A 43,971-nucleotide genomic window follows, 5' to 3' on the forward strand; every position below is an offset into this window, starting at 1 on the left:
CCTCGTCAACGCCGAGAACCAGCGCCATGCGTTGATGACGAAGCAATGCCAGGACCGCGTGTTCAAGGAAGAGGTCGACAAGATGTGCCTGCTGACCGTGCGCTCGCGCGACCACTGGTGGCAGCATCTCGGCTACGGCCTGGGGCATTTGACCCCGGAAAAGTGAGCGATACAGCCTGACGAAAAAGCCCGCGACCGCGGGCTTTTTGTTACCATCCGCCAGCCCGCGCATGCGGGCTTTCCTGACTTGTCCGCCAGCCCGCGGGTGCGGGCTTTCCTGTTTTTTCCGCGCCGACAATCCGTTACAACTACCCGACAAACGACGACAGACGTCCCCCAATACCGAGCGCAGCATTGGACGAAGCGACATGCCCGATGCAAGCAAGCATTCGAACCGGCACCGGTTTTTGGGGAACAGTCTGCGGGTGATGCCATGGCCATGTGCAGCGAGCCAGGGATTGCTGCAGCCATATCATCTTGTTGCGCAATACTGTTCAGCGCATCCATGATTGGAAATGCCATGTGTAAGAACCACGATGTCTATGCCAATGTTTCCCGTGTCTATGCGTCAGCCCGCATGGCGCCCGATCCGGACCGCTGCATGGTCGCTCCGTCGCCGGAACTCAACGACCGGCTGCGCAAGGAGATCGCGGAGTTGAGTACCCAGTTCACCAGCCGCAGCGGCCTGCGCCTGCGCGCGACCGAACCCCGGGCCGAGGGCTTCAACGACGGGATGATCATTCCCCCCACGGACTTCCCGCTCGGCACATCGCCCAGCGTCATCCGGAACCAGGCGCTCGACCGGGCGCCGCTGCATGGCACCGTGCGGGTCATCGTGGTGCTGGTCGATTTCAGCGACCGGCCGATGGCCAGGAGCGCGAGCGACCTCAATCAGCTGTTCTTCTCGACTGGCGTGATTCCCACGGGGAGCGTGCGCGAATATTTTACCGAGGTCACGCATGGCCTCGTCGACCTGCAGGGCCAGGTCGTCGGACCCTTCAGGATGCCGCAGACGCTGGCCACCTACTGCCACGGCGACTCCGGCACCGGTGCCGCGCTGCCGAATGCGCGCACGATGGCCAGGGATGCGTTGACCGCCGCCGACCCGAGCGTCAATTTCGGGCCGTATGACAACGACGGCAATGGCTTCGTGGATGCCTTCGTCGTCGTGCACGCCGGGGCCGGCGCGGAGCAGACGGGCAGCAGCAACGACATCTGGTCCCATAAGTGGACGCTCCCCTCGGGGGCCGTGACGACCGACGGCACCAAGGTGTTCGGCTACCTGACCGTTCCCGAGGACTGCAGGATCGGGGTGTGCGCCCACGAACTGGGCCACCTGCTGTTCGGTTTCCCCGACCTGTACGATACGGACGGCAGTTCCGAAGGCATCGGCCGCTTCTGCCTGATGGCTGCGGGAAGCTGGGGCGGCGGCGGCGACACGCCGGCCCACCCCTCGGCCTGGTGCAAGGCCAACCAGGGCTGGGCCACCGTCGACAACGTCACGGTCAACGGCATGCGTTCCATCGCCGACGTGAAGGACAGCCATTCGGTGCTGCGCCTGTGGAAGGACGGCGGTTCGGGGTCCGAGTATTTCCTGGTCGAGAACCGGCAGCAGACACGGTTCGATGCATCCCTGCCTGGCGGCGGGCTGCTCATCTGGCACATCGACGAATCGGTTGCCACCAATGCCAACGAGGCGCGCTACAAGGTGGCGCTGGTACAGGCCGACAACGAGAAGGATCTGGAAAATGCCAGCAACCGCGGCGACGCCGGCGACCCTTATCCCGGCAGCACCGGCAACTCGTCGTTCACCAACACCTCGGCGCCGAACTCCAAGTCGTACGCCGGCCAGAATACCTGCGTGTCCGTGACCAGTATCAGCGCGCCGGGGGCCGTGATGACGGCCAGTGTCAAGGTCAAGTGCGGCCTGAAGGCGGCCAAGGAATTCATCAAGGACAAGGAGTTCGTCAAGGAGCTCAGGCCCGAGAAGCCCATCGTGGACAAGCAGATCGACAAGCAGATCGACAAGCGGCCGGAAAAACCGGTGATCGACAAGTCGATCTCGTTCGATAAACCGTTCGACAAGCAAGTCGACAAGCAGGTCGACAAGCCCATCGACAAGCCGGTCGACAAGCCGGTCGACAAGCCCGCCGACGGCGGCCTGCCCGGCGGTTTCGGCCGCGGGGCGGGCGATCCGGGCATGATGGAAGCCCGCATGGCGCAGCTCGAGGCCCTTGTCGGCACCCTGCTGGGGCAAGGGGGCATGCAGGGCATGCAGGGTGGGCAGGGTGGGCAGGGTGGGCAGGGCATGCAGGGCGGCCAGGGCACGCAAGGAGCACAGGGACAAGGACTACAGCCGTTCATCGGCGCGGGATTGCGCCCCGACCTGAGCCAGGGGGCGCTGGCCGACGAGGACGACGCAAGGCAGGATGCCATGCGGCGCGGCGATGCCGCCGGCAAGCGCTCGTACGACACCAAGCCCGGCGACGTCTGAGCCGCCATGCTGGTCATACGCCATCTCTACGACCCGGTCGCCGACACGCTTGCCGGCGCACTCGGGCCACGGCTGCGCAGCCTGGTGATCGAAGGCTGGCTTGCCGGGTGCAGCTTCACCCACTCGGTCGGGCAGGGCGGTGTCGCCAGCGAGGTTCGCAGGCAGGGCGGGCCCGTGCTGCTCGATGGCGCGACCGGCATCGTGCTCAACCGGGTGCGCCACGTGCCGGTGCCGGCGTTCCACCGGTCCGGCCAGGCGGACCGCGACTACGCGTCCGCCGAAGCGACGGCCGCGTTCTGGAGCTGCCTCGCAGGCCTGGACTGCCCGGTGCTCAACGACATGGCGCTGCTGCACATGGCCGGCCACGGCCGGCCAGGGCTCGCCACCGCCGGCCATGCCGCGCGCGCCGGCCTGCGCACGCACACGCTGCGCATGGCCACGCGTTCGCGCCTGGGGGAACCCGGCAGGCTCGGGCCGGTCGGTGCCGCGGACGGCCCCGTGCCGGCCGTGGGTGCGCCCGTGTTTTCGCACCTGCCTGCCGACGGCGAACCGGGCGCGCTTTGGGTGATCGGGGAGGAAGTCATGGGCGAACTGCAGGGCGTGGAGCACGCAGCCGTACGGGCATTCGCCCGGTCGACGGGGCTTGGTTTCGGCGTGGTGCGGTTCGTGCGCGGCCCGGATGGCCACTGGCGATGGTCGGGGTTCGACGCGACCCCATTGGAAGCGCCACCCGCGGTGATCGGCGCGCTGCTCCGGCACATGGAGCGCCATGCGGGACGCGTCGCTCATGGAGCAAAGCATGGGACAGCGCATGGGGCATCGCAGGGAGCAGCGCATGGCGTACTGCCCCGGGGAGCGCTCGCATGATACTTCTCTCGGGTATTCCTTCCGAGCCGCCCGTCGCCATGGCGCTGGCCAGCGCCGAGGCGCTGGGCATCCCCTGCGTGCTGCTCAACCAGCGATCGTTCGCCCACGACGAGATGGAGCTCGACTATGCCGACGGCACCTGCACGGGAGCGATGACCGTCGGCGGCCAGGTGTATCCGCTCGAGCGCTTCCGCGGCATCTACCTGCGCACCACCGATGCGTCGACCTTGCCGGAACTGTCGCGGATGGGCAAGGCCTGGGATGGGGCGTTGCTGGCGGCCCGTGCGCATGCTTGGGGGGAAATGCTCGTGCAGTGGACCGAGATCGCGCCGCAGCGTGTCGCCAACCGGCTTTCCGCCACCCTGTCCAATTACTCGAAACCGTATCAATCGCAGGTCATCCGCCGGGCGGGTTTCGCGGTGCCGGAAACGATCGTGACGAACGAACCGGCTTGCGTCCACGCGTTTCGCGCCAGGCACGGGCGGGTCATCTATAAATCCACCAGCGCGGTGCGCTCCATCGTGCGTGTCCTCGACGATGCCGCGCTGGCCCGGCTGGACAGCATCCGCGCGCTGCCCACGCAGTTCCAGCAATTCATCGACGGCGAGAATATCCGGGTCCACGTCGTGGGCGGCAGCGTGTTCGCCGCGCGCATCATCAGCGATGCCGTCGATTACCGGTATGCCGGCAGGGACGGCCTCGATGTCGAGATGGTTCCCTTCGAGCTGCCGGACCGGGAGAGGGGACGTTGCCTCGCGTTGTCGGGCGCGCTGGCCCTGCCATTGTGCGGCATCGACTTCAAGCGCACGCCCGGTGGCGAATACGTGTGCTTCGAGGTGAATCCGTCGCCGGCGTATAGTTATTACCAGGAGCAGACGAACCTGCCGATTTCGGATGCGCTCGTGCGCTACCTGGATGGACAAGGCTGATCGAACACTTGACGGAGGATGCAACATGCAGGTCGTGGAAAACTGGGCCTGGGCAACATGCCGGATCGAGGCGGTGCACGATCAGGGGCAAGGGACGGAACTCGAGGCGACCGTGGAATCGACCGCCCCGGTGCAGGGCTTTCCCGACCTGCTGGCGCAGTACACCGGCAAGCGGGTGCGCATCGCGCTCGGAATTCCAACGGCCCTTCCGCCGGTCCTGCCGCCGGGAAGCCGGTTCAGGATCAAGGCGCGCGTCGCCGGCCCCGGCGTCATCCGGGGAGACGCCGATTCCATCTCGGCTGCCGGCTGACGCGCCCCGTCCTAATCCGCCATCAACTTACTATCAACTTACCATCAGCTTCGTCGACTTGAGCTGCGCGCTGTCCGGTCCCGCGTGGATGGTGAAGCTGCCCGGTTCGACCACGCGCTTCATGTCCACGTTGTGGAACCACAGGTCCGATGGCTTGATGTCGAACACCAGCGTCTTCCTTTCGCCCGGTTGCAGCGTCACGCGCCGGAACGCCTTCAGCTCCAGCACGGGGCGCGTCACGGACGACACGTCGTCGCGGATGTAGACCTGCACCACCTCGTCGCCCGCCACCGCGCCGGTGTTGGCCACGTCCACTTCGACCTGCGTGGTTTCGTCCGGCCGGATCGTGGCCTTCCTCAGCCGCGGTGCCGAGATGTCGAACGTCGTATAGGACAGGCCGAAACCGAACGGATACAGCGGCTTCGTGCTGCCGTCGATATAGCCGCGCCGTGCCGAAGGCTTGTGGTTGTAGAAGATCGGCAGCTGGCCCACGTTGCGCGCCACCGATACGGGCAGCTTGCCGCCCGGGTTGACGCGGCCGAACAGCACGTCCGCCGCCGCGTTGCCCGTCTCCTGGCCCAGGTACCAGCCTTCGACGATCGCGTCGGCCCGCTCGGCCAGGAGGTTGATCGACATGGGCCTGCCATTGAGCAGGAACACGACCGTCGGCTTGCCCAGGTCGAAGATGGCCTTTGCGAGGTCGTTTTGCTGGCCCATCAGGTCCAGCGTGGCGCGGTCGCCCAGGTGCTTGTCGGCCCACGCTTCGCGGCTGGTCATCTCGTTGTCGCCCAGCACCAGCACGATCGTGTCGGCCGATTTCGCCGCCGCCACCGCCTCGGCGATCAGCCGCGCATTGACTTCCGGCGCGGTGAAGCGGATCTCGTCCTTGCCCCAGATGCGTTCCTCGGTGATGCGCACGCCTTCGCGGTAGTCGAAGCCGAAGCCCTGCGCCTTGGCCTCTGCCTGCAGCGCGTCGTGGATCGACACCACCTTGCGGGGAATGTCGGAATACCCGCCGATCGGCGTGTCCTTCGCGTGCGTGCCGAGCAGCAGCAGCTTGCCCGTCCTGTTCGCCCGCAGCGGCAGCACGCCCTTGTCGTTCTTCAGCAGCACCACGGAGCGGCCGGCGGCTTCGCGCGCCAGCGCCACGTCGGCCGCCGTCGCCGTCTGCGCATCGGCCTGCGCCGCATCGGCATACGGGTTCTCGAACAGGCCCGCCAGGAACTTCAGTTCCAGGATGCGGCGCACCATCGCGTCGATCTCCTTTTCGGAAACCCGGCCTTCCTTCACCAGTTCCGCCAGGTGCCGGTAGCCGTGGCCATCCGGCGTTTCGATGTCGACACCGGCTTTTACCGCGTAGTAGCCGGCTTCCTTCGGCGTGGCGGCCATGCCGTGGCGCGTGACCAGTTCGCGGATGCCCATGTAGTCGGACACCATCACGCCCTTGAAGCCCCATTCCTTGCGGGCGACGCCGTCCAGCATCCACCGGTTCGCGTGCGACGGTACGCCGCCGATCTCGTTATACGACGGCATGATGGCGGCCACCGTGGTTTCCTTCACGAGGCGCTCGAACGGCGGGAAGAAATCCTCGCGCAGTGTCCGTTCCGACACCTCGGCCGGGCCGATGTTGGTGCCCGACTCGGGCTGGCCGTGGCCGGTCATGTGCTTGAGCGTCGTCAGCACCTTGTCCTTCGCGAGCTGGCGCGACGTGCCGGAAAAGCCGATCACGGCGGCCTTGCCGATTTCCGCGCACAGGTGCGGGTCTTCGCCATAGGTTTCCTCGATGCGGCCCCAGCGCGGTTCGCGCGCCACGTCCACCACGGGCGCCAGCGCGAAGTTCGCGCCGCGTGCGCGCATCTCCTTCGCGGCCACCGCGAACACCCGCGTCACCAGGTCGGTATCGAACGACGACGCCAGGCCGATCGCCTGCGGGAACGACGTGGCGTCGCGCGCCGCGTAGCCGTGCAGCGCTTCCTCGTGCATGAAGAGGGGAATGCCCAGGCGCGTCTGCTCCAGCGCCCATTTCTGCGCGGCGTTCACATACTCCGCCGTCTCCCGCGCGCCGCGGTTCGGGCGCGCGCCATCGTCGCCGGCCGCCGCGGCGGCACCGGCTTCGGACTTGCCTTGCCGGTCCGAAGGACGCGCCAGCATGCCGATCCCGTTCGGATAAACCTTCGCTGCCTTCGTGGCCGAAAAGGCGCCATTGTCTTCGATCTTGCCCTTTTCGATCCATACGCAATCCATCTGCGCGATCTTTTCCGCCAGCGTCATCCGCTTCAGCAAGTCCTCCACGCGTTTCGGCACCGGCGCGGCCGGATCCTTGTACGTCGGGCGGGCCGTGGCGGCCATCGACAGCGTGGGGACCGCGCCGGCGGCGGCCATCGTGGCCAGGAAACGGCGGCGGCCGTTGTTCGAATCGTGTTGCATGTGTCTCCTTTGTTTTGTGTTCATGCTGCGGATGAGTCCGTGTTGCCGGACTACAGTCCGGCAACACGGGCTCATCCGTTCAGCAATCAGCGTTTGCCGGTTCGCGTGGCCACGTCGACCCACACGGCCAGCGTGAGGATGCCGCCCTTGACGATCATCTGCCAGTACGTGTCCACGTCCAGCATCGACATGCCGTTGTCCAGGCTCGCCATGACGAGCGCGCCGATCAGGGCGCCGTAGACGGTGCCGGAGCCGCCGCGCATCGACGTGCCGCCGATGAAGCAGGCGGCGATCGCGTCCAGTTCGGCCGACGTGCCGGCCGAGGGGGCGCCGGCCGCCAGGCGGGCCGTGTTGATCAGGCCGGCGAGGGCGCACATCAGGCCCATGATCCCGAAGATCCACAGCTTCACGGCCTTGACGTTGATGCCGGAAAGGCGCGTGGCTTCCATGTTCGAGCCCACGGCGTAGATGCGGCGGCCGAACACGGTCTGCGTCGTCATGTAGGTGAAGATGCCCAGCAGCGCGAGCAGCAGCAGCACGGGCAGCGGAATGCCTTCGTAGCTGTTCAGCGTGCTCACGATGCCGAACACCACGGCGGCGATGATGCCGAGGCGCAGGCCGTCGCGCCACGGCGGCGCCTGTTCCAGGCCGTGATGGGCGCGGCTCTTGCGCTGGCGGAAAGTGAGCGCGATGGCGATCACGCACAGCGTCACGCCCAGCACGATGCCCCATTGCGGCGGCAGGTAGCCCTGGCCGATGTAGACGAATTCCTCGGACACGGGAGCGATCGTCACGCCATCGGTCACGCCGAGCAGGATGCCCCGGTAAGCCAGCATGCCGCCCAGGCCGACGATGAACGACGGGATGTGCAGGTAGGCCGTCAGGTAACCGTTGAACAGGCCGATGAACAGGCCCACCGCCAGCACGGCGATCATGTTCGCGGGCAGGCCCATGCCGTGCGTGACGTCCAGCACGGCCGCGACGCCGCCCAGCAGCCCGAGCAGCGAACCGACCGACAGGTCGATCTCGCCGGCGATGATCACCAGCGACATGCCGCACGCCAGGATGCCCGTGACGGCCATCTGCCGCATCAGGTTCGACATATTGCGCGGCGTGAGGAAACCGCCTTCCGTCATCCATGTGAAGAAGCCCCAGATCAGCACGATCGCGACCAGCAGGGCAAGCATCTTGTACTGCGTGAACAGCTTTTTCAATTGATTGCTTTTCATCGGTCTCACTCTAGTGAAGCGGTTGCGCCAGGGCGGCGGCCAGCAGGGTTTCCTGCGTCAGGTTGTCGTTGACGAAATCGCCGCGCAGTTGACCTTCGCCGATCACCAGCACGCGGTCGGAAACGCCCAGCACCTCCTGCAATTCCGACGACACCATGATGATCGAGATGCCTTCGCTGGCCAGGTTCAGCATCAGCTGGTAGATCTCGAACTTGGCGCCCACGTCCACGCCGCGCGTGGGTTCGTCGAGGATCAGGATCTTCGGTTTCGTCAGCAGCATCTTCGACAGCACCGCCTTTTGCTGGTTGCCGCCGGAAAGCCCGGTGATCGGCAGAAAAGGGCTGGCCGTTTTCAGCTTCAGCCGGCCGATCTCGCCGCGGATCACCTTCAGCTCCGCGTCCTGGTCGATGCGGCTGCCGTGCGAGAACTGCTGCAGGACCGCCATCGTCATGTTCTGGCCCACCGGAAGGTCGGGCACGATGCCATGGTGCTTGCGGTCTTCCGGCACCATGGCCAGCCCGGTGCGGATCGATTGCATCGGCGACGTGGTGTGCCAGCGCTGGCCCTCGTAATACACCTCGGCCTCGTACTGGCCTTCGTACGACCCGAAGATCGCCGACACCAGTTCCGTGCGGCCGGCGCCCACCAGGCCCGCGATGCCGAGGATCTCGCCGCGGCGCAGCGTGAACGACACGTCGTCCACGCGTTTCCTTTGCGGGTTGTCCGGATCCCAGCACGTCACGTGTTTTGCCTCGAAGACGACGTCGCCCGGCGTGTGCCGTTTTTCCGGATACAGATTGTTCATCTCGCGGCCGACCATCTGCGCAATGATCTTCTCCACGCTCATCTCGACCATCGGCGTGGTGGCGATGTGCTGGCCGTCGCGGATCGTCACGATCGTGTCGCAGATCGCCGCGATCTCGTCGAGCTTGTGCGAAATGTAGATGCACGTGACGCCCTTGGCCTTCAGCTTGTGGACGATGTCGAGCAGGATGCGGATCTCGGACGTGGTCAGCGACGACGACGGTTCGTCCAGGATCAGCAGCCGGGCATTCTTGTTCAGGGCCTTGGCGATCTCGATCAGCTGCTGGTGCCCGCCGCCATACTGCTTCACGGGCAGCACCACGTTCACGTCGCGGATGTTCAGCTCCGCCAGCAGTTCGTTGGCGCGGCGGTTCATCGTGTCGTAGTCGAGGCGCCCGCCGGGCAGCGTGATCTCGTTGCCGAGGAAGATGTTTTCACTTACCGACAGTTCCGGCACGAGCATCAGTTCCTGGTGGATGATGACGATGCCGGCGGCTTCCGTTTCACGGATCGAGGTGGCTTTCAACGGCGCGCCGTTCCAGTAGATCTCGCCGTCGTAGGTGCCGTGCGGGTAGACCCCGGACAGCACCTTCATCAGCGTCGATTTACCTGCGCCATTTTCACCGCACAGGCCGACGCATTCGCCGGCCTTCACCTTGATGTCGATGCCATTCAGTGCGCGGACACCGTCGAACTGCTTGACGATGGCGCGCATCTCGAGAAGGTAATCGCTCATGCGGTCTTAGTTGGCGGTCAGTTGGGCCTTCGAATAGAACCCGTCTTCGGCCAGCACCTGCACATTGGCCTTCGTCAGCGGGATGGGTTTCAGCAGCAGCGTGGGCACCTGTTTGGCACCGTTGTTGTACTGCGAATTGAAGCCGGGTTTTTCGTTGCGCACCAGTTGCACGGACAGCTTCGCCGCTTCGGTGGCGATCAGCTTCAGCGGCTTGTACACGGTCATCGCCTGCGTGCCGGCGATCACGCGTTTCACCGCGGCCAGGTCGGCATCCTGGCCGGATACCGGCACCTTGCCCTGCAGCTTTTGCGACGTCAGCGCCTGGATCGCGCCGCCGGCCGTGGCATCGTTCGACGCCACGATGGCGTCGATCTTGTTGTTGTTCGCGGTCAGCGCATTCTCGACGATCGACATCGCCTCGGAAGCGCTCCAGTCCTTGACCCACTGCTTGCCCACGACCTTGATGTCGCCCTTGTCGATCAGCGGTTGCAGCACCTTCAGCTGGCCCTCGCGCAGCATCTTGGCGTTGTTGTCGGTCGGCGCGCCACCCAGCAGGTAGTAATTGCCCTTCGGCTTGATCGCCTTGATCGCCTCGGCCTGCAGCTCGCCCACCTTCTGGTTGTCGAACGAGATGTAGGCATCCACGTCGGAGTTCAGGATCAGGCGGTCGTACGACACCACCTTGATCTTGGCCTTCTTCGCCTCGCGGATCGCGTTGTTCAGCACCGTGGCGTTGTAGGGCACGATCACCAGCACGTCCACGCCGCGCGAGATCAGGTTCTCGATCTGCGAGATCTGGCGCTGTTCGCTGGCATCCGCCGACTGCACGTACACCTTCGCGCCAAGGCGTTCCGCTTCCTTGACGAAGTAATCGCGGTCGCGCGTCCAGCGCTCGAGGCGCAGGTCGTCGATGCAGAAGCCGATCTTCGGGTTTTTCGCATCCGCCAGGGCGGCGGTGGAGGTGAGGGCGAGCAGTACGCTCGCGATGGCGATCTTCAACTTCATGGTATGTCTCCTAAGATGGGTGGCCTGTGGCCTGTTGTTGTTATCTTGGATCGTGAATGGGGCTTGTTTAATTCATCGTGTTCGAATTCGTTTGCAACTGGCGCAAAGGCGCCGATTCAATGGTGTCTGACATTTTTTCGCTCGCGAAAAAGTGTCAGACACCGGTTTTCCCGGCCGTAGTCGGCGGTGGCTGAAGAAAACCGGTGTCTGACACTTTTTCCGGAAGAAGCGCCCGGAAAAAGTGTCAGACACCAGCGGATCACACGTCAGTGGTTATGCCTTGGCACCACATCCCGCAAATTGCGGTACTCCAGCGCCAGTTCCATGCAGGCGCCTGATTGCATCTGCCCCACGGTGGAGCGGTAGATCTGCTGCCACGGCGTCTGGCTGGCCGGGAAGGCCGGGATGCCGTCGCCCTTGCGCCGTTCGATCTCGGCTTCGTCGACGAGCATGTTGGCGGTGCCGTTGTTCAGGTCGACGCGCACGGTGTCGCCGGTGCGGATCCACGCCAGGCCGCCGCCCACCGCCGATTCCGGCGATGCGTTCAGGATCGACGGGCTGTCGGACGTGCCGGACTGGCGGCCGTCGCCCAGCGTGGGCAGGTTCTTCACGCCGCGCTTGATCAGGGCATCGGGCGGTTGCATGTTGACGACTTCGGCCGAGCCGGGCCAGCCGATCGGGCCGGCGCCGCGGATGACCAGGATGCAGTCCTCGTCGATGTTCAGCGCCGGATCGTTGATGCGCTTGTGGTAGTCGTCCGAACCGTCGAACACGATGGCGCGGGCTTCGAACACGCCTTCGCTGCCCGGGCGGCTCAGGTAGCGCGCGCGGAACTCGTCGGAGATCACGGACGTCTTCATGATCGCGAAGTCGAACAGGTTGCCGGACAGGACGAAGAAGCCCGCTTTTTCCTTCAGCGGCGCGGCGAACGGCCAGATCATCTCACGGTCGTTCGTTTCCTTGCCGGCGAGGTTTTCCTTCATCGTCTTGCCGGTCACGGTGGCGCGGTCGGAACGCAGCAGGCCGTTCTGCTCCAGTTCCCACATCACGGCCGGCACGCCGCCGGCGCGGTGGAAGCGCTCGCCCAGGTATTTGCCCGAAGGCTGCATGTTCAGCAGCAGCGGCACGTCGTGGCCGTACTTCATCCAGTCTTCCGTGTGGATTTCCACGCCGGCGTGGCGGGCCATCGCCATGATGTGCTGCTGCGCGTTGGTGGAACCGCCGATCGCCGCGTTGGTGACGATCGCATCGAGGAACGCGTCGCGCGTCAGGATCGACGACGGGCGCACGTCCTGCTCGGCCAGCGCCACGATGCGGCGGCCGGTCTCGTAGGCCATCTGGCCCCGTTCGCGGTACGGCGCGGGAATGGCGGAGCAGCCGGTCAGCGACATGCCCAGCGCCTCGGCGATCGCATTCATCGTCGACGCGGTGCCCATCGTGTTGCAGTGGCCGGCCGATGGCGCGGAGGCGGCGGCGATCTCGAGGAATTTCTCGTTGTCGATCTCGCCGGCGGCCAGGCGGCGGCGGCCTTTCCAGATCGCGGCGCCGGAACCGACCAGCTCACCATCGAGCCAGCCGTCGAGCATCGGGCCGCCGGACAGCACGATCGCCGGCAGGTCCAGCGTGGCGGCGGCCATCAGCTGCGACGGCGTGGTCTTGTCGCAGCCGGTCGTCAGCACCACGGCGTCGATCGGGTAGCCGTGCAGGATCTCCACGAGGCCCATGTAGGCCAGGTTGCGGTCGATCGCGGCGGTGGGGCGGCGGCAGTTCTCGAAGATCGGGTGCAGCGGGAATTCCATCGGAATGCCGCCCGCATCGCGGATGCCGTCGCGCACGCGCTTGGCCAGGTCCAGGTGGATGCGGTTGCACGGGCTGATGTCGCTGCCCGACTGGGCGATGCCGATGATCGGCTTGCCGCTGCGCAGCTCGTCGGGAGTGATCCCGTAGTTCATGAAGCGCTCGAGGTACAGCGCGGTCATGTCGATGTGGTCCGGGTTGTCGAACCAGTCCTGGGAACGGTAGCGGCGGGTCATTTGATAAATCCAATCATATGCTGCGGCAGGCCCGGCACGTCGACGGGGAAGGCGAACACACCGCCCGCGAGCGGGGCGGCGGCACGTTCCTCGTCGGTGAGGCCTTTCGTGGCGGTCGTGGCAAAGGCGGTCTTCAGGTCCGGGCCGCCGAAGGCGATCTTCGTGATGTTCGGCACCGGGAAGGCGATGGTCTGGAGCAGTTCGCCGGCCGGCGAGTAGCACAGCACGCGGGCGCCGCGGAACACGGCGACCCACACGTTGCCGGCGCTGTCGACGGCGGAACCGTCCGGCCAGCCGGGCGCGTCGATCGTGGCGAACACGCGCTTGTTGGCGAGCGTGCCGTCGCCGGTCACGTCGAACGCGTACACGGTCTTGCCGAACGTGTCGGTATGGTAGAAGGTCTCGCGGTCCGGGCTGAATGCCGGGCCGTTGGTGATGACGATGCCGTCGTCGTGCTGCGTGAGGGCGCTGCCGTCAAAGCGGTACAGCGCGCCGCTGGCCGACGTTTCGGCATTGTCCATCGAACCGAACCACACGGCGCCATCGTGCGCCACGTGGCCGTCGTTCAGGCGGTTGCCGGGGCGGTCCGCTTCGAATTGCGTGACCGGCGTGAAGGCACCGGTCGCCGGATCGAAGTGCACCAGCTTGCCCGCCAGGCCGCAGACGAAGCCGCCCGCTGTTGCGGGCAGGGCGAAGCCCGTTTCACCGGGCATGTCCCACGTCTGGCGGTTTGCGCCTTGCGCATCGCAGCGGTGCAGCTTGTGCTGCTTGATGTCGACGAAGTACAGCATCTGCTCGGCCGGATGCCAGACCGGGCCTTCGCCCAGGGTGGCGGCCAGCGGCCAGATGCACTCCGGCGCCGCATTTGCCACCGAACTCATTTGCCGTCTCCGTACCAGCCGGCGTCCACGAAGTAATCGCGGCCCGTGCAGCGGGAAGCCTGGTTCGACGACAGGAACAGCGTCAGCGCGGCCACGTCCACCGGCTCGATGCGTTCCTTCAGCAGTTGCGATGCCATGATCTGCGCTTCGCCTTCCGGCGTGTACCACAGCGCCATCTGCTTCGGCGTCTTCACCGAGCCCGGGATCACCGTGTTGACGCGGATGCCGTCGCCGCCCAGGTCGCGGGCCAGGCCGCGCGTCAGGCCTTCGATGGCCGCCTTGGCGGTCATGTACAGCGTGAGGCTCGGCAGCGCCAGGTACCACGAGATCGAACCGAAGTTCAGGATCACGCCGCCGCCTTTCGCCTTCATGCCCGGTGCCACGGCCTGCGCGCAGAAGAACTGGTGGCGCAGGTTGACGGCGATGCTGTCGTCCCAGTACTGCGGCGTCACGTCGGCCACGGCATGGCGGTGGTCGTTGGCCGCGTTGTTGATCAGGATATCGACCGCGCCGTCCTGCTCGATCTCGGCAAACGTTTTCTTGAGTTCCTCGAGGTTCGTCATGTCGCAGTGGATGAAGCGCGGCTGGTGCGCCGCCTGCGGGTAGCTGGCGGCCAGCTGCCGCGACGGCTCGTCGTCGATGTCGAGGAACACGACTTGCGCGCCTTGCTGGACGTAGGCATCCACGATGCCCGCGCCGATGCCCGTGCCGCCGCCGGTGACGACGACACGCTTGTTCTTCAGGTCCGGATAGGTGGCATATTCAAACGGTTGCACTCTTTCGCCAGCCATCATTTTTCTCCAGTTGCTGCAGTTGCATTCGCCAGCAAGCCGCGGCGTGCCAGGTTGTTGTACAGGGCGCGAACGCCGAATGTCCATGGCGCGATTTCATCGCTGCGGTGGACGTGGTTGACCAGGGCCCCCAGCGCCGGGCTCGCGATGGTGACGCGGTCGCCCTTGTGGTGCGTGAACCCGCCGCCCTTGGCGTCGCGGTCCTTGATGGGGGAGAACATGGTACCGAGGAACAGCATGAAGCCGTCCGGGTACTGGTGGTGCGCGCCGCAGGTCTGGCCGATCAGGTCGAGCGGATCGCGGCTGATCTGCTTCATCAGGCTCACGCCGTCGAGCACGAAGTCGTCGTCCACGCCTTCGATGGTCAGGCGCACTTCGGCATTGCGCACCGTGTCGAGCGAGTACTTGTCGTCGAACAGGCGGATGAACGGGCCGATCGCGGTGGAGCCGTTGTTGTCCTTGGCCTTGCCGAGGAGCAGGGCGCTGCGGCCTTCGATGTCGCGCAGGTTCACGTCGTTGCCCAGCGTGGCGCCGACCGGCTTGCCCTGGCTCGTCACGGCCAGCACGATTTCCGGTTCCGGGTTGTTCCACTTCGATTCCGGGTGCAGGCCCACGTCGGCGCCGAAGCCCACCGCCGACATCGGCTGCGACTTCGAGAACACCTCGGCGTAGGGGCCGATGCCCACTTCCATGTATTGCGACCAGGCGCCGCGGCTGATGAATTCCTTCTTCAGCTGTTCGGCCTGGGGCGAGCCGGGCTTGATGCTGGAAAGGTCGGCACCGATCGATGCCAGCAGTTCGCCGCGCAGCTGTTCGGCGCGGGCGGGGTCGCCATTGGCCTGTTCCTCGATCACGCGCTCCAGCAGGCTGACGGCGAACGTGACGCCGCAGGCCTTGATGGCCTGCAGGTCGTTCGGTGCCAGCAGGCTGGGAATGTCGGCCGCCGGGTTGGGCGACAGGGCGTTCTCGATCAGCGTTTCCGCGCGGCCGAGCGATTCGCCCGGCGCCGAGCGCACGATGGCCACGAGGTCGTCGCGTTCCAGCAGTTCGGAGACGGTCGACACGTGGTGCGTGATGTCGAACACTTCGCCGTTGCGGACGGCCACGACGGCGGGGCCGTCGACGTCACCGCTCCGCCACACGCGGCCCACGAGCAAAGCCTGCGACAGGTCGGCAGGCAACAAAGACAAGGCTGGCGCTTCCTTCATATGAGTCTCCTCTTGTTCTGGTTATGGATGGATCCGGGTCGATTCAGCGCCCAAGGCTGGGCAACTTCGGCGAATAGGTCCATCCGGGAATCAAATACTGCATGGCCATCGCATCGTCGCGCGCGCCGGTACCCACTTTCAGGTACAGCGCATGCGCGGCGGCGATGCGGTCCAGATCCGGTTCGATGCCCAGGCCGGGGCGATCGGGCACGGCCACTTCGCCGCCGACGATCCGCAGCGGTTCGCGGGTCAGGCGCTCTTGCCCTTCCTGCCAGATCCAGTGCGTGTCGATCGCCGTGATGCGGCCCGGCGCGGCGGCGGCCGCGTGCGTGAACATCGCCAGCGACACGTCGAAGTGGTTGTTGGAATGGGAGCCCCATGTCATGCCCCATTCCTGGCACAGCTGGGCGAGCCGCACGGAACCCTGCATGGTCCAGAAGTGCGGATCGGCCAGCGGGATGTCGACGGCGCCCAGCAGGTGCGAGTGCGCCATCTGCCGCCAGTCGGTGGCGATCATGTTCGTGGCGGTGGGCAGTCCGGTGGCGCGCTTGAATTCGGCCATGGTCTCGCGGCCCGAGTAACCGTTCTCGGGGCCGCACGGATCCTCGGCATAGGCCAGCACGTGGCTCTGGTTGCGGCACAGGCGGATCGCCTCGTCGAGCGACCACGCACCGTTCGGATCGAGCGTCACGCGCGCGTCGGGGAAGCGCTTCTTGATGGCGGTGACGGCGGCGATCTCTTCCTCGCCGCGCATCACGCCGCCCTTGAGCTTGAAGTCGCGGAAACCGTAGCGGGCCACCGTGGCTTCGGCCTGTTCGACGATGGCCTGCGGCGTGATGGCTTCCCGGTGGCGCAGCGAGTACCAGTCGTCTTTTCCGGCCGGGCCTTCGAGCGAGCTTGCCAGATACGGCAGGTCGGTGCGGGTGCGGTCGCCGATATAGAACAGGTAGGCCAGCATCGGCACCTTGTCGCGCTGCTGGCCGCTGCCGAGCAGTTCGCAGACGGGCACGCCCAGGTGCTGGCCCAGCAGGTCGAGCAGCGCGGCCTCGATCGCCGTGACGACGTTCTCGAGGCGCAGGTTGATTTCATGGGGTTGCTTCAGCACGGCGGCCTCGGCGGCCGACGTGACCTGGTGCTGCAGCGTCTGCGGGCCGCTGGCTTTTCCGGCGATGCCTTCGCGCACCGCGTTCAGCGTGCGGTTGAAGCGGCCGATCTGCGTGCCGACGACGCGGGGGATCGCGTTTTCCAGCGCCTTCGTGATGCCGGCGCCGCCCGGTACTTCGCCCATGCCGGTATTGCCCGCGCTATCGGTCAGCAGCACGAGCGTGCGCAGGAAGTACGGACCGTGCGCGCCGCACAGGTTGAACAACATGCTGTCGTGGCCGGCCACGGGGATCACCCGCATCGCGGTGATCACGGGTGTGCTGTAGCCTGGATTCGTCTCGTTATTATATGTTGCCTGTACCATCGGCTTAACCTAAAATGAATAGCGCTAACATTAGCCAGTGTGATGGATTTGACGAACCAAGTCAACAACTGTCGCTGGCGCCGCAGGAGGAAGGTGGAAGGCCTGACGCCCGGGGGCGGCGCCGCCGGCGGGTTGCGCGAATGAACCCGGCAAGTCAGTACATCGGCACTGTAGAGATCGGCAAAAAGAACGGCGGCGGTAGCGCTACAACACCGCCTTACGCAGCAAGCATAAAAACGCACGCAAACCACGTTGAATGCAATTCGACGCACGATAAAAACGGAGACAACATGCGACAACTGCACACCGGGCTGCACGCCCGCGGCATGGCTGCCCTGGCGGCCACGATGATGGCGGCCACGATGATGGCGGCTGCGTCCGCCACTGCCGCCGAAACACCGAAAAACTGGCACTGGGTCGCCTCGTGGGGCGCCGCCCAGATGGCACCCGAACCCCAGAACGAACTGCCGCAGGAGCACTGGCGCGACGCGACGCTGCGCCAGGTCGTGCACGTGGCGCTGGGCGGCGAGAAGCTGCGGGTCCGCATCAGCAACGTGTTCGGCACCACGCCGCTGACGGTGGAGGCGGCCGGGATCGGCCTGGCGAAGGCGCCCGGCAATCCGGATATCGATCCGCAATCGGCAAAACCGCTGACGTTCGGCGGCCGCGCGTCCGTGATGATCCCGGCCGGCGCCGAGTACTACAGCGACGTGGTGGCCTTGCCGCACAAGGCCGGCGCCGACATCGCCGTGTCGCTGTATTTCAACGGCGCACCGTCGAAGCAGACGGGCCATCCGGGCTCGCGGGCGACCAGCTTCGTGGCGAAGGGCCAGCGCACGCTGGACGCGGCATGGACCGGTGCCGAGAAGATCCCGCGCTGGTACATGCTGGCCGACGTGGAAGTGCAGGCGCCGCGCGGCGTCGGCGCCGTGGTGGCAGTCGGCGACTCGATCACCGACGGCTACGGCACCACGACGGATGGCAACGACCGCTGGCCGGACGTGCTGGCCGGCCGCATCGCGCAGGGCGGCAAGGCGATGGGCGTGGTCAATGTGGGCATCGGCGGCGGCAGGATGCTGCGCGATGGCCTCGGCCCGAACCTGGCATCGCGCTTCGACCGCGACGTGATTGCCCGCGCCGGCGTGACGCATGCGGTGGTGATGATCGGCGTGAACGACCTGGGCGGGCAGCACCGCAACGGCGAAGACATCCCGGCCGCGCGGGCAAAACTCATCGAGGACCTGCAGCAGGCGCACCGCCAGCTGGTCGAACGCGCCCATGCGCACGGCATCTGTGTGATCGGCGGTACAGTCACGCCATACGCCGGCAGCGACTATTATCGGCCGGCCGCCACCAACGAGGCGGACCGCCAGCAATTGAACGACTGGATCCGCAAGTCCGGCGTGTTCGACGCGGTGGCCGACTTCGACGCTGCGCTGCGCGACCCGCAGGCACCGGACCGGCTGCGCAAGGAATACGACAACGATGGCCTGCATCCGTCGATCGCCGGGCTGCGTGCGATGGCCGACGCCGTGCCGCTGAAGGCATTGCAGGCGCGCTGCGGCGGTGCGAAATGAGGGCCGCCCTGCTTCCAGCGACGCTGCTTGCAACGGTGCTGATGGCGGCGATGCCTGCCATGGCGGCAGACGCCGCATCGCCGGCCAGCACCTACCGCAATCCCGTCATCAAGGGTTTCCACCCCGATCCCAGCATCTGCCGCGTGGGCAAGGATTACTACCTGGCCAACAGCACATTCGAATATTTCCCGGGCGTGCCGATCTTCCACAGCCGCGACCTGGTGAACTGGAAGCTGATCGGCCATGCGCTCACGCGCGAATCGCAATTGCCGCTGAAAGGCCAGCGGGCATCGCGGGGCATCTACGCGCCCACGCTGCGCTGCGAAGGCGGCACCTTCTACATGATCACGACGAACGTGGAAACCGGCGGCAATTTCATCGTCCACACGAAGGATCCGGCCGGCGAATGGTCGGAGCCCGTGTGGCTGAAGGAAAAGGCGCCATGGATCGACCCGTCGCTGTTCTTCGACGACGACGGCACCGTGTACTACACGCGGCACGACGGCGGTGAGAAGGGCGGCATCGTGCAGGCCCGCATCGACGTGAAGACCGGGAAGCTGCTCGACGAGCCGAAGCGGATCTGGAACGGTACCGGCGGCGTGTGGCCGGAAGGCCCGCACCTGTACAAGGTGGATGGCTGGTATTACCTGATGATCGCCGAAGGTGGCACGTCCTACGACCATATGATCACCGTGGCGCGCGCGAAGTCGCCATCCGGCCCGTTCGAGGCGCACAAGGGCAACCCGATCCTGTCGCATCGCCAGCATCCGGGGCTGCCGCTGCAGGCCACCGGCCATGGCGATCTCGTACAGGCGGAGGACGGCAAGTGGTGGATGGTGCTGCTCGGCGTGAGGCCGCAAGGACCAAACGAGCGCAAGCACCACCTGGGCCGCGAAACGCTGCTGGCGCCGGTGACATGGCAGGGTGGCTGGCCCGTCGTCAACGGCGGAAAGCCGCTGGCCCTGGAAATGAGCGCGGCCGGGTTGCCGCCCGCGGCGCCATGGCCGAAGGAGCCGGTGCGAACCGATTTCGACCAGCCGAAGCTGGACCTGCACTGGACCTTCGTGCGCGGTCCGTCCACCGGGCTGTACTCGCTGACGGAGCGGCCGGGATTCCTGCGTGTGAAAGGCAATGCCGCGACGCTCGACGACATCGCCACGCCGGCGTTCGTGGCGCGCCGCCAGCAGCACCTGGATGCGCGCATCGCCGCGCGCATCGACTTCGCGCCGGACGGCCCGGGCCAGTTTGCGGGCCTGGCGCTGCGGCAGAACGAAGCCAACCATTACCAGGTGCGCATCGCCGGCGGCAAGGCCGCGCGCAGGATCGAATTCGTCACGCGCGTAAAAGGCGAAACGAAGGTTGTCGCCTCGGCGGCGCTGCGTCCCGGGCCGGTGGCGTTGCAGATCCGTGCATGGCCCGACCGTTACCAGTTCAGCTACGCGCAGGGCGGCAAGGCGGTGGTACTGGGTTCCGCGCCGACCGCCGCGCTGTCGTCGGAAGAGGCGGGCGGCTTCACCGGCGTGTTTGCCGGCGTGGTGGCGACCGGTGCGCCGGCCGATGTCGACTGGTTCGACTACGAACCGCTGGGAGAATGATGAATACCTGTCGTTTGTTTGTGCTGGCGCTGCTGCTCCCGCTGCTCCTGCTGTCCAGTGCCGCGCACGCGCTGGGCAACAAGCCCTTCATCGCGTTCGAGCGCGACTCGCTCGACGCCGTCGAATTGCTCGCCAGGGGAAGGGCGGCACCGATCTTCGTCGACGCCGGCGACCATGCGGGCGTGCTGCGCGCGGCCGGCGACCTGCAGGCGGACATTGCCCGCGTGGGCGGCGCGAAGCCGGTTCTCCACAAGATCGGGCAGTCGAAAGCGCCGATCGGTATCGACGTCGTCATCGTCGGCACGGTCGGCAAGAGCGCCTTGATCGACGGCCTGGCGAAGTCCGGCATGCTCGACGTGGCGCCGATCCGCGGCAAGTGGGAAGGCTATATCGTGCGCACCGTGCGCAATCCGATGCCCGGCGTGCAGCGCGCGCTGGTGATCGCCGGCAGCGACAAGCGCGGCACGATCTACGGCATCTATGAAGTGTCCGAGCAGATCGGCGTGTCGCCCTGGTACTGGTGGGCCGACGTGCCGCCCGTGCAGCGCAAGGCGCTGTATGCGCAGGCCGGCACGGCGTTGCAGGACGCGCCGGTGGTGCAGTATCGCGGCATCTTCCTGAACGACGAGGCGCCGGCGCTGACCGGCTGGGCCAAGGAGCGCTACGGCGGCTACAACAGCAAGTTCTACAAGGGCGTGTTCGAACTGATCCTGCGCCTGCGCGGCAACTACCTGTGGCCGGCGATGTGGGACGCGGCATTCTTCGACGACGATCCGGAAAACGGCCGCCTGGCCGACGAGTACGGCATCGTGATGGGCACGTCGCACCACGAGCCGATGATGCGTGCCCACAAGGAGTGGTCGCGCTACGGCAAGGGGCCATGGGACTACGGCCGCAACGAAAGCGTGCTGAAGGACTTCTGGCGCGATGGCCTGAAGAAGACGCGCGACTACGAGAAATTCGTCACGCTCGGCATGCGCGGCGATGGCGACGAGCCGATGTCGCGCGATGCCAACGTGGCGCTGCTGGAGCGGATCGTCGGCGACCAGAGGAAGATGATCGCCGAGGAACTGGACCCGGACATCACGAAGGTGCCGCAGGCATGGGCGCTGTACAAGGAAGTGCAGGATTACTACGAGCAGGGCATGCGCGTGCCGGACGATGTGCTGCTGCTGTGGTGCGACGACAACTGGGGCAATATCCGCCGGCTGCCCACGAAGGAAGAACGCAAGCGCGCCGGTGGCGCCGGTGTCTATTACCACTTCGATTACGTGGGCGGCCCGCGCAACTACAAGTGGCTCAACGTGACGCCGCTGCCGAAGGTGTGGGAGCAGATGCACCTGGCATGGAAGTACGAGGCCACGCGCATGTGGATCGTCAACGTGGGCGACCTGAAGCCGATGGAAGTGCCGATGGAGTTCTTCCTCGCGTATGCCTGGAACCCGGCCGCGTGGCCGGCCGACCGGTTGCAGGAATACCAGCGGCTGTGGGCGGCGCGCGAGTTCGGCCCGCGCCATGCGGCCGATATCGCGGACATCGTCGCGAAGTATGCGCAGTACAACGGCCGTCGCCGCCCGGAAATGCTGGAACCCGACACGTACAGTTTCGTGAACTATGGCGAATCCGCGCGCATCGTGGCCGAGTACCGTGAGCTCGAAGCGCGCGCCGAGAAGATCTTCGCCAGCCTGCCGAAGGAACGCCGCGATGCGTTCTACCAGCTGGTGCTGCACCCGGTGAAGGCGGGCGCCGTCGTCAACGACCTGTATGCGGCGGCGGGCCTGAACCGGCTGTACGCGAAGCAGGGCAGGGCGGCCACGAACGACATGGCCGCACGGGCCCGCGCGCTGTTCGCCGACGATGCCGCGCTGACGCGCCGCTACCATGCGATCAACGGCGGCAAGTGGAACCACATGATGGCGCAGACGCACCTGGGCTACACGTACTGGCAGCAGCCGCCGCGCAACGTGATGCCGGCCGTGAGCGAAGTGCAGGTGCCGAAGGCCGGCGAGCTGGGGATCGCCATCGAGGGCAGCGAGCAGGTGTGGCCGGATGCGCAGGGTCTCAGGCTGCCGGCGCTCGATGCGTTCGAGCGCCAGCCGCGTGTCGTCGAACTGTTCAACCGCGGCGGCACGCCGTTCCGGTATGCGGTGCGCGCCAGCGAGCCGTGGATCGTGCTGGATAAACCGTCCGGCATGGTGGACAAGGCGCAGCGCGTCGCCGTCGATGCCCGCTGGGACCAGGTGCCGGCCGGCACGACGAGCGCCACGCTGTTCGTCACCGGTCCGAATGGCGAAGCGAAGATCGAGGTGCCGATCCACAAGCCCGCCGCCGCCGGTGCTGTCCGCGGCTTTGTCGAGACGCATGGCGTGGTATCGATCGAGGCGGAACACTATGCCCGCGCGGTCGCCGCGCCGGGCCGCGCGTGGCTGAACGTGCCCGGCCATGGCCGCACGCTGTCCGGCATGACCACGCTGCCGGTCGATGCGCCGGCGCTGGCGCCGGGCGACGGCATGCGGCTCGAATACGACATGCACCTGTTCAGCAGCGGCAATGTGCAGGTGCATGTCACCGTGGCGCCCACGCTGAAGTTCCAGCCGGGGCAGGGCCTGCGCTTCGCGGTGGCGTTCGACGACGAGGCGCCGCAGGTCGTCAACCTGCATGCCGATGCTTCCGAAAAGTTCTGGGAGAAGATCGTCGGCGACGGTGCCGCCGTGTTCACCACGCGGCATGCCGTCGGCAAGCCGGGGGCGCACGTCCTGAAGATCTGGGCGCTCGATCCGGCCGTGGTGCTGCAGAAGGTGGTCGTGGATGCGGGCGGGATGAAGGCCAGTTATCTCGGACCGCCGGAGAGCCCGCGGGTGAAGTAGCGGGTGAAATAGCAAGTGAATCAGCGGGCGATCCGCGCTGATCACCGCGTAACGGCGTTCGCGCCAGCCACCGGCCCGGTCAACACCGGGCCGGTCGCGAGTCTCCTGTCGCCCCGCATCGCCGTAGCCGCGAGTGCGGGAAAAGAAATCATGCAGTCCCCCGATTGACATGGAACTTGACATCCAACATACTTGAATGGAAACGATTCCAATCCTAAACGACGGAGACAAGACATGGTTGGCATGCGAACGAAGCACTTGAGTGGCAGCATGGTCGTACCCTTCGGCAGCGCCGCGCGCGGTGCTCTGCTGGGTGGTTTGATGGCGACGGCGTTATTGGCGGGTTGTGGTGGCAGCGATACCTCGGCATCTTCGCCGGCCCCGGCACGTTCGGCGGCCGCGGCACGGTCACTTGCTCCATCCATGAGCCTGCCCATGTTGAAGACCGATGGCACCCGGTGGGTGGACGCCGACGGCAAGCAGGTCCTGCTGAAGGGTACCAACCTCGGGAACTGGCTGGTGCAGGAGTTCTGGATGATGGGCCAGGGTGGCAACGGCGTGACGGACCAGTGCACGCTGGAGGCCAGGCTGACCCAGCGCTTCGGCTACGAGGAGAAGGAACGCCTGATCAAGCTGTTCCGCGACAGCTGGATGACCGAACGCGACTGGGACCAGCTGAAGGCCTTCGGCTTCAACGTGGTGCGCTTGCCCATCCTGTGGAGCGTCATCGAAGACGAGAGGAAGCCGAAAACGTTGCGCGTCGACGCGTGGAAATACCTGGACTGGAGTATCGCCGAGGCCAGGAAGCGCGGCATGTATGTCATTCTCGACCTGCACGGCGCCGCTGGCGGACAGACGCCCAACGATCATACGGGATGCGCCGGGCTGAACAGATACTGGACGGATGCGGCCGCGCAAGAACGTACGCGCTGGCTGTGGCAACAGATCGCGACCCGGTACAAGGACGAACCTGTGGTGGCCGCCTACGACCCGCTCAATGAGCCTTGGGGCTCGACTGCCGAGGCCATGGCCACGCGCGTCGAGGAGCTGTACAGGACCATCCGGGCCATCGATCCCCGGCACATCGTGATGCTGCCCAGCCATTACGGCAGCATCGACCCTTACGGCGATCCGGTCGCCAGGGGCTTCACCAACGTGGCCTTCGAGCTGCACCCCTATCCCGGCCTGTATGGCGACAGGCCGAACGACACGCACTACATGGTCCACCGCGACTGGCTGCTGTGCGGACAGACCGGCATGACGGGCGTGTGCGCGGTCGACAAGCAGGTGAGCGACCTGAAGATCCCCCTGCTCATGGGCGAGTTCCAGCCCTGGCAAGGTGCCGGCGTGGACCTGGGTGGACAGATCGGCCGGGCCACGTATGACACGTACGCCAGCTACGGTTGGGCATCCACCTCGTGGTCATACAAGGTCGTCAGCGCAGCAGGGGGCACGGGCAACGGCACCTGGGGCATGGTGACCAATGCGGTCGATCCCGGCCTTGACACGGGCATTGGCCTGGTCGCCAAGGCCAGCACCTGGGACTGCGCGGGCTGGAACGCCAGTTTTGCGGACGCATGCGCAAGGAAGGCCTCCACCATCAAGGTGGCTGGTACCGGCCCCAAGACCTTCTGGTTCGTCATCAAGAGCGGCGCGCTGGCAGACAGTGCCCTGGATGTGAGCTTCGACAGGATCAGCTTCGTCGACACCGCGGGCAGCTCGAAGGTCATCGCGAATGGCGATTTCGGCTCGAATGCCGGTTGGACCACCCTGGCCATCGACGGCAGTCTGTCGCTGAACTTCAATGACACGACCGCCGGCAAAGCGCCGGCGGGCAGCAAGGGCGCTGTGCTGCGCATCACCCGCCCCCCTGGCGTCACCGGCGCGATCAATGGTGGCGTCTATCAAGCGATCACCCTGCAAGGCGGCAAGACGTACACCGTGAGCGGCGTCTTCAAGGACAACGGCAGCGCGAATACCTGGGCCGAGATGTACCTGCTCGACAAGCCTCCCGTGCAGGGCCAGGACATTGTCGACATGCAAGGCAAAGTGGACTTCACCACCGCCACGGTGGCCGAGATCGAGACGCTGTTCAAGCGCTACGCAACGCAGCCCCTGGAAGCTCACCCGGGCCTGGTCAAGTGGATGACCAGCACCAACCCTCCCGAGGTATTCAAGCTGCCGGCACGGCCTGCCGGCTTGACGCTGACGGAAGGCGCGGGCGGCAATGTGCTCGCCTGGGACGTCAGCAAGAGTGCGAAGGGTGCCAGCTACAACGTGTATCGAAGCACCAGCGTGGCTGGCACCTACACCAAGCTGGCCGGCGAGGTCGCAAAGCCCACTTATACGGACACCACCACCGAGCCCGGCACCACGTACTACTACGTCGTGACGGCTGTCGCGGGTATCAACGAGAGCTTCTACAGCAATGTGGCGAACACCAGCATCAAGTACGTACCGGTGCCGGCGACGCTGCAGGCGGAAGCCTTCACAGCCATGAGCGGTGTCCAAACGGAGAGCTGCAGCGACACCGGCGGCGGCGAGGATGTCGGCCACTTCGATGCCGACGACTTCGTCGAATACAAGATCAGCGTTGCGACTGCCGGCAACTTCACCATCGACTACCGGCTTGCGACCGCCAATGGCAGCACGGGCTTCGAGGTATGGGTGGATGGCGTGAGAGCCGTGGGTGCCATGGCCGTGCCCAACACCGGCGGCTGGCAAACCTGGGTAACGCAGACGAGTATTCCCTTTGCCATGACAGCGGGAGACCACACGCTGCGCCTGAAGTCCGTCGGGAAGGAGTGGAATCTGAACTGGCTGAAGGTGAATTCACAATAGAAAGCAGCGAAGAACCTCCCTGACGGGACAGGTTCCTGGACGTTTTGCGACGCGCGATGCACTGCCTGTCAATCACGTGCCGGCGGCAGTTCGATACCCACCAGGCGCCAGCTCGCGAACCCTTCGCGGGCGAGCAGGAAGCGGGGGCCCGGGTTGCCGTTGCGATCGAAGGCCATGGCCACCAGCTCGTTCAATCCGCGCCGCTCGAACACCCACTGCTTTTCCGGCGTGTTTTCCGCTTCGACTGCGGCAGGTTCCTCGCGTCCACCCGCGAGCTGCAGTTCACCCTGGCGCATCGCATCGGCAAGCCGCTCGGGCGTGACCATCGCGTCGACCAGCTTGTCGGTGACCAGGTTGCCCAGCATCGCACCGAAGGCGGCACCGGCGGCGGCAAGACCGCTCCCGCCGGCCGCTTCCTGCGCGCGGCGCTCCGTTATCGCATGCAACTGAACCTTCAGGCTTTCGCGCACTTTCGGGAAGTCGACATGCGTTGCCAGTGCCGCTGCATCGTGCGCCTGCGCGGCATTGCGCATCGCGTGCAGCGCAAGGTATGGCGAGAAATACCAGAATGCCGCCAGCAGCACCAGCAGCAGTGCGGCAATGATGGCGGCGAGACGTTGCCTGGACATGGAAAACCTCCTGTTCGATCGGAGCGTCACTATACCCGCTGCCGCACATGTAGCTTTTCCCTGTCATCCCATGCGGCAAACCACGCCCCGGCAGCCGTCCACACCCGCTTTACACCACGATCAGCTTGGTGAGTGTATGCCCCATGCCAGTTGTCGTGGATAACCTGGAACACTAATATATTAGTGCGGTTGACGTTGCCTGGCGTTAAGCCTGGCAAGGTAAACGGTACTGCTTCTCTCCTCCTTGGCTGGCTTGCGGGTGCTCGCAAGCCAGCATTTTCTCCGGTACCGCGGCAGTCGCACGGCAGCAGGCATCACCCACTCCGCCCGGCGGAGCACGACCACAGAACAGGGAGACAGACCATGTATTTCTCGAGCATTCCGGTGCGCCGCACCGCGTGCAGCTGCGCCGTATCGGCCGCACTGATCCTGATGACGCCGCAGGCGGCGCTGGCCCAGCAGGCTGCAACGCCGGTCGCCGAAGCCGGGGGCAACGGCAATAGCAATAGCAATAGCGCCGTGGCCACGGTGACGGTGGTCGGCACGCGCGAATCCGAGCGCGGCTCCATCGACCGCAAGAAAAACGCCCGCACCGCGCAGGATTCGATCATCGCCGACGATGTCGGCTCGTTCCCCGACCGTAACGTGGCCGAGGCGATCTCGCGCATTGCCGGCGTGTCACTGCAGCGCGACGATTTCGGCGAGGGCAATACGGTCAGCGTACGCGGCAACACGGCCGACCTGACACGCGTGGAAATCGACGGCATCGGCGTCGTGTCCGGCGGCGGCACCGACATGAACGGCGGCGGCGAGGGGCGCGGCGTCACGCTGCAGGACATGCCGGCCGAGCTGATTTCCAGCGTCGACGTGGTGAAGGGCGCCACCGCCGACATGACCGAAGGGTCGCTGGGCGGCAGCATCATCATCAAGACCCGCACAGGGCTGGACTTCAAGAAGCGCACGATCGTGGCCCGCGCCGCCGGTGAAAAGAACACGCTGGCGCGCAAGTGGACGCCCAGCCTGAACCTGATCTTCGCCGACAACTACCTCGACGGCCGCTTCGGCATCGTGGCCAACGTGACGAAGACCGATGCGCGCAACGAAGCACACTCCGTATCGCAGAACAGCGGTGCCACGGGCGGCTACCAGCGCGTGATCGACTTCGACAACTCGCCGGAAAAGACATTCTCGTTCAATCCGGACGTGCTGGCGCCGGACGATCCCGCATCGTCCACCCCGCTGGCCGGCTGGAACCGTTCGGCGGCTTCCGGCGGCGGGCGGATCAACGCGCTGTCGCCGCATGAAATCCTGAGCCGCTCGGGCGCCGCGCAGACGAAGGAGGCGTGCTACGCCGCGTTCCCGCTGCTGCAGAACGGCGACGTAGCCGGCCTGTCCGGCAGCGACGGCAACCGTGCCCGCAACCAGCGCATCAACGAACTGCGCACCTGCCTGGGCCAGTGGAACGATTACTCGCCGCACCTGCTGCGCAACACGATCCGCCGCAACCAGGATGAACGGCTCAACCTGGACCTGCGCGGCGACTTCAAGGTGAACAGGAACCTGACGGTCTACGGCAATTTCAAGAGCAGCGACCGCAAGCTGGAGGAAAACATCCTCAACCTGTCCCTGGGGAACCTGGGTTTCAACGGCACCGGCAGCTTCACCGACAGCGCCCAGGTAAACGGCCTGGCAACTCGCACGCCGGTGGCAGGTTCCGGCTACTACTTCTTCGATACGCCCACCAATGCCGGCAGCAGCTCGACCTACCGCGGGCTGACCAATGGCCAGGTGGCCAACGTCATCCCGTCGTCCGTGCGGGTGGACGGCAACCACCACGTGACCAGCTTCACGCTGGCCAACGGCTCGTCCGGCACCGACCAGATCGTGACGGAGATGGAAACCAGGACGAAGACGGCGATCTTCGGCGGCTCATGGCGTTCGCCAGGCTGGCGCGCCGAGTTCCTGGGCGGGCGCACCAAGTCGGATTTCTACCGTTACGGCTGGCGTTCCAGCCTGGGTGCCACCTATGGCGCAGTGGACGTCGCCGTGGCGCCGAACGGCCTGTGGACCCATACGCCGCAAAGCCCGTTCAACCAGGGCGATCCGGCGAACTACGGCACGCTGGCGTCGAGCGCCAACGGCATGCCGCTGCGTACGGCGGGGCTCAATGGCACCGCGCTGACGCTGGACAATCCGCGCGCCAATGAAATGTCGGAAGACACGGTCAAGCTCGACGTGACCAATTCGTCGGTCGGCGACTATGTGCCGTTCCTGCAGAACGTGAAATTCGGCGTCAACGCACGCCGGCAGAAATCGACCAGCTGGGGCGCCGGTGGCGGCGAAGTCAGCAACGACCCGCTGGTGACGGTGCCCGACCTGGCCGTGCGCAGCTTCTTCTACGGCTGCCAGGACACGCCGGCATCCGCCGGCACGGCCAACGCCTGCAACTACGGCGTCAATCCCGCTGCCACGGCCGTCGCCAATGGGCGCGATGCCCGCGACGTCAGCATCGTGATGACACCGGCCGACTACAACAACGTGATCGCGCAGGTGCTCACGCGCCAGACCAATCCGTTCTTCGCCGGTGCCAAGGACCGCCCGGCCACGCTGGTCAGCGGCTGGACCGAACTCGATCTGAAGAAGATGTGGCAGCTGACCGGCGTGCCGAACATGGATCCGCGCAATTGCCTGAAGGAGTGCACGGGCAGCGACGGCCAGGTGTATGCGCAGCCGCTGAACCGGATGTCCGAAAAGGTGACGGCAGGTTATGTATCGACCGATTTCGGCTTCGACAGCGTGCCGTTCACGAACCGCCCGCTGCCGTTCGGCGTGGAGCTGGAGGGGAACTTCGGCTACCGCTATGTCAAGAGCGAAGTGAGCGGCACCAGCTCGACGACGTTCCGCGCCATCACGCTGGCGCCGGATGGCAGCGAACTGACTTCCTCGTTCCGCCGCAACAGCACGCTCACGCGCAAGACCACCGACATCATGCCGATCCTGAACCTGGGCTTCTGGCCCATCAAGGACGAGCTGGTGGTGCGCTACAACCGTGCCAAGCAGATCGCCCGGCCGCCGGCCAGCCGGCTCACGGGATCGTCGGTGGTGTGCACGAACGACTACACGGCGCTCGAGGGCGGCGGCGACGAGGGCGAAAACACGATGTCCTGTTCTGGCGTGATGGGCAACCCCAGCCTGCGGCCGCAGACGAACTGGAACCAGAACGCTTCCGTGGAGTGGTACGTGAACCGCGACACGATGATCGGCCTGTCGGGATTCCGCTCGAAAGGCGTCATCGGCGCGGCGCAACGCGTTGGCGTGGTCAGCCGGCCGTTCGCCGGCACCGGCGAAACCGATCCGCTGGGCCGGCCGCTGGAGGATGTGTCGTTCTCGTACTCGACCTGGGAAAACGGCCCGGCGCTGCTGAAGAAAGGCATCGAGCTGTCGGGCAAGACGGCGTTCACGTTCCTGCCGTCGGTGCTGCGCCATACGGGCATCAGCGCCAATTACACGAAGCTGCGCACCACCAGCCTCGAAGGCCAGATCCGCGACCTGCTGACCGGCGTGCCGCTCGATCCGGTGGGCCAGGAAAAATATTCGTGGAACACGTCGCTGTGGTACGACGACGGCGCACTGCAGATGCGCGTGGCGCTGCAGGTGGTGACGAGCACGTTCTCGCGCATCGCCACCGACGACGCATTCTCGAACTTCCCGGCCACCGGCGTGTCGTCCGTGGGCAGCATCCCCTACAACCCGGGTTCGCCCGTGTTCCGCGACGGACGCCGTTTCGTCGACGCCAAGATCGGCTACAAGTTCAAGAACGGCGCCGAGATCTTCGCCGAAGCGCGCAACCTCGGCAAGTCCACCACCACCAATTCGCAGGGTGGTTTCGCACCATTCGCCGACGGAGTGCCGTCGATCAACGACTACGTGTACGGGGGAGCGCGCTACATGGTGGGGCTGATCGTGCGGCTCTGAACCAGGCGCACTGTATTGCCTGCAAACAGGGGACGGACCCCTGTTTAGAGGCAATAACGCAGGGCCGGCGGGCGCCGGCCGGAGAAATTCCTGGAAACCAGGTACGGCAAGGAAGGCGGCTTACGCGGCGCGCTGCGGCATGGCGCGCATCGAAGCGGCGATGGCGTCGCGCAGCGGTTTCGCACGCAGCTGGGCGTCATACGGGCAGGGGCGTTGCGGCAGCTTGTCCTTGCGCGGCGCTTCGTCCCAGGTCTGCAGCCAGCTCACGTTGTCGGACAGACCCCACAGCAGGAAATCCTTCAGCTGCGGGTACGACAGCGTGACGTCGAGGTAATCCCTGGCCAGCGCGGCCACGCCGGCATCGCGCATCGGGAAGTCGGCCGGCAGCATGCGGTCGTTGACGTCGAACTCCGTGATCAGGAGGTCGTAGCCCATGCCCGTGACTTCGTCGAGGAAGGCGCGCCAGTCGCGCACGGGGTCGGTCTTTTGCTTTTCATCGTCCCACGAACCGATGTGGCTCTGGATGCCCAGCGCCTGCACGGGCGTGCCGCGCTTCTTCAGTTCGGCCAGCATCTTCAGTACGCCGGCGCGGTGTTTCGCGCTGCCCGCATCCTCGCGCATGTAGTCGTTGTAGACCAGCTGCGCATGGGGCGCCTGCTCGCGCGCCACGCGGAAGGCGAAGTCGATCTGCTCGATGGCGCCCATGCGCTCGGTGAACACGTTCTTGCGCATGTCGCCGGTGGCCGGGTCCACGGCTTCGTTGACCACGTCCCAGCTGTAGATGCCGGTACCGTAATGCTTGCAGACAGTGGTGATGTGCTCGCGCAGCAGCCGTTCCGCCTCCGTGCTGCCCTGGCCGAAGTCGTGGGCGTTGACCCATGCCGGCAGCCACTTGGCCGGCTGCCAGACGAGCGTGTGGCCGCGCATCTGCATGCCTTCCTTGCGCGCCCACGCGAACATTTCGTCTGCCGGGCCGAAGTTGTGCTGGCCGCGCTTCGGTTCCAGCGCCGGCCATTTAGTTTCGTTCTCGGCCACGATGACGCCGCATTCGCGCGCCATCAGCGCACGGTGCGCCGGATCCTTGAAGTATTTGTAGCCGAGCGCATTGCCGAAGCGCAGGCCCTTGGCGGCGGCGATCGCCTTCAGCGGTTCCGGGGCGGCGGCGAACAGCGGGGGCAGGGTGGCGGCGCAGGCCGTGCCGGCCAGCAGGCGCAGCATGTCGCGGCGGGTGGTGTTCATCTTGTCTCCTGTACGGCTCGGTGGCCGGGTTTTATTTGTGGCGTGCGATGGAAGGTTACGCTAACATCGGAAATGGTGCAAACGGTTGCGCTACCAAAAAACAACGGAGACGAATTTGCGAGTTCTTAAAGGAGCCTTGGCGGCAGTCGTGTCGCTGGTCGTGGTCCTGGCGCCCGCGCAGGCGGCGGAAGAAGATGGTTACCAGCTGTGGTTGCGGTACCGTCCGTTGCAGCAGGCTGGTCCGGCACAGCAGCTGGCGCAGTCGATCAATTATGCTGGCAAGGCATCGCCCACGGTGAAGGCCGCCATCGACGAACTGCGCCGCGGCCTGCAAGGCATGACGGGTAAGATACCCGCTGTCGGCACGTCGGTCGCCAATGGCGCCATCGTGCTGGCGAAAGCGGGCGCGCTGCCGCAAGGGTTCCAGGCCGGCGGCCTGGAGGACCTGGGCCGCGAAGGCTACCTGCTGAAGAGTGCCAACGTGAACGGCAAGCGCGTGACGGTGATCGCCGCCAACGAGGACATCGGCCTGCTGTACGGCGCCTTCGGGCTCCTGCGTGCGCTGAACACGGGCAAACAGCTCGCCGCGCTGGACGAGCGCTCGGCGCCGAAACTGCAATTGCGCGTGCTGAACCACTGGGACAATCTCGACCGCACGGTGGAGCGCGGCTACTCGGGCCAGTCGATCTGGAACTGGTGGGAGCTGCCCGATATCCGCGAGCGCCAGTACGTGGACTATGCGCGCGCCAACGCTTCGCTGGGCATCAACGGCACGGTGCTGAACAACGTCAACTCCAAGGCCGAGATCCTGACGGCGCCGTGGCTCGCCAAGGTGGCCGCGCTGGCTGACGTGCTGCGACCGTACGGCATCAAGGTCTACCTGTCGGCGCGCTGGTCGACGCCGCTCGAACTGAAGGAAACGACCACGGCCGACCCGCTGGCGCCCGAAGTGGCGGCATGGTGGCGCGCCAAGGCGGACGAGATCTACCGCGTCATCCCCGACTTCGGCGGCTTCCTCGTCAAGGCCAATTCGGAAGGGCAGCCGGGCCCGCAGGATTACCACCGCACCCATGCCGACGGCGCCAACATGCTGGCCGCCGCGCTGGCGCCGCACAAGGGCATCGTGATGTGGCGCGCGTTCGTGTACGCGGCCGAGAAGCCGGACGACCGCGCCAAGCAGGCCTACGACGAGTTCAAGCCGCTGGACGGCAAGTTCGCGCCGAACGTGATGGTGCAGGTGAAGAATGGCGCGATCGACTTCCAGCCGCGCGAACCGTTCCACCCGCTGTTCGGCGCCATGCCGCGTACGCCGCTCATGATGGAATTCCAGATCACCAAGGAATACCTGGGTTTCGCCATGCACATGGCTTACCTCGGCCCGCTGTTCGAGGAAGTGCTGAAGGCCGACACGATGCAGCGGCCGGACGGCTTCACCGTCGCGCAGGTGCTCGAGGATGCCGATCACGGCAAGCGCCCGACGGGGATGGCCGGCGTGGCCAACATCGGCAGCTCGCGCACGTGGAGCGGCTCGCACTTCGACCAGGCCAACTGGTATGCGTACGGCCGCTTCGCCTGGGATCCGCAGGGCGACTCGCGCGCCTTTGCCCGCGAGTGGGCGATGCAGACGTTTTCCCGCGAGCCGCAGGCCGTCACGCAGATCGTCGACATGATGATGCGCTCGCGCGAGGCCGTCGTCGACTACATGACGCCGCTCGGACTGCACCACCTGATGGACACGGGCCACCACCATGGCCCCGGCCCGTGGGTGGACAACCTCGGCCGCCCGGACTGGAACCCCACCTACTACCACAAGGCCGACAAGCAGGGCATCGGCTTCGACCGCACCGCCACCGGCAGCAATGCGCTGGCGCAGTATGCGCCGGGCGTGGCGAAACGGTGGGCCGATCCGCGCACCACGCCGGAAGAGCTGCTGCTGTGGTTCCACCACCTGCCGTGGGATTACGCGATGCCGTCCGGCCGCACGCTGTGGACCGAACTCGTGGCCCGCTACGACCGCGGCGTGGCCGAGGCGGAAGGCCTGCGCGCCCGCTGGGAAAAGCTGAAACCGCTGGTGGACGAGCGCCGTCACGACGAGGTGGCCCAGCGCCTGGACACGCAGGTGAAGGAAGCGCGCTGGTGGCGCGACGCGTCGGTGGCGTACTTCCAGTCCGTCTCCGGATTGCCGCTGCCGCCGGGGGCGAAGAAGCCGGAGCGCACGCTGGAACAGTACAAGGCGATCAAGTTCCCGTACGCGGCCGGGCACCACTGACCAGGCGATAAAGGGCCGATGTGTGCGCTAACATCGGCCCTTTGCCAATGCTAAAATGGACAATGCGTGACAGATGCGCGACAGCCACGCAGATGGCCGTGGCACGGTATGTTAGAGTCCGCAAAATAACTATTCGATAAGTACAGTCCGATGACGAAAATACAGGCGAAAGCGCACGGCGCGCCCGGGGAAAAGAGCACGCAGCCGGCGGGGCGGGGCGACAAGCCCGGCGTGCCGACGATGTCCGATGTCGCCAAGCTTGCCGGCGTGTCGCCGATGACCGTGTCGCGCGTGATGAACGGCGACCCGAACGTGCGCCCGGCCACGCGCCGCAAGGTGGATGAGGCCGTGGCCGCGCTGAACTATGTGCCGAACCAGGCCGCGCGGCGCCTCGCCGGCGCGCGCGCGATCCGCATCGGCTTCCTGTATTCGAACCCGTCGGCCGGCTACCTGAGCGAATTCCTCGTCGGCCTGCTGAACCAGGCCAGCATCCACAACGTGCAGCTCGTGGTCGAGAACTGCGAGGACGGGGTGACGTGGGAAGCGCACGCGCGCCGGCTGATCGAGAACGGCGTCGACGGCATCATCCTGCCGCCGCCGCTGTGCGATACGCAGGAACTGATCGAGCTCGTGGCGCAGGCGGACATGCCGGCGGCCACCGTCGCCTGCGGCCAGCCGGACCCGCGCGTGGGCGCCGTGTCCATCGACGACTACCATGCCGCGTATGACATGACGAGCCACCTGATCGCGCTGGGCCACCACCGGATCGGCTTCGTCATCGGCCACCCGAACCAGACCGCGTCCGCGCGCCGCCTCGACGGCTACAAGGCCGCGATCGCCGACAAGGGTGGCGACGCGTCGCCCGAGCTGGTCGTACAGGGCATGTTCACGTACCGCTCCGGCCTCGACGCGGCCGAGATCCTGCTGGGCCTCGAACACCGCCCGACCGCGGTCTTCGCCAGCAACGACGACATGGCCGCGGCCACCGTGGCCATCGCCCACCGCCTGGGCCTGGACGTGCCGGGCGACCTGACCGTGGCCGGCTTCGACGATACCGCGCTGGCCACCACGATCTGGCCCGAGCTGACGACCGTGCGCCAGCCCATCGCGCAGATGGCGGAAATGGCCGTGCAGTTCCTCGTCCGGCAGATCCGCGCCCAGCGCGACGGCGCCATCCAGGCGCCCGAGCACATCGTGATGGACTTCTCCCTCATCCGGCGGCAATCCGACGCCGCCCCGCGCCGCCGGCCGAAGCTGGCCGGCAAATCGTCCGAGGCTTAGGAAGCGCCTGGTGTCCGACACTTTTTCGGGCGGGTCATCCGGAAAAGTGTCGGACACCGGTTCTCCCATGAAGCGGCACGGAACACCGGTGTCCGACACCGAAAAAACGGTGTCGGACACCGGGCCGCCAACGCCACTGGCACCATCGAATGTTCGCTACCCGAACGGCATTCAGGCCACCTTTTTTCGCGGCGGCGCGGAGGTGATGGTGACGGTGCACGTGGTGCCGGCCACGAGCGCGATATCCTTCGGCATGCTGTCGAGCGCGATGCGCACGGGGATGCGCTGGGCCAGCCGGACCCAGTTGAAGGTGGGGTTCACGTCGGCCAGCAGTTCGCGGCCCGTGGCGGCGTCGCGGTCGGTGATGCCGCGGGCGATGCTTTCGATGTGGCCGCGCAGGGCCACGCCATCCATCAGCTGCACGTCGACGGGCGCGCCGGCCTTGAGCAGCGGTAGCCGGGTCTCCTCGAAATAACCCATCACGTAGTACGACGCGCTGTCGATCAGCGCCAGCTTCGGCGCGCCGACGGCGGCGAAGTCGCCGGGGTGCACGTGCAGGTTCGTCACGTAGCCGGACACGGGAGAGCGCACCACCGTGCGTTCCAGGTTCAGCCTTGCCAGCCGGCGGGCGGCCAGCGCGCCGCGGTACTGGGCGCCGGCGGTATCGGCCGCATACGTGGCGGCTTCACGGCTCTCGGCCGGGATCACTTCGTCGTCCAGGCCGGCGCGGCGTTTCGCCTCGCTGCCGCGGCGCGTGCGTTCCACGCCTTGCGCGGCCAGGGCGGCATCGGCCGTGGCCAGCGCATTCGCATAGCGTTCGGCGTCGACGACGAACAGCACGTCGCCCTTCCGCACGAACTGGTTGTCGCGCACGCGCACCTCGGTCACCACGCCGGCCACGTCCGCGCCGATCGTCACCACGTCGGCACGCACGCGCGCATCGCGCGTCCATGGCGATTCCATGTAATGGTCCCATCCCGCCTTGCCGGCATACAGTGCGGCGGTGGCGAGCAACAGGGTGACGAAGGGGCGAAAGAGCTTGACGGCGAAGGTCACGGTGGGAGTTTCCGGTTGGTTGAAGGGAAAGGGTCAGCGGACGGTAGTCATTGATACAGGCAGGCGGTGAGGCCGCCGAAGATGCACGCGAACAGCGCGAGGCGAGCAAGGGCCGGGTGCCACATCAGGCGATAGACACCGGCCACGCCGAGCAGGCGGTCCAGCACGGCATGCAGCAGCATGCTGGCGAAGAACAGCGGCAGCAGGGTGGGGATCAGCAGGCCGAAGATCGACAGTTCACGGGGCATCGGGAATTCCGTTTGGAATAGGCTGCGGCACCTGGTCCAGCAGCGAGGTGTGAAGGGAATGCAGGTCGGTCAGCGCAAGACGCAGGCCAGCCGTATCACTGCCGGCGGCTTCGCTGCCGGCGGCTTTGCCCATGGCGGCGCGCACGGCCGGCCCCGCGGCCTGCACCGCGTGGACCGCCGCGCTATGGGTATCCTCGCGCGGCGTGGCCAGCCAGGCCGCCAGCGCCTGCAGTGCCGTGGCCAGGGCCTTGGCGACGGGGCTGTCGCCGGCCGTGTGCACCAGCCCGCGCAGCCCGATGATCGAATGGCCCAGTTCCAGCAGGGTGAGGGCCTGGCGCACGACGGCGCGCGTCTCCAACGATGGCGCCGGTCCGGCCGCCGCGCCCAGCTGTGCCAGCAGGTCGCGCACGCGGCTGTCGAAGCGGTGCCGCAGCCTGTCGCTGTCGCCGTGCAGCCGGGCCGTGCAGACCGACAGCGCTTCGCGCCACAGCGCCGCCGCCACGTGCGCGCGGTTGCCCGTCGTGTGCCCGGGCAGCACCACCCGGAAGACGACCAGGGCCAGCAGCACGCCGCCCACCTGGCCCAGCATGGCGTTGATGACGGCGCCGGCATCGTAGTGCATCGCGTTGGCCGGTGCCAGGAACTGGCTGCTGAACATCGCCATGCCGATGCCCACGCCGGTGCGCTTCGGGTCCGTCATCAGCCACGCGGCGAGGGCCAGCAGCGGTGCCGTGGCCAGCATCATCATCGGATAGCCGTCGGCGCGGGCGACCAGCAGGAACTCGGTGGCGTATGCCAGCGGCGCGCCGATCACGAAGCCGGCCGGCACCTGCTTCACCAGCGCGGTCGGGCGCGGCGAGCTCGATGCCAGCGCGGCGAAGATCGTCGTCATGACCAGCGCGTTGGCCAGCGGCGGCCATGCGAGCCAGTACCACAGCATGGCGGCGGCCAGCATCGCGCACGCGGCCCGGAAGCCGCTGGCGGCGACGATGCCGGGCGGTGTCTTCGGTGCGTAGGCCCGCGGTTTGCCACCCTGCATCGGCTTCGCTCGCGCGAGGCCGTCGTGGATGTCCGCGAATGCAAGGAGGTCGTGCGCGAAGCGCTCGGCCAGTTCGGCCGCGGTATCAAGATCGATGCGCCAGCGGGGTTCGATCGCACCGTCGCCGGAAGGCAGCGTTGCGCGCGCCATGGCGGCCGCTTCCCGGATCGCGGCGGGGAGGCCGCGGGATGGCGCGCCCGCGGCCAGCGCCCGGGCCAGCAGCGCCTCCAGCGGTCCGACCAGTGCCGACACCGGCGACACGGTCTCGTGCCGTTGTCGATGCAGCAGCCGGTGCAGCGTATGAAAGGTGGTCAGCGCCGCCATGAAGGCGCCGTTGAAGGCGTGGAGCTGGCGCGTCGGTGCCGTTCCCGCTTCGAAGAATGCCGCGGCGCGGCCCGATTCGAGCGCCGCGATATCGGCGGCGAAACGCAGGTGGTTCAGCTCCGCCTCGGCCGGTGCCAGCCGGTGTTCCAGCACCTGCCGGCAAAAGCCGCGGAAGCTTTCGTAGCGCGCCCGCACCGTGTGCATCACGAGCCGGCCATGGTGGCGGGGCAGCAGCACGTCGTGCACGGCGGCCGCCACCAGCACGCCGAGGCCCACTTCCGTGGCGCGCGTGACGGCCAGCGCCAGAATGCCGGATGCGCCGGCCGGCGCATCGAGCGCGGGCACGGTGATCATGCAGGCCGTGTACCCGGCCAGCACGAAGCTGTAGGACCGCTGGTTGCGGTGCATCGCGGCGCCGGCCGTGCACAGGGCGATCCACAGCGCCAGGCCCGCGAACAGGGGCGGCGCCTGTTGCGGGAACACGGCGGCCAGCGCCAGCCCCGCGCCGCAGCCGACGAGCGTGCCCAGCAGCCGGTACAGCGCTTTTTCCAGCACCATGCCGGACGAAGGCAGCGCCAGCACGAAGGTGGTAGTCATCGCCGTGGCCGGCGAATCGAGCCCGAGCCGGAATGCGAGCCACAGGGCGGCATATGCGGCGGCCAGCGTGCGCACGACGAACAGCAGGCGCTCGCCATCGGCGGCGGCCCAGCCGCGCATTTCGCGGCCCAGCCAGGAGAGAATGGAAAGGGAAGGGGGCGCTGCGGGTCCGGGTGTCATGTATTTTTCCGGCGACACCGCCGCAGCAGGTGTCGCGCTATATGTTGTCCAGGTTTTCCAGCTGCCGGGCAAACAGCTGTTCCTGCAGCTTCAGGTCCTGCGGCGACAAGCCGTCGTAGGCGCGCGTGGTGCGGCTCCACACTTCCGGCATCACCTGTTCGATCAGGCTGCGGCCGCTGTCGGTCAGCGAGATCATCACGCAGCGGCGGTCGCCCGGCCGGTTGCCCCGCGTGATCAGTCCCTGCGTTTCCAGGTCGTTGCACACGCGCGTGAGGTTGGCCGGCTTTTCCATGCAGGCCTCGCCCAGCGTCGACGCCGTCGACGTCTCGTTCTCCGAGCCGTACAGCACGGCAAGGACCATGTAGCTCGCGTCCACGAGGTCATACTTGCGCAGCACGGCGTTCGAGATGTCCTTCATGCGTTTTTGCACGTGGTATGTCATGCGGAGCAGGCGCATGAGGTCTTCCGGGAATGCCGGAATCCGTTCGTGGATATTCTTCAGGCGCTTGTTCGTTGCGTCAAAACTGCTCATCGGCGCACTCCTGTGCAATAGGTCTGTCAATACATGGATTGTACTAGTGGTTGCACAAAGGTAAATTGTTTTTAGCGGCCTGCGTTGGCGCCGAGACCCCCTCCCAGCGCCGCCATCAGGCTGGCGTAATTGTCGAGCCGCTCGCTTTCCACGCCCAGCAGCTGGTCGCGCTCACCCAGCAATACCAGCTGCGCCCGCAGGGCGTTGCTTGCATCCGTGATGCCGGCCCGGTAGGCCCTGTCGGCCAACGCATGGGCACGGCTGGCGGTGGCCAATGCCCGTTCCGCGAGGCGTTGCTGCGCATCCGAAGACTGTATCTTTGCTACAACATTCGCCACCTCGGCCAATGCACTGACCAGCGTGGCGTTGTACTGCTCGACGGCCGCGTCGTAATCGGCCGTCCCGGCCGCCAGTGCGCTGCGCAGCCGGCCACCCTCGAACACGGGCAGGCTGAACGCCGGCGTGAAGCCCAGCGTGCGCGCCGACGCATCGAAGAAGCGGGTGAAACCAAAGGACTGCAATCCCGCGAAGGCGACCAGGTCCAGGTTCGGGTAGAACGCCGTGCGCGCGCCATCGATGCGCCTGGCCGCCGCTTCCACGCGCCAGCGCATGGCAGCCACGTCGGGCCGGCGGCCCAGCAGTTCCGCGGGGAGCGCGCTGGGCAGCAGGGCGGCCTGCCGGAGGGCCGGCACTGGCCGGGCGATCGTTTCCGCTTCGCCCGGTCCCTTGCCGACCAGTGCCGCCAGCTGGTTGCGCAGCACGGCGATCGACATGCCGATCCGCTCGTGCTCGCGCCGGCCAGCCGGCAATGTGTTTTCCACGGTGGCCACGTCGATGGCGCTGGCCAGGCCGGCGGCCTGGCGGCGCCGCACGATCCCGAAGATGCGCTGGCGCTGCGCGAGGCTGTCGGCGATGCTGTCCTGCTGCGCGTGGCGGTACCACAGCTGGATATAGGTGCGCACAACAGCCGACTGCAGCGACAGCCGCGCCGCCTGCGCTTCGGCCGCCATGGCCCGCGCATTGCCCAGCGCGGCGGCCAGCAGGGCGTGATGGCGGCCCCACAGGTCGAGGTCGTACGAGCCGTTCAGCGTGGCGGCGTTGTACCAGGCCCAGTTGCCGGCCAGCGGCGCGGGTGCCGAACCATGTTCCGGAAAGCGCTCGCGGGTCGTGCCCGCGCTGGCGCCTGCCTGCGGCCTGGCGGCCGCCTCGACGGCATCGGCAAGCGCGGCAGCCTGCCGCACGCGCGCCTGCGCGACCTTCAGGCCCGGATTGCCGGCCAGCGCCCCATCCATGAGGCGATCGAGCTGCGGATCGCCGAATGCGCGCCACCATTGTTCTGCCGGCCATTGCGCCTCGGGCGCGACAGCCCCGGCGATCGCGGCACCGGCAGCCAGGTCATTTGCCGGCAACCGATGCGATCGTGGCGCAATCTTGCCCATGTCCGCACAACCGGCCAGTACCCCGCCAATGGCCACGCCAATTCCAAGCGCGAAGGCCGTGGCAACGAATGGCGCGTAATGCGGGGCACGCGGCATGGGGCTGGCAGAGCCGTTACCGGGCGTAGTGCTTGCGCGTCTGCGCCACATCCATGTCGGCTTCCGTCTCGATCAGCGTGCCGTTCTTGCGCGCTTCGATGACCTGCGCCTGGACTTCGGCGCGCGTCAGGCCGCGCTGTTTCGGTACGTGTACGGTGGCGACGGCTGCGGCAGCGGTGCCTGCGCTCGTGGTCGTTGCCACGTCGGTATTTTCCGCGCCAATGGCGGCGCCGGCGGTGGCGAGGGAAAGCGCGGCGATAAGGTAGTAAGCGGTTTTCATGATGTCCTCCTGTGAGATGGACTAATTATATGCCTGAAATATTCATTAGTGAAATAAAGTGTTTTGATATGGGAGATTCAGGGGCGAAATGACGCGGCATATGTACCCGGCGACAATGTTTCTGATGCCGGGGCAGGGAAGGAGGGTTGGCATGCACCCATCCCTGCTGCGCTGGCGGGAAGCGCGGCTTTCCGAAAACCCGGCTACGACCCGGTTTTCGGCAACGTCATCGTGTGCGACGCCGTTCGGCGCTGGCTGTTACAGTCTTTGCAAGGCCGCAGAGGCGGCGATGCAATCACAGGAGGCTTTATGTCAGGTACCAGCACACTCGATCCCGATAACTTCCCGACCGCGCCGGACCGCGTGCTCGGCCGCGGCCATGGCACGGGCGCGCTCGGCCCCAGCGACACGTCCGATTCGGGCAGCGACGTGCAGGGCGGTTCGGGACTGGCCCAGCAGATCGAGGAAAACAATCTCGATGGCGGCACCAACGAGGATCTCGATGAAAGCACGGCGGGCGGCACGGCGGGTCCGGATGTCGGGGATGCCAATCTCGACAGCGATTCGGATGCCGGCGGTACCGGCGAGCGGGCCACCGTCGGCCGCGATACGACGGCACCGGATGGCGCCGACATCGATGTCGACCACATCGAATCCGTGCCGCTGACGGGCGAGCGGGACGTGGACGATATCGAACGGGGCGCCTGACCGGCGTAGGGAAGAACGCGCCTGACCGGCGCGGCGAGCGGAGGCGAAGGTCTGCCATCAAGCTCGCAGCAAGTAAAACGGGGCCGCAAGGCCCCGTTTTACTTGCTGCCGCGAACCGTGTTATGCCGCGGCCGCGGTCTTCACGACCGGCCTGGAAAACTCGAAGCGCTTGATCTCGCCCACCAGGAACAGGTAGCACAGCACCGTGGCCAGCGCGTTGGCGCCGACGAACACGAGCGCGCCGTAGAACGAACCGGTGGCCTGCAGGATGAAGCCGATGACGATCGGCGTGGTAATGCCGGCCACGTTGCCGAACATGTTGAACAGCGAACCGCTCATGCCGCCGGCCTGGCTGGGCGACGTGTCGCCGACGACGGCCCAGCCCAGCGCGCCGATGCCCTTGCCGAAGAAGGCCAGGGCCATCACGGCCACCACCACCCAGTCCGATTCCACGAAGTTGCACGCCACCATCGTGGTGGCCAGCAGCATGCCGCCGATGATCGGCGTCTTGCGCGCCACCGATGTGCTGTAGCCACGCTTGATCATCCGGTCCGAGATGATGCCGCCCAGCACGCCGCCGAGGAACCCCGCGATTGCGGGCAGGGCGGCGATGAAGCCGGCCTTCAGGATCGTCATGTGGCGTTCCTTGACCAGGTAGATCGGGAACCATGTCAGGAAGAAATAGGTCAGCGTGTTGATGCAGTATTGGCCGATATAAATCCCCAGCAGCATGCGCGAGGACAGCAGCTGCTTCAGGCACGACCAGGTGTCGATCTTCGGACGGTCGGCGGCAAGCAGGCCGGTTGTCTCCAGGTCGACAAGGGCGCCGCCCCGTTCGATGTGCAGCAGCTCGGCGGCATTTGCCTTCGGATGCTGGCGCGGGCCGTGGACGAATTTCAGCCAGGCCAGCGACATTGCGATGCCCAGCCCGCCCATCACGAAGAACACGCTTTCCCAACCGTGGGTGTGCACCAGCCAGCCCATGATCGGGGCGAACAGGACGGTGGCGAAGTATTGCGCCGAGTTGAAGATCGCCGCGGCCGTACCGCGCTCCGCGGTCGGGAACCACGAAGTCGTCAGACGACTATTGCCGGGAAACGACGGCGCTTCGGCGGCGCCGACGATCAGCCGCAGCGTGAACAGCAGGGCGACTGCCGCGCCGCCGCTGAAGAAGCCGACCCATCCCTGCGCCACCGTGAACAGCGACCACAGGAAGATGGAAAAGAAATACACGATCTTGGTGCCGAACCGGTCCAGCAGCCAGCCGCCGGGCAACTGGCATAGTACGTAGGACCAGGAGAAGGCCGAGAAGATGAGTCCCATCTGCACGGGTGTCAGGCCCAACTGCTTGCTCAGTTCCGGGCCGGCGATCGAGATTGTGGCGCGGTCGGCATAATTGATCGTGGTGACGATGAACAGGATCGCGAGGATTGTCCAGCGTACGCGGGTGGCCTTGATGGCCGGAATGTGTTTGCCCATATTGCCTCCATAGAGACCCCGTTGACTATTTTTATTACGGGGTGTTGTCAGTCGTCATACAACATGGCGCAGTATAACGATCAGTTTATGAGCAGAGCAAGTCATTTATTGATGAATGTTTGATTGATAAAGCAAGCAGATCGCGCTCCTCTCGGCAGGATCACGGTCATCGCTGGGCCAAAAAAAAGGCGCTGTCACCCGAGCCTGTGGACTGAACTGAACCATTCGCCGAAATCGCTGTCTCAACAGTACTGACGACGGAGGCGGCGATGCATGACGGACTGTTCACTACCTTGCTGGAAAGGCTGCGCAGGCAAGTCGCTGAATGCTCAAGTGCGCAACTGGCGGCGTTGCGCGCTTTGCTCGGGTCGGCCTCGTCACTGGCGACCTGCCTCGAACTGATCGAACGATTCGGGCGCCCTTGCAGCAGTTGCCCGCATTGCGCGGCGACGCGCATCCATCGTCACGGCTTCTCGTATGGCCTGCAACGCTATCGCTGCCTGGCTTGCGGCCGAACCTTCAATGCCTTGACCGGCAC

Annotated in this window: 32 protein-coding genes (1 of these 32 cut by a window edge); 14 read left to right on the plus strand and 18 right to left on the minus strand. The window is 66.2% G+C overall.

Annotation, left to right across the window (positions count from 1 at the left end; genetic code table 11):
- From ACY65G_RS28575 to ACY65G_RS28595, 5 genes are all read left to right on the plus strand, one after another.
- On the plus strand, window positions 1–166 hold the 3' portion of the coding sequence (locus ACY65G_RS28575) for a hypothetical protein (RefSeq protein ID WP_465000669.1). It extends 146 nt beyond the left edge of the window; the window shows 166 of its 312 coding nt (coding positions 147–312); its start codon lies off the left edge, out of view; its stop codon occupies window positions 164–166.
- A 354-nt stretch (window positions 167–520) separates the two neighbouring features.
- Window positions 521–2,494, plus strand: a complete 1,974-nt coding sequence (locus ACY65G_RS28580) for a M6 family metalloprotease domain-containing protein (protein ID WP_465000670.1) — start codon at window positions 521–523, stop codon at window positions 2,492–2,494.
- 6 nt (window positions 2,495–2,500) lie between these two features.
- Window positions 2,501–3,361 (plus strand): hypothetical protein, encoded by an 861-nt coding sequence (locus tag ACY65G_RS28585; RefSeq protein ID WP_465000671.1) that lies wholly within the window; start codon window positions 2,501–2,503, stop codon window positions 3,359–3,361.
- Entirely contained in the window at window positions 3,358–4,290 is a 933-nt protein-coding gene (locus tag ACY65G_RS28590) for an ATP-grasp domain-containing protein (protein WP_465000672.1), read from the plus strand. The genes ACY65G_RS28585 and ACY65G_RS28590 overlap by 4 nt, the downstream gene beginning before the upstream one ends.
- Window positions 4,291–4,315: 25 nt before the next feature.
- Window positions 4,316–4,600: a hypothetical protein gene (locus tag ACY65G_RS28595; protein WP_465000673.1), complete on the plus strand. Its 285-nt coding sequence runs from the start codon at window positions 4,316–4,318 to the stop codon at window positions 4,598–4,600.
- Between the two features lie 33 nt (window positions 4,601–4,633).
- Here the strand turns inward: ACY65G_RS28595 and ACY65G_RS28600 are convergent, their stop codons facing one another.
- The 9 genes from ACY65G_RS28600 to ACY65G_RS28640 form a co-directional block, all read right to left on the minus strand.
- Window positions 4,634–7,027 carry a glycoside hydrolase family 3 N-terminal domain-containing protein gene (locus ACY65G_RS28600; RefSeq protein ID WP_465000674.1) on the minus strand — a complete coding sequence of 798 codons (2,394 nt, stop codon included), beginning with the start codon at window positions 7,025–7,027 and terminating at the stop codon, window positions 4,634–4,636.
- Between the two features lie 86 nt (window positions 7,028–7,113).
- Window positions 7,114–8,256 carry a sugar ABC transporter permease gene (locus tag ACY65G_RS28605; protein WP_465000675.1) on the minus strand — a complete coding sequence of 381 codons (1,143 nt, stop codon included), beginning with the start codon at window positions 8,254–8,256 and terminating at the stop codon, window positions 7,114–7,116.
- A 10-nt stretch (window positions 8,257–8,266) separates the two neighbouring features.
- Window positions 8,267–9,796, minus strand: coding sequence for a D-xylose ABC transporter ATP-binding protein (xylG, locus tag ACY65G_RS28610; RefSeq protein WP_465000676.1), 1,530 nt, complete (start codon window positions 9,794–9,796; stop codon window positions 8,267–8,269).
- Window positions 9,797–9,802: 6 nt separating this feature from the next.
- Entirely contained in the window at window positions 9,803–10,801 is a 999-nt protein-coding gene (gene xylF, locus ACY65G_RS28615; protein ID WP_465000677.1) for a D-xylose ABC transporter substrate-binding protein, read from the minus strand.
- Between the two features lie 266 nt (window positions 10,802–11,067).
- Complete coding sequence (locus ACY65G_RS28620) at window positions 11,068–12,834, minus strand: IlvD/Edd family dehydratase (RefSeq protein ID WP_465000678.1); 1,767 nt, start codon at window positions 12,832–12,834, stop codon at window positions 11,068–11,070.
- Window positions 12,831–13,715, minus strand: a complete 885-nt coding sequence (locus tag ACY65G_RS28625; protein WP_465000679.1) for an SMP-30/gluconolactonase/LRE family protein — start codon at window positions 13,713–13,715, stop codon at window positions 12,831–12,833. Before ACY65G_RS28625 ends, ACY65G_RS28620 begins: the two co-directional genes overlap by 4 nt.
- The gene (locus tag ACY65G_RS28630; RefSeq protein ID WP_465000680.1) at window positions 13,712–14,506 is read right to left on the minus strand and encodes an SDR family NAD(P)-dependent oxidoreductase; all 795 of its coding nucleotides are present in this window, start codon (window positions 14,504–14,506) and stop codon (window positions 13,712–13,714) included. Before ACY65G_RS28630 ends, ACY65G_RS28625 begins: the two co-directional genes overlap by 4 nt.
- A complete protein-coding gene (locus ACY65G_RS28635) occupies window positions 14,506–15,714 on the minus strand; it encodes a fumarylacetoacetate hydrolase family protein (RefSeq protein WP_465000681.1) in 1,209 nt (402 codons plus the stop codon). The genes ACY65G_RS28630 and ACY65G_RS28635 overlap by 1 nt, the downstream gene beginning before the upstream one ends.
- A 43-nt stretch (window positions 15,715–15,757) precedes the next feature.
- Window positions 15,758–17,182: an enolase C-terminal domain-like protein gene (locus ACY65G_RS28640; RefSeq protein WP_465000682.1), complete on the minus strand. Its 1,425-nt coding sequence runs from the start codon at window positions 17,180–17,182 to the stop codon at window positions 15,758–15,760.
- A gap of 290 nt (window positions 17,183–17,472) precedes the next feature.
- On the opposite strand from ACY65G_RS28640, the gene ACY65G_RS28645 reads away from it, so the two are divergent.
- From ACY65G_RS28645 to ACY65G_RS28660, 4 genes are all read left to right on the plus strand, one after another.
- Complete coding sequence (locus ACY65G_RS28645) at window positions 17,473–18,759, plus strand: SGNH/GDSL hydrolase family protein (protein ID WP_465000683.1); 1,287 nt, start codon at window positions 17,473–17,475, stop codon at window positions 18,757–18,759.
- Complete coding sequence (locus ACY65G_RS28650) at window positions 18,756–20,354, plus strand: glycoside hydrolase family 43 protein (protein ID WP_465000684.1); 1,599 nt, start codon at window positions 18,756–18,758, stop codon at window positions 20,352–20,354. Before ACY65G_RS28645 ends, ACY65G_RS28650 begins: the two co-directional genes overlap by 4 nt.
- A complete protein-coding gene (locus ACY65G_RS28655; protein WP_465000685.1) occupies window positions 20,351–23,221 on the plus strand; it encodes a glycosyl hydrolase 115 family protein in 2,871 nt (956 codons plus the stop codon). The genes ACY65G_RS28650 and ACY65G_RS28655 overlap by 4 nt, the downstream gene beginning before the upstream one ends.
- Window positions 23,222–23,656: 435 nt before the next feature.
- The gene (locus tag ACY65G_RS28660) at window positions 23,657–26,062 is read left to right on the plus strand and encodes a cellulase family glycosylhydrolase (protein WP_465000686.1); all 2,406 of its coding nucleotides are present in this window, start codon (window positions 23,657–23,659) and stop codon (window positions 26,060–26,062) included.
- A gap of 68 nt (window positions 26,063–26,130) precedes the next feature.
- Here the strand turns inward: ACY65G_RS28660 and ACY65G_RS28665 are convergent, their stop codons facing one another.
- Window positions 26,131–26,691: a DUF2939 domain-containing protein gene (locus tag ACY65G_RS28665; protein ID WP_465000687.1), complete on the minus strand. Its 561-nt coding sequence runs from the start codon at window positions 26,689–26,691 to the stop codon at window positions 26,131–26,133.
- Between the two features lie 363 nt (window positions 26,692–27,054).
- Here ACY65G_RS28665 and ACY65G_RS28670 point away from each other — a divergent pair, with 363 nt between their 5' ends.
- Entirely contained in the window at window positions 27,055–30,666 is a 3,612-nt protein-coding gene (locus ACY65G_RS28670; protein WP_465000688.1) for a TonB-dependent receptor, read from the plus strand.
- 120 nt (window positions 30,667–30,786) lie between these two features.
- Here the strand turns inward: ACY65G_RS28670 and ACY65G_RS28675 are convergent, their stop codons facing one another.
- On the minus strand, window positions 30,787–31,905 hold the full coding sequence (locus tag ACY65G_RS28675; RefSeq protein WP_465000689.1) for an endo-1,4-beta-xylanase: 1,119 nt from the start codon (window positions 31,903–31,905) through the stop codon (window positions 30,787–30,789).
- 136 nt (window positions 31,906–32,041) lie between these two features.
- On the opposite strand from ACY65G_RS28675, the gene ACY65G_RS28680 reads away from it, so the two are divergent.
- Window positions 32,042–34,174, plus strand: a complete 2,133-nt coding sequence (locus tag ACY65G_RS28680) for an alpha-glucuronidase family glycosyl hydrolase (RefSeq protein ID WP_465000690.1) — start codon at window positions 32,042–32,044, stop codon at window positions 34,172–34,174.
- A gap of 150 nt (window positions 34,175–34,324) precedes the next feature.
- On the plus strand, window positions 34,325–35,455 hold the full coding sequence (locus tag ACY65G_RS28685) for a LacI family DNA-binding transcriptional regulator (protein WP_465000691.1): 1,131 nt from the start codon (window positions 34,325–34,327) through the stop codon (window positions 35,453–35,455).
- 171 nt (window positions 35,456–35,626) lie between these two features.
- On the opposite strand, the gene ACY65G_RS28690 is transcribed toward ACY65G_RS28685, so the two are convergent.
- The 6 genes from ACY65G_RS28690 to ACY65G_RS28715 all read right to left on the minus strand — a co-directional run bounded on the left by ACY65G_RS28690 (window position 35,627) and on the right by ACY65G_RS28715 (window position 41,246).
- Window positions 35,627–36,511, minus strand: a complete 885-nt coding sequence (locus ACY65G_RS28690) for an HlyD family secretion protein (protein ID WP_465000692.1) — start codon at window positions 36,509–36,511, stop codon at window positions 35,627–35,629.
- 47 nt (window positions 36,512–36,558) lie between these two features.
- A complete protein-coding gene (locus tag ACY65G_RS28695) occupies window positions 36,559–36,759 on the minus strand; it encodes a DUF1656 domain-containing protein (protein ID WP_465000693.1) in 201 nt (66 codons plus the stop codon).
- Window positions 36,749–38,899 (minus strand): FUSC family protein, encoded by a 2,151-nt coding sequence (locus tag ACY65G_RS28700; protein ID WP_465000694.1) that lies wholly within the window; start codon window positions 38,897–38,899, stop codon window positions 36,749–36,751. Before ACY65G_RS28700 ends, ACY65G_RS28695 begins: the two co-directional genes overlap by 11 nt.
- Before the next feature lie 37 nt (window positions 38,900–38,936).
- Window positions 38,937–39,431 (minus strand): MarR family winged helix-turn-helix transcriptional regulator, encoded by a 495-nt coding sequence (locus tag ACY65G_RS28705; RefSeq protein ID WP_465000695.1) that lies wholly within the window; start codon window positions 39,429–39,431, stop codon window positions 38,937–38,939.
- A 71-nt stretch (window positions 39,432–39,502) separates the two neighbouring features.
- Entirely contained in the window at window positions 39,503–41,017 is a 1,515-nt protein-coding gene (locus ACY65G_RS28710) for an efflux transporter outer membrane subunit (RefSeq protein WP_465000696.1), read from the minus strand.
- Window positions 40,983–41,246, minus strand: coding sequence for a DUF4148 domain-containing protein (locus tag ACY65G_RS28715; protein WP_465000697.1), 264 nt, complete (start codon window positions 41,244–41,246; stop codon window positions 40,983–40,985). Before ACY65G_RS28715 ends, ACY65G_RS28710 begins: the two co-directional genes overlap by 35 nt.
- 309 nt (window positions 41,247–41,555) lie before the next feature.
- Here ACY65G_RS28715 and ACY65G_RS28720 point away from each other — a divergent pair, with 309 nt between their 5' ends.
- On the plus strand, window positions 41,556–41,954 hold the full coding sequence (locus ACY65G_RS28720) for a hypothetical protein (protein ID WP_465000698.1): 399 nt from the start codon (window positions 41,556–41,558) through the stop codon (window positions 41,952–41,954).
- A 120-nt stretch (window positions 41,955–42,074) separates the two neighbouring features.
- Here the strand turns inward: ACY65G_RS28720 and ACY65G_RS28725 are convergent, their stop codons facing one another.
- Window positions 42,075–43,433, minus strand: a complete 1,359-nt coding sequence (locus ACY65G_RS28725; RefSeq protein ID WP_465000699.1) for an MFS transporter — start codon at window positions 43,431–43,433, stop codon at window positions 42,075–42,077.
- A gap of 269 nt (window positions 43,434–43,702) precedes the next feature.
- Here ACY65G_RS28725 and ACY65G_RS28730 point away from each other — a divergent pair.
- Window positions 43,703–43,971: transposase (locus tag ACY65G_RS28730; protein ID WP_465000700.1), on the plus strand; the 269-nt coding region annotated here is incomplete at its 3' end.

Source organism: Pseudoduganella sp. jia 12 (genome assembly GCF_055502675.1).

Bases quoted from the DNA above. Each gene is read 5' to 3' on its own strand.
- ACY65G_RS28585 (WP_465000671.1), top strand. From the start codon at position 2,501: ATGCTGGTCATACGCCATCTCTACGACCCGGTCGCCGACACGCTTGCC.
- xylF (WP_465000677.1), bottom strand. From the start codon at position 10,801: ATGAAGTTGAAGATCGCCATCGCGAGCGTACTGCTCGCCCTCACCTCC.
- ACY65G_RS28650 (WP_465000684.1), top strand. From the start codon at position 18,756: ATGAGGGCCGCCCTGCTTCCAGCGACGCTGCTTGCAACGGTGCTGATG.
- ACY65G_RS28640 (WP_465000682.1), bottom strand. From the start codon at position 17,182: ATGGTACAGGCAACATATAATAACGAGACGAATCCAGGCTACAGCACA.
- ACY65G_RS28725 (WP_465000699.1), bottom strand. From the start codon at position 43,433: ATGGGCAAACACATTCCGGCCATCAAGGCCACCCGCGTACGCTGGACA.
- ACY65G_RS28600 (WP_465000674.1), bottom strand. From the start codon at position 7,027: ATGCAACACGATTCGAACAACGGCCGCCGCCGTTTCCTGGCCACGATG.
- ACY65G_RS28665 (WP_465000687.1), bottom strand. From the start codon at position 26,691: ATGTCCAGGCAACGTCTCGCCGCCATCATTGCCGCACTGCTGCTGGTG.
- ACY65G_RS28720 (WP_465000698.1), top strand. From the start codon at position 41,556: ATGTCAGGTACCAGCACACTCGATCCCGATAACTTCCCGACCGCGCCG.
- ACY65G_RS28620 (WP_465000678.1), bottom strand. From the start codon at position 12,834: ATGACCCGCCGCTACCGTTCCCAGGACTGGTTCGACAACCCGGACCAC.
- ACY65G_RS28635 (WP_465000681.1), bottom strand. From the start codon at position 15,714: ATGAAGGAAGCGCCAGCCTTGTCTTTGTTGCCTGCCGACCTGTCGCAG.
- ACY65G_RS28700 (WP_465000694.1), bottom strand. From the start codon at position 38,899: ATGACACCCGGACCCGCAGCGCCCCCTTCCCTTTCCATTCTCTCCTGG.
- ACY65G_RS28655 (WP_465000685.1), top strand. From the start codon at position 20,351: ATGATGAATACCTGTCGTTTGTTTGTGCTGGCGCTGCTGCTCCCGCTG.
- ACY65G_RS28630 (WP_465000680.1), bottom strand. From the start codon at position 14,506: ATGGCTGGCGAAAGAGTGCAACCGTTTGAATATGCCACCTATCCGGAC.
- ACY65G_RS28660 (WP_465000686.1), top strand. From the start codon at position 23,657: ATGTTGAAGACCGATGGCACCCGGTGGGTGGACGCCGACGGCAAGCAG.
- ACY65G_RS28675 (WP_465000689.1), bottom strand. From the start codon at position 31,905: ATGAACACCACCCGCCGCGACATGCTGCGCCTGCTGGCCGGCACGGCC.
- ACY65G_RS28590 (WP_465000672.1), top strand. From the start codon at position 3,358: ATGATACTTCTCTCGGGTATTCCTTCCGAGCCGCCCGTCGCCATGGCG.
- ACY65G_RS28715 (WP_465000697.1), bottom strand. From the start codon at position 41,246: ATGAAAACCGCTTACTACCTTATCGCCGCGCTTTCCCTCGCCACCGCC.
- ACY65G_RS28670 (WP_465000688.1), top strand. From the start codon at position 27,055: ATGTATTTCTCGAGCATTCCGGTGCGCCGCACCGCGTGCAGCTGCGCC.
- ACY65G_RS28685 (WP_465000691.1), top strand. From the start codon at position 34,325: ATGACGAAAATACAGGCGAAAGCGCACGGCGCGCCCGGGGAAAAGAGC.
- ACY65G_RS28705 (WP_465000695.1), bottom strand. From the start codon at position 39,431: ATGAGCAGTTTTGACGCAACGAACAAGCGCCTGAAGAATATCCACGAA.
- ACY65G_RS28625 (WP_465000679.1), bottom strand. From the start codon at position 13,715: ATGAGTTCGGTGGCAAATGCGGCGCCGGAGTGCATCTGGCCGCTGGCC.
- ACY65G_RS28595 (WP_465000673.1), top strand. From the start codon at position 4,316: ATGCAGGTCGTGGAAAACTGGGCCTGGGCAACATGCCGGATCGAGGCG.
- ACY65G_RS28645 (WP_465000683.1), top strand. From the start codon at position 17,473: ATGCGACAACTGCACACCGGGCTGCACGCCCGCGGCATGGCTGCCCTG.
- ACY65G_RS28695 (WP_465000693.1), bottom strand. From the start codon at position 36,759: ATGCCCCGTGAACTGTCGATCTTCGGCCTGCTGATCCCCACCCTGCTG.
- xylG (WP_465000676.1), bottom strand. From the start codon at position 9,796: ATGAGCGATTACCTTCTCGAGATGCGCGCCATCGTCAAGCAGTTCGAC.
- ACY65G_RS28580 (WP_465000670.1), top strand. From the start codon at position 521: ATGTGTAAGAACCACGATGTCTATGCCAATGTTTCCCGTGTCTATGCG.
- ACY65G_RS28605 (WP_465000675.1), bottom strand. From the start codon at position 8,256: ATGAAAAGCAATCAATTGAAAAAGCTGTTCACGCAGTACAAGATGCTT.
- ACY65G_RS28710 (WP_465000696.1), bottom strand. From the start codon at position 41,017: ATGTGGCGCAGACGCGCAAGCACTACGCCCGGTAACGGCTCTGCCAGC.